Origin of the sequence: Brevibacterium sanguinis, from assembly GCF_003315415.1 — a bacterium.
Lineage (GTDB): Bacteria > Actinomycetota > Actinomycetes > Actinomycetales > Brevibacteriaceae > Brevibacterium > Brevibacterium celere_A.
Map to the genome: position 1 here is coordinate 1 of NZ_QNSB01000001.1, position 56,146 is coordinate 56,146.

The 56,146-nt window shown below is 68.4% G+C and carries 54 protein-coding genes (1 of these 54 cut by a window edge); 34 read left to right on the forward strand and 20 right to left on the reverse strand.

What is annotated here, in order from left to right; translation table 11 throughout:
• Positions 1-157 precede the first annotated feature (157 nt).
• From DFO65_RS00005 to DFO65_RS00025, 5 genes are all read left to right on the forward strand, one after another.
• Positions 158-685 carry a copper chaperone PCu(A)C gene (locus tag DFO65_RS00005; RefSeq protein WP_113902378.1) on the forward strand — a complete coding sequence of 176 codons (528 nt, stop codon included), beginning with the start codon at positions 158-160 and terminating at the stop codon, positions 683-685.
• Positions 675-1,985, forward strand: a complete 1,311-nt coding sequence (locus DFO65_RS00010; protein WP_113902379.1) for a Dyp-type peroxidase — start codon at positions 675-677, stop codon at positions 1,983-1,985. Before DFO65_RS00005 ends, DFO65_RS00010 begins: the two co-directional genes overlap by 11 nt.
• Before the next feature lie 116 nt (positions 1,986-2,101).
• On the forward strand, positions 2,102-3,193 hold the full coding sequence (gene arsB, locus DFO65_RS00015) for an ACR3 family arsenite efflux transporter (RefSeq protein WP_181778549.1): 1,092 nt from the start codon (positions 2,102-2,104) through the stop codon (positions 3,191-3,193).
• A complete protein-coding gene (locus tag DFO65_RS00020; protein WP_113902380.1) occupies positions 3,190-4,281 on the forward strand; it encodes a metalloregulator ArsR/SmtB family transcription factor in 1,092 nt (363 codons plus the stop codon). The genes arsB and DFO65_RS00020 overlap by 4 nt, the downstream gene beginning before the upstream one ends.
• Positions 4,282-4,291: 10 nt before the next feature.
• Positions 4,292-4,717, forward strand: coding sequence for an arsenate reductase ArsC (locus tag DFO65_RS00025; RefSeq protein ID WP_113902381.1), 426 nt, complete (start codon positions 4,292-4,294; stop codon positions 4,715-4,717).
• Positions 4,718-4,735: 18 nt separating this feature from the next.
• Here DFO65_RS00025 and DFO65_RS00030 read toward each other — a convergent pair whose 3' ends face one another.
• The 3 genes from DFO65_RS00030 to DFO65_RS00040 form a co-directional block, all read right to left on the reverse strand.
• Complete coding sequence (locus tag DFO65_RS00030; protein WP_428844210.1) at positions 4,736-5,359, reverse strand: cation efflux transmembrane domain-containing protein; 624 nt, start codon at positions 5,357-5,359, stop codon at positions 4,736-4,738.
• Positions 5,360-5,412: 53 nt separating this feature from the next.
• Positions 5,413-5,772: a Cd(II)/Pb(II)-sensing metalloregulatory transcriptional regulator CmtR gene (gene cmtR / locus DFO65_RS00035; protein ID WP_113902383.1), complete on the reverse strand. Its 360-nt coding sequence runs from the start codon at positions 5,770-5,772 to the stop codon at positions 5,413-5,415.
• A 64-nt stretch (positions 5,773-5,836) separates the two neighbouring features.
• Entirely contained in the window at positions 5,837-6,442 is a 606-nt protein-coding gene (locus DFO65_RS00040; protein ID WP_113902384.1) for a hypothetical protein, read from the reverse strand.
• An 81-nt stretch (positions 6,443-6,523) separates the two neighbouring features.
• Between DFO65_RS00040 and DFO65_RS00045 the strand changes: the two genes are divergently transcribed.
• Positions 6,524-7,117, forward strand: coding sequence for a hypothetical protein (locus DFO65_RS00045; RefSeq protein ID WP_113902385.1), 594 nt, complete (start codon positions 6,524-6,526; stop codon positions 7,115-7,117).
• A 4-nt stretch (positions 7,118-7,121) separates the two neighbouring features.
• Here DFO65_RS00045 and DFO65_RS00050 read toward each other — a convergent pair whose 3' ends face one another.
• Together DFO65_RS00050 and DFO65_RS00055 are read right to left on the reverse strand one after the other, a co-directional pair.
• On the reverse strand, positions 7,122-7,739 hold the full coding sequence (locus DFO65_RS00050; RefSeq protein WP_113902386.1) for a response regulator transcription factor: 618 nt from the start codon (positions 7,737-7,739) through the stop codon (positions 7,122-7,124).
• Positions 7,736-8,902, reverse strand: coding sequence for a sensor histidine kinase (locus DFO65_RS00055; protein WP_113902387.1), 1,167 nt, complete (start codon positions 8,900-8,902; stop codon positions 7,736-7,738). The genes DFO65_RS00050 and DFO65_RS00055 overlap by 4 nt, the downstream gene beginning before the upstream one ends.
• Before the next feature lie 186 nt (positions 8,903-9,088).
• On the opposite strand from DFO65_RS00055, the gene DFO65_RS00060 reads away from it, so the two are divergent.
• The 10 genes from DFO65_RS00060 (at position 9,089) to DFO65_RS00105 (ending at position 19,118) form a co-directional block, all read left to right on the forward strand.
• Complete coding sequence (locus DFO65_RS00060; RefSeq protein WP_181778550.1) at positions 9,089-9,661, forward strand: dihydrofolate reductase family protein; 573 nt, start codon at positions 9,089-9,091, stop codon at positions 9,659-9,661.
• 79 nt (positions 9,662-9,740) lie between these two features.
• Positions 9,741-10,529, forward strand: coding sequence for a 3-keto-5-aminohexanoate cleavage protein (locus tag DFO65_RS00065; protein WP_245940390.1), 789 nt, complete (start codon positions 9,741-9,743; stop codon positions 10,527-10,529).
• A gap of 200 nt (positions 10,530-10,729) precedes the next feature.
• Positions 10,730-11,908: an MFS transporter gene (locus DFO65_RS00070; protein ID WP_113902390.1), complete on the forward strand. Its 1,179-nt coding sequence runs from the start codon at positions 10,730-10,732 to the stop codon at positions 11,906-11,908.
• A gap of 27 nt (positions 11,909-11,935) precedes the next feature.
• Positions 11,936-12,403, forward strand: coding sequence for an SRPBCC domain-containing protein (locus DFO65_RS00075; RefSeq protein WP_113902391.1), 468 nt, complete (start codon positions 11,936-11,938; stop codon positions 12,401-12,403).
• Positions 12,400-12,729 (forward strand): ArsR/SmtB family transcription factor, encoded by a 330-nt coding sequence (locus DFO65_RS00080; RefSeq protein ID WP_245940391.1) that lies wholly within the window; start codon positions 12,400-12,402, stop codon positions 12,727-12,729. The genes DFO65_RS00075 and DFO65_RS00080 overlap by 4 nt, the downstream gene beginning before the upstream one ends.
• A 152-nt stretch (positions 12,730-12,881) precedes the next feature.
• Positions 12,882-13,847, forward strand: a complete 966-nt coding sequence (locus DFO65_RS00085; RefSeq protein WP_245940392.1) for a TetR family transcriptional regulator — start codon at positions 12,882-12,884, stop codon at positions 13,845-13,847.
• Positions 13,844-15,391 carry an ABC transporter substrate-binding protein gene (locus DFO65_RS00090; RefSeq protein WP_113902392.1) on the forward strand — a complete coding sequence of 516 codons (1,548 nt, stop codon included), beginning with the start codon at positions 13,844-13,846 and terminating at the stop codon, positions 15,389-15,391. Before DFO65_RS00085 ends, DFO65_RS00090 begins: the two co-directional genes overlap by 4 nt.
• A gap of 3 nt (positions 15,392-15,394) precedes the next feature.
• Entirely contained in the window at positions 15,395-16,348 is a 954-nt protein-coding gene (locus tag DFO65_RS00095; protein ID WP_113902393.1) for an ABC transporter permease, read from the forward strand.
• Positions 16,345-17,304, forward strand: coding sequence for an ABC transporter permease (locus tag DFO65_RS00100; protein WP_113902394.1), 960 nt, complete (start codon positions 16,345-16,347; stop codon positions 17,302-17,304). The genes DFO65_RS00095 and DFO65_RS00100 overlap by 4 nt, the downstream gene beginning before the upstream one ends.
• Positions 17,301-19,118 (forward strand): ABC transporter ATP-binding protein, encoded by a 1,818-nt coding sequence (locus DFO65_RS00105; protein ID WP_113902395.1) that lies wholly within the window; start codon positions 17,301-17,303, stop codon positions 19,116-19,118. The genes DFO65_RS00100 and DFO65_RS00105 overlap by 4 nt, the downstream gene beginning before the upstream one ends.
• Before the next feature lie 220 nt (positions 19,119-19,338).
• Here the strand turns inward: DFO65_RS00105 and DFO65_RS00110 are convergent, their stop codons facing one another.
• Positions 19,339-19,896: a dihydrofolate reductase family protein gene (locus DFO65_RS00110; RefSeq protein WP_113902396.1), complete on the reverse strand. Its 558-nt coding sequence runs from the start codon at positions 19,894-19,896 to the stop codon at positions 19,339-19,341.
• 112 nt (positions 19,897-20,008) lie between these two features.
• Here DFO65_RS00110 and DFO65_RS00115 point away from each other — a divergent pair, with 112 nt between their 5' ends.
• Genes DFO65_RS00115 through DFO65_RS00130 form a run of 4 tightly spaced genes read left to right on the forward strand, consistent with a single transcriptional unit; the run spans position 20,009 to position 23,761 of the window.
• Positions 20,009-20,632, forward strand: coding sequence for a TetR/AcrR family transcriptional regulator (locus DFO65_RS00115; protein WP_113902397.1), 624 nt, complete (start codon positions 20,009-20,011; stop codon positions 20,630-20,632).
• A gap of 14 nt (positions 20,633-20,646) precedes the next feature.
• Complete coding sequence (locus DFO65_RS00120) at positions 20,647-21,840, forward strand: serine hydrolase domain-containing protein (RefSeq protein ID WP_181778551.1); 1,194 nt, start codon at positions 20,647-20,649, stop codon at positions 21,838-21,840.
• A gap of 30 nt (positions 21,841-21,870) precedes the next feature.
• Positions 21,871-22,620: an aminoacyl-tRNA hydrolase gene (locus DFO65_RS00125; protein ID WP_342766904.1), complete on the forward strand. Its 750-nt coding sequence runs from the start codon at positions 21,871-21,873 to the stop codon at positions 22,618-22,620.
• A 10-nt stretch (positions 22,621-22,630) separates the two neighbouring features.
• Positions 22,631-23,761, forward strand: a complete 1,131-nt coding sequence (locus tag DFO65_RS00130; RefSeq protein WP_113902399.1) for an FUSC family protein — start codon at positions 22,631-22,633, stop codon at positions 23,759-23,761.
• An 11-nt stretch (positions 23,762-23,772) separates the two neighbouring features.
• Here the strand turns inward: DFO65_RS00130 and DFO65_RS16990 are convergent, their stop codons facing one another.
• From DFO65_RS16990 to DFO65_RS00140, 3 genes are all read right to left on the reverse strand, one after another.
• A complete protein-coding gene (locus tag DFO65_RS16990; protein WP_181778552.1) occupies positions 23,773-23,934 on the reverse strand; it encodes a hypothetical protein in 162 nt (53 codons plus the stop codon).
• A 329-nt stretch (positions 23,935-24,263) separates the two neighbouring features.
• Entirely contained in the window at positions 24,264-27,518 is a 3,255-nt protein-coding gene (locus DFO65_RS00135) for a choice-of-anchor G family protein (protein WP_113902400.1), read from the reverse strand.
• Between the two features lie 510 nt (positions 27,519-28,028).
• Complete coding sequence (locus tag DFO65_RS00140; RefSeq protein WP_113902401.1) at positions 28,029-29,111, reverse strand: NYN domain-containing protein; 1,083 nt, start codon at positions 29,109-29,111, stop codon at positions 28,029-28,031.
• A 314-nt stretch (positions 29,112-29,425) separates the two neighbouring features.
• On the opposite strand from DFO65_RS00140, the gene lhgO reads away from it, so the two are divergent.
• Positions 29,426-30,619: an L-2-hydroxyglutarate oxidase gene (gene lhgO, locus DFO65_RS00145; protein ID WP_113902402.1), complete on the forward strand. Its 1,194-nt coding sequence runs from the start codon at positions 29,426-29,428 to the stop codon at positions 30,617-30,619.
• Between the two features lie 28 nt (positions 30,620-30,647).
• On the opposite strand, the gene DFO65_RS00150 is transcribed toward lhgO, so the two are convergent.
• The gene (locus DFO65_RS00150; RefSeq protein ID WP_113902403.1) at positions 30,648-31,874 is read right to left on the reverse strand and encodes a cytochrome P450; all 1,227 of its coding nucleotides are present in this window, start codon (positions 31,872-31,874) and stop codon (positions 30,648-30,650) included.
• Positions 31,875-32,248: 374 nt separating this feature from the next.
• On the opposite strand from DFO65_RS00150, the gene DFO65_RS00155 reads away from it, so the two are divergent.
• The 4 genes from DFO65_RS00155 to DFO65_RS00170 all read left to right on the forward strand — a co-directional run bounded on the left by DFO65_RS00155 (position 32,249) and on the right by DFO65_RS00170 (position 37,698).
• Positions 32,249-33,049 carry an SDR family NAD(P)-dependent oxidoreductase gene (locus tag DFO65_RS00155; RefSeq protein WP_113902404.1) on the forward strand — a complete coding sequence of 267 codons (801 nt, stop codon included), beginning with the start codon at positions 32,249-32,251 and terminating at the stop codon, positions 33,047-33,049.
• Positions 33,050-33,156: 107 nt separating this feature from the next.
• Positions 33,157-34,350 (forward strand): NAD(P)/FAD-dependent oxidoreductase, encoded by a 1,194-nt coding sequence (locus tag DFO65_RS00160; protein ID WP_245940393.1) that lies wholly within the window; start codon positions 33,157-33,159, stop codon positions 34,348-34,350.
• A 495-nt stretch (positions 34,351-34,845) separates the two neighbouring features.
• Positions 34,846-37,071 (forward strand): HNH endonuclease signature motif containing protein, encoded by a 2,226-nt coding sequence (locus tag DFO65_RS00165; protein ID WP_147233185.1) that lies wholly within the window; start codon positions 34,846-34,848, stop codon positions 37,069-37,071.
• A gap of 57 nt (positions 37,072-37,128) precedes the next feature.
• A complete protein-coding gene (locus DFO65_RS00170) occupies positions 37,129-37,698 on the forward strand; it encodes a dienelactone hydrolase family protein (protein WP_113902407.1) in 570 nt (189 codons plus the stop codon).
• A 118-nt stretch (positions 37,699-37,816) separates the two neighbouring features.
• Here the strand turns inward: DFO65_RS00170 and DFO65_RS00175 are convergent, their stop codons facing one another.
• Both DFO65_RS00175 and DFO65_RS00180 read right to left on the reverse strand, forming a co-directional pair.
• Positions 37,817-38,719 carry an ABC transporter gene (locus tag DFO65_RS00175; protein WP_113902408.1) on the reverse strand — a complete coding sequence of 301 codons (903 nt, stop codon included), beginning with the start codon at positions 38,717-38,719 and terminating at the stop codon, positions 37,817-37,819.
• Positions 38,716-39,705 carry an ABC transporter ATP-binding protein gene (locus DFO65_RS00180; protein ID WP_113902409.1) on the reverse strand — a complete coding sequence of 330 codons (990 nt, stop codon included), beginning with the start codon at positions 39,703-39,705 and terminating at the stop codon, positions 38,716-38,718. Before DFO65_RS00180 ends, DFO65_RS00175 begins: the two co-directional genes overlap by 4 nt.
• 194 nt (positions 39,706-39,899) lie before the next feature.
• On the opposite strand from DFO65_RS00180, the gene DFO65_RS00185 reads away from it, so the two are divergent.
• From DFO65_RS00185 to galE, 3 genes are all read left to right on the forward strand, one after another.
• The gene (locus DFO65_RS00185) at positions 39,900-41,375 is read left to right on the forward strand and encodes a sensor histidine kinase (RefSeq protein ID WP_181778553.1); all 1,476 of its coding nucleotides are present in this window, start codon (positions 39,900-39,902) and stop codon (positions 41,373-41,375) included.
• Between the two features lie 107 nt (positions 41,376-41,482).
• Positions 41,483-42,121 carry a response regulator gene (locus DFO65_RS00190; protein ID WP_245940394.1) on the forward strand — a complete coding sequence of 213 codons (639 nt, stop codon included), beginning with the start codon at positions 41,483-41,485 and terminating at the stop codon, positions 42,119-42,121.
• Positions 42,122-42,298: 177 nt separating this feature from the next.
• Entirely contained in the window at positions 42,299-43,291 is a 993-nt protein-coding gene (gene galE / locus DFO65_RS00195) for a UDP-glucose 4-epimerase GalE (protein WP_113902412.1), read from the forward strand.
• A gap of 29 nt (positions 43,292-43,320) precedes the next feature.
• Here the strand turns inward: galE and DFO65_RS00200 are convergent, their stop codons facing one another.
• Positions 43,321-44,067 (reverse strand): methyltransferase domain-containing protein, encoded by a 747-nt coding sequence (locus DFO65_RS00200; RefSeq protein ID WP_113902835.1) that lies wholly within the window; start codon positions 44,065-44,067, stop codon positions 43,321-43,323.
• A gap of 114 nt (positions 44,068-44,181) precedes the next feature.
• Between DFO65_RS00200 and DFO65_RS00205 the strand changes: the two genes are divergently transcribed.
• The 3 genes from DFO65_RS00205 (at position 44,182) to DFO65_RS00215 (ending at position 47,752) form a co-directional block, all read left to right on the forward strand.
• The gene (locus DFO65_RS00205) at positions 44,182-45,321 is read left to right on the forward strand and encodes an FAD-dependent oxidoreductase (RefSeq protein ID WP_113902836.1); all 1,140 of its coding nucleotides are present in this window, start codon (positions 44,182-44,184) and stop codon (positions 45,319-45,321) included.
• A gap of 47 nt (positions 45,322-45,368) precedes the next feature.
• Complete coding sequence (locus DFO65_RS00210) at positions 45,369-45,848, forward strand: GNAT family N-acetyltransferase (RefSeq protein WP_113902837.1); 480 nt, start codon at positions 45,369-45,371, stop codon at positions 45,846-45,848.
• Between the two features lie 140 nt (positions 45,849-45,988).
• On the forward strand, positions 45,989-47,752 hold the full coding sequence (locus DFO65_RS00215) for a formate--tetrahydrofolate ligase (protein WP_113902413.1): 1,764 nt from the start codon (positions 45,989-45,991) through the stop codon (positions 47,750-47,752).
• Between the two features lie 105 nt (positions 47,753-47,857).
• On the opposite strand, the gene ykgO is transcribed toward DFO65_RS00215, so the two are convergent.
• Positions 47,858-47,980: a type B 50S ribosomal protein L36 gene (gene ykgO, locus DFO65_RS00220; RefSeq protein ID WP_113902414.1), complete on the reverse strand. Its 123-nt coding sequence runs from the start codon at positions 47,978-47,980 to the stop codon at positions 47,858-47,860.
• 66 nt (positions 47,981-48,046) lie between these two features.
• Here ykgO and DFO65_RS16995 point away from each other — a divergent pair, with 66 nt between their 5' ends.
• Together DFO65_RS16995 and DFO65_RS00225 are read left to right on the forward strand one after the other, a co-directional pair.
• Positions 48,047-48,676, forward strand: a complete 630-nt coding sequence (locus DFO65_RS16995; protein WP_181778554.1) for a hypothetical protein — start codon at positions 48,047-48,049, stop codon at positions 48,674-48,676.
• Positions 48,657-49,100, forward strand: a complete 444-nt coding sequence (locus DFO65_RS00225) for a CobW C-terminal domain-containing protein (protein ID WP_181778555.1) — start codon at positions 48,657-48,659, stop codon at positions 49,098-49,100. The genes DFO65_RS16995 and DFO65_RS00225 overlap by 20 nt, the downstream gene beginning before the upstream one ends.
• A 42-nt stretch (positions 49,101-49,142) precedes the next feature.
• Here DFO65_RS00225 and DFO65_RS00230 read toward each other — a convergent pair whose 3' ends face one another.
• The 5 genes from DFO65_RS00230 to DFO65_RS00250 form a co-directional block, all read right to left on the reverse strand.
• Positions 49,143-49,565: a Fur family transcriptional regulator gene (locus DFO65_RS00230; protein ID WP_181778556.1), complete on the reverse strand. Its 423-nt coding sequence runs from the start codon at positions 49,563-49,565 to the stop codon at positions 49,143-49,145.
• Between the two features lie 136 nt (positions 49,566-49,701).
• Entirely contained in the window at positions 49,702-51,534 is a 1,833-nt protein-coding gene (locus tag DFO65_RS00235; protein WP_113902417.1) for an ABC transporter permease subunit, read from the reverse strand.
• Positions 51,521-53,041: an ABC transporter substrate-binding protein gene (locus tag DFO65_RS00240; protein WP_245940428.1), complete on the reverse strand. Its 1,521-nt coding sequence runs from the start codon at positions 53,039-53,041 to the stop codon at positions 51,521-51,523. The genes DFO65_RS00235 and DFO65_RS00240 overlap by 14 nt, the downstream gene beginning before the upstream one ends.
• A gap of 113 nt (positions 53,042-53,154) precedes the next feature.
• Positions 53,155-53,832, reverse strand: coding sequence for an ATP-binding cassette domain-containing protein (locus tag DFO65_RS00245; RefSeq protein ID WP_113902418.1), 678 nt, complete (start codon positions 53,830-53,832; stop codon positions 53,155-53,157).
• A complete protein-coding gene (locus tag DFO65_RS00250) occupies positions 53,829-54,557 on the reverse strand; it encodes an ATP-binding cassette domain-containing protein (protein WP_181778557.1) in 729 nt (242 codons plus the stop codon). The genes DFO65_RS00245 and DFO65_RS00250 overlap by 4 nt, the downstream gene beginning before the upstream one ends.
• A 77-nt stretch (positions 54,558-54,634) precedes the next feature.
• On the opposite strand from DFO65_RS00250, the gene DFO65_RS00255 reads away from it, so the two are divergent.
• Positions 54,635-55,882, forward strand: coding sequence for a CobW family GTP-binding protein (locus tag DFO65_RS00255; protein WP_113902420.1), 1,248 nt, complete (start codon positions 54,635-54,637; stop codon positions 55,880-55,882).
• A gap of 86 nt (positions 55,883-55,968) precedes the next feature.
• Here DFO65_RS00255 and DFO65_RS00260 read toward each other — a convergent pair whose 3' ends face one another.
• Positions 55,969-56,146 carry the 3' portion of an NAD(P)-binding domain-containing protein gene (locus tag DFO65_RS00260; RefSeq protein ID WP_113902421.1) on the reverse strand. 605 nt of this gene lie beyond the right edge of the window, so the window shows 178 of its 783 coding nt (coding positions 606-783); the start codon falls outside the window, past its right edge — the gene reads right to left on this strand; its stop codon occupies positions 55,969-55,971.

Here is a 56,146-nt window from a genome sequence, read left to right on the forward strand (position 1 = left end):
CACCCGCCCTCGTCTGACCCCCTCCTTCCACCGACGGTGACGCCCCTCCTGCGGGCCACCGCCGTCAGCAATCGGCGAGAGCCGAACACGCCCGCCCGAGTGCGCCTTCGCGCGCCGAGCCGGTGTGCGGCATCGCCCTTCACGAAAGTGCAGACGAATGCGCACACGCACCACCCTGACAGCAGCCCTTCCCATCGCCCTGATCCTCGGCCTCAGCGCCTGCGCGCAGAGCCAGGCGACCGAACCCGTACCGGCGCGCAGCTCCGAAGTGAGCGTCGCCGCACTCACCCTCGACGACGCCTGGGTCAAGGCCGCCGACAGCGGAATGACCGCCGTCTTCGGGACACTGACGAACACGACGAGCGAGGACCTCACCCTCGTCGACGCCCGATTCGACGGCGCCGAGACCGTCGAACTCCACGAGACCACCGGCGACGGTTCCGGAGGGATGTCGATGAGGGAGAAGGAAGGCGGCTTCACGGTCCCCGCCGGGCAGACCCTGAGCTTCGAACCCGGCGGCAACCACATCATGCTCATGGGCCTGACGAAGCCGATCACCCCGGGCGAGGAGATCACCCTCGACCTCGTCACCGCCGAGGGGACGGCAGTCCCGGCGACGGCGATCGCCAAGGAGTACACCGGGGCGCAGGAGAACTACGCGCCGGGCGAGCACGATGGCCACTGAGCCGGACGTCGGGCACGAGGACTCCCGCGTCACTCGCCGCCGACTCATCACCTCGGCGGCGGTGGCCACGGGCGCGGGAGCAGTCGGTGCCGCCGCGGGCTTCGGCGTCGCTCGCGCGACGACCGCCACCGGGTCGGAGACTCAGCGTGCGCCTCGGCGAGACCTCTCGGGGGCCAACGGACAGGCCGTGGAGCCGTTCCACGGCAGGCACCAGGCCGGGGTCGAGACCCTGCCCCAGGCTTATGCCAGCTTTCTTGCGCTCACTCTCAGGCCCGGGATCGGAGCCGCCGAGGCGGTCCGCTGGCTGCGTCTGCTCACCGCGGACGCGGCCGCCCTCACCCAGGGGCAGGCACCCTTGGCCGATTCGGAACCCGAGCTCGCCGGGGTCCCGGCCCGGCTGACCGTGACGTTCGGTTTCGGCCGTGAGCTCGTCGCCCTGGCTGGGCGGGAGCAGGTGCCCGACTGGCTGGCTCCGCTCGAGCCCTTCGCGATCGACGACCTCGACCCGCGGCGGTGCACGGGCGACCTGCTGCTCCAGATCTGCGGGGACGACCCGCTGTCGCTCTCGCACGCGCGGCGCATGCTCCTCAAGGACTCCCGGGCCTTCGCCGAGGTGGCCTGGCAGCGGGAGGGATTCCGGCGGGCCTACGGGAGCGCGGGGGAGGGGCGGACCCAGCGGAACCTCTTCGGTCAGCTCGACGGGACCGCGAACCCGGGGCCCGGGTCCGAGGACTTCTCCCGTCTCGTCTGGGGCGAGCCGAGGTCGCCTCGGGACGCCGTGTTCTCGGCGCGGGGTGAGCCCCCTGGCGACCTCGGGAAGTCCCTGCCGGGGTGGATGACCGGCGGGACGACCCTCGTCCTGCGCGACATCGCGATGAATCTCGAGACCTGGGATCGGGCGGACCGCCCGGCGCGGGAGTTCTCGATCGGACGGCGCCTCGGCTCCGGGGCGCCGCTGTCGGGCACCGACGAGTTCGACGTCCCCGACTTCACCGCCGTCGACTCGCGGGGCCTGACCCGGATCTCCGCGGCCTCCCACGTCGCGCGGGCGCGCGAGGGCCTGGGCCCGGAGGTGCAGATCCACCGACGCACCTTCAACTACGAGACGGAATCGGGGGCGGGGCTGCTGTTCGCGTCGTTCCAGGCGAGCATCGACCGGCAGTTCCTGCCGATCCAACGCCGCCTCGCCGAGGTGGATCTGCTCAACGAGTGGACGACCCCGATCGGCTCGACCATGTGGGCGATCCCGCCCGGTGCGGCCGAGGGAGGGTACGTGGGACAGACGCTGTTCGAGGGATGAGCGGGTTCGGGCGGTGAGGAATCGTGCACGCCGTTTGCACGCTGATTTGATATGCATCAATATAGAAGCATGTCGAATCACGATGTTCTCACCGCCCACCCCATCGAGCACCTCGCATGAGCACGGGGACCGCACCGGCTCAGGTTGCCCCGGCACGCCTGTCGACCCTCGACAAGTGGCTGCCCGCCTGGATCGGCCTGGCGATGATCGCCGGCCTCCTGCTGGCACGCTTCGTCCCGGCCGTATCCGATGTCCTCGCACGCATGGAGATCGGCGGCATCTCCGTCCCCATCGGGCTGGGGCTGCTGGTGATGATGTATCCCGTGCTCGCCAAGGTCCGCTACGACAAGGTGGCCGCGGTCACCGGGGACAAGAAGCTGCTCGTCGCCTCGCTGGTGCTCAACTGGCTCGCCGGTCCCGCGGTGATGTTCGCACTTGCCTGGCTGTTCCTGCCCGACCTTCCCGAATTCCGGACCGGGCTGATCATCGTCGGTCTGGCCCGCTGCATCGCGATGGTCGTGATCTGGAACGACCTGGCCTGCGGCGACCGTGAGGCGACGGCGGTGCTGGTGGCGATCAACTCCGTGTTCCAAGTGGTGATGTTCTCCGTGCTGGGATGGTTCTACCTCACCGTCCTGCCCGGCTGGCTCGGACTCGACACCCAGGGACTCGAGGTGTCGGTGTGGCAGATCGCGCTCAATGTGCTCGTCTTCCTCGGAGTCCCGCTCGTCGCGGGCTTCGCCTCCCGGTACATCGGCGAGAGGCACCGCGGGCGTGACTGGTACGAGGAGACGTTCATTCCCGTTATCGGTCCCTGGGCGCTCTACGGCCTGCTGTTCACGATCGTCCTCCTCTTCGCCCTGCAGGGAGACGCGATCATCGCCAACCCGCTCGACGTTGCCCGGATCGCCCTGCCGCTGCTCGTCTACTTCGGCCTCATGTGGTTCGCCGGTCTCCTGCTCGGCAAGGGCATGGGCCTCGGCTATGCCCGCTCGACGACACTGGCGTTCACCGCCGCCGGCAACAACTTCGAACTCGCCATCGCCGTCGCCATCGGCACCTTCGGGGCCGCCAGCGGTCAGGCCCTGGCCGGGGTCGTCGGGCCCCTCATCGAGGTGCCGGTGCTCGTCGGTCTCGTCTACGTCTCCCTGTGGGCCGCGCGCCGCTGGTTCCACACCGATCCCTACGCCGTGGAGGCACGATCATGACCGAAACGATTCTGACGCCGGCTGAGCCGACTGCGGCCGAGGCCGCGGAAGCCGATTCCTGCGCTCCCGGCCCCGCTCACGCCATCGGGACCGAGATCGCCGGGACTCTCGCCGTCACACTCAAGGCCCTGGCCGAGCCGCTGCGACTGCGGATGCTCTCGGCGATCGCGACCGACCCGCGCGGGGAATCCTGCGTGTGCGATCTCGCCGACCTCGCCGAGGTGTCCCAGCCGACGATCTCCCATCACCTCAAAGTCCTCAGGACCGTGGGACTGCTGGAGTCCGAGCGGCGCGGCACCTGGGTCTGGTACCGCATCCCTGCCGAGAGGCGCGCGGCGGTGACCGCACTGCTCGAGGCCTTCGCCCCGGCGCTGACCACCTCGGGGCCCACCGGCTCGGCGTCAGCCGCCTCGGCGCTCGGCACCGCTGGGGGAACCGGAACCGGGAGGCTGGAACTCACCGACTTCGCTGAGCTCGCGGACATGGACGAGCACATCACCCGCCTCGCCGAGGATCTTGCCGCGAAGACTCCCGCCCTGCCGGCGGAGACGGTGACCGGAATCGTGCGGGACTCGTACACGGCGCTCGCGCGATCGGCGACGATCACCCGGCACCTGGTGCCGCTGACCGAACGATTCGCCAGGCAGCGACTCGCCGACCTCACCCGCGACCGCGCGACCGCACCGCCGCAGGTGCTGTTCGTGTGCGTGGCCAATGCCGGGCGCTCCCAGCTCGCGGCCGCCCTGACCCGCGAAATCTCCGGTGGGCGAATCGTCGCCCGCTCGGCCGGGTCCGCCCCGGCGGCCGGCGTCCACCCTCGCGTCCGCGACCTCATCACCGAGATCAACGGGTCTCCAGCCGACGCCGAGGAGGCGTTCCCGAAGCCGCTCACCGACGACGCGATCCGCGCCGCCGATGTCGTCATCACGATGGGTTGCGGCGACGTCTGCCCCGTGATCCGGGGCATCCGCTACGAGGACTGGGCGGTCTCCGACCCCGCACTCGCCTCGGCGGATGGGGTGCTCGCGATCCGCGACGACATCGCCGCCCGCGTCCGCACCCTCATCGACTCCCTCCCCGCCGACTGAAAGCAGAGCCATGACCGAATATACGCCCTCCGTGCTGTTCGTCTGCGTCCACAACGCCGGCCGGTCCCAGATGGCCGCCGGCTACCTCCGCCACTTCGCCGCCGGACACATCGAGGTCCGCTCCGCCGGGTCCATGCCCGCCGAGCAGATCAACCCCGTCGCCGTCGAGGCGATGGACGAAGACGGCATCGACATCACCGCCGAGGCTCCCAAGGTGCTCACCACGGAAGCCGTCCAGGCCTCCGACGTCGTCATCACGATGGGCTGCGGCGACGCCTGCCCGATCTTCCCCGGCAAACGGTACGAGGACTGGGACCTCGACGACCCCGCCGGGCAGGGCCTCGAGTCCGTGCGTCCCATCCGTGACGACATCAAGGCCCGCATCCAGGCGCTGGTCGCCGAACTCCTCGGCGAGGAGCAGGTCACGCCAGCGTGACCGGACCCTGAGTCACTGTCAGGGCCCGCAGTGGTCATCGCCGCACTCATCGGCCTCGCGCTCCCCGGTGAGCACGGCGACGGGTGCCGCGCAGCACGCGTCTCCCCGCCACGCCTCGACGCCCTCGCGGATCGCGAAGACCGCGATGACGAGCGCGGCGGCCGAATCCGCCCACGCCCACCCGAGCAGGCTGTTGAGCAGCAGCCCGACCAGGAGCGCGGCGGACAGGTAGGCGCAGATCAGCGTCTGCTTCGAATCCGCGACCGCCGAGGCGGACCCGAGCTCCCGACCGGTGCGGCGCTCGAACCATGACAGGAACGGCATCACCAACAGGCTGAGTGCCGCGATCGCGATTCCGACCGGCGAATGCTCCGGCTCCCGCAGCCCGATCAGCGACAGGATCGCCTCGACGGTGACGTAGGCGGCAAGCGCGAAGAAGGACACCGCGATCACCCGCAGCGCGATTCTTTCGCGTCTCCCGGGGTCCGGGGCGGCGAACTGCCAGGCCACTGCTGCGGCCGAGAGCACCTCGACGATGGAGTCGAGTCCGAATCCGATCAGTGCCGCCGAGGAGGCCCCACCTCCCGCGGCCAGCGCGACGATCGCCTCGATGACGTTCCAGGTGATGGTGGTCCCCACGATCAGCCTGATCCGCCGTCGCAGCACTTCGGTGCGGTCTGTGATCGGCGCTGCCGTCACTGTCCGACCTCCGGTTCGCAGCAGCCCGGCAGTGAGCAGGTCGGATCGAGGCACGGCACATTCTCGTCGATCGCGAGCGTCACCTCGACGAGCGCTGTCAGAGCCGCAGCGAGATGGGGGTCGGCGATCTCATAGCGGGTCTGCCGGCCCTCGGACGTGGCGACCACGATCCCGCAGCCACGCAGGCATGCCAGATGGTTGGACACGTTCGTGCGCGTCAGTTCCAGATCCCTGGCGATCGCGGCCGGGTATCCCGGTCTGTCGAGAAGGGCGAGCAGGATCCTCGAACGCGTCGGATCGGCCATCGCCCGGCCGAGCCGATTCATCACGTCCATCCGAGAAGCAATTGTCAGCATACTATGACTATACAGTCATCGGTGACCTATTTTGGCGACTGCCCCTTGGCGCCCAGGACACCGGTCACTGCAGCGGCAGGACATTCCCAGCGGTGAGGAGCAGAGCCACGCCGAGCCCGAGGTCGAGGACGAAGCAGAACTCGGTGAGCGAGCGGTCGATGACCGTGTCGCGGACGAAGTAGACCACGTCCCAGACCGCGTGCCCGATGGCCACCGCGGCCGCCAGGACCATCGCGAGAACCGGAGCCGACATCATCGCGATGAGGGCGAGACCGCTGAACGCGATGAATCCGATGACCTGGAGGGCATGCTCGCGACGGTCGATCACCGGACCGCGGAGGAACCCGACGACCGCGAGGGCCGTGCCGAGGACGAGGAGAGCGAGAATCTGGTCGAGTCCGAGCAGTGCGGTGACGACGATGACGACGCTGCTGATCCCGACCATGATCCACCCGGCGCGACGGAAGCCCAATGCGGCGGCGCCGACGTAGCAGACCGTGGCGGTGATGATGATCAATGCGACCACGTGCGATTCGGCCCCGTCGGCGGTGTTGGTCAGGAGGGCGAGCAGGCCGAGGACTGCGGGCCACCGCGCGAGGAGGTGGCCGAAGAGGGATGATGGATGGTCGAGTCGATGGTGATGGCCGTGGGTGCGCGGTGTGCTGTTCATGCGTCCAGCCTCGGGCCGGAACTGTCATGCCCGGCAGATGCGATGTGTCATGAGAACCGCATGCGCGACAATGGAGAGGCCATGGATGAGCATGACTACCTTGATTCGCTTCGACCGTCGCGCATTCGCGAGGTCCAGGCGGGTGCACTGTCGTGGACGCAGGTCGACATCATCGACATCAAATCGGGCGACGGCGACGCCGTGCGCACCGGGCTCGAGCGCTTCGGCATCAGAACCCGGCTCACCCGTGTCGGGCAGGCCCGGCACCTCGTCGCCGCGCTCTCCGAGGACAGCGCGGCCGAGTTCCTCCTTCTCCTCTGCCATGGCGACGGGGGAAGCATCGTGCTGCCCGAACTCGCCGCCGAGATCGAGTGCCACCAGCCCTTCCACGGTGCCGTCACGCCGGACGAGATCAGCGGCTTCGCCCGCTGCGATGGCCGGCTCGTCATCGCCACCGGCTGCGAGACCGGGCACCCGGCGCTCGCGCAGGCGTTCCTCGACAGCGGTGCGACGGCCTACATCGCGCCCACCGGCGCGCCTTTCGGCTACGCCAGCTATTTCGCGCCCCTCTCCCTGTTCTACGACCTCACCGAGCGCAGAGGCATTGATGAGGCGGTCGCCCGCCTCCACGACCACGACGAGGAGCTGCGCATGTGGCGGCTCTACCGTCCCTGATGGGTCAGAGCCAACCGTTGTCCTCGGCGATCCGGTAGGCGTCGGCTCGGGAGTCCGCGCCGAGCTTCTGCCTGATCGCGGCGAGATAGTTGCGCACCGTGCCCTGGGTGAGGAACAGTGCCCTGGCGACCTCGCGGATCGGACGGTCGCCTCGAGCCGTTCTCAGCACGTCCGCCTCACGGGTGGTCAGGGGAGAGGGCTGCGCCGTCAGCGCCTCGGCGGCGAGGATCGGATCCACATACCGTCGGCCCTCACGGACCCGCCGGATCGCCTCGGCGAGTGCGCTGCCGGCCGCGCCCTTGGCCAGGAATCCGCGGGCACCCGAGGCCAGAGCCCGGCGCAGCACCGGGGGACTGCCGTGACCCGTGAGGATCACTCCCGCGCAGTCCGGGACGACGCGAGAGAGCTCAGCGACCACGCCGAGACCGTCGAGGTCCGGCATCTGCAGGTCGATGACGGCGACGTCGGGCCGGGAGGTCAGCGCGAGCTCGACCGCACGGCGACCGTCGGCGGCCGTCGCGACGACCTCGATGTCCGGCTCCCGATCGAGCAGCGCGCTCAGCGCGACTCGGATCAGCTCGTCGTCCTCGGCGAGGAGAACCCGGATCGTCCGGGTGGTCATCGCGACTCTCGATCCGCATCGACGCTCAGCTCGAAGCGGCCGCCGGGGACAGGGCCGGCGGACAGACGTGCGCCCGAAGCGCGGCAGCGAGCGGCCAATGCCGCGAGTCCTGACCCGCTCACCTCCTCGGCGCGCCCCTTCGACTCCCGCGCTCCGTCATTGGCGACGGTCAGGGTGAGCGCGGAGCCCGATGCTCCGAGCGAGAGGCGGACCCGGGTGGCGTCACTATGGCGGAGCACGTTCGTCACCGCCTCACGCACGACGGTGGCGAGCAGCCGAGATCTGTCCTCGGGAAGCCGCGCGAGCAGGTCTTCGTCGACATCGAGCTCGGTCTCGATGCCCGCGGACGCGAGCACGAGCTCAGCGGTTCTCAGTTGGGCGCCGAGGTCACCGGCAGTGCTGCCGTGCACCGCCCGTCGCGCTTCGACCACGGTCTCGCGGCCGAGTTCCTCGATGCTTCTCATCTCCCGCACGGCACCCGCGGCGTCGCTCGTGGCGAGGTCCGCTGCCAGCTCCGCCTTGAGTGCGATGACGCCGAGGCGGTGGCCGAGGACATCGTGGAGCTCCCTGCTCGACCGCATCCGCTCCTCGGCGATCGCGAGAGCGACTTCGGCCTCCCGGCCGGCCTGCGCCGCCCGCAGCAGCCGGAACAGCCAGACGATCGCCTGGCACACGAGCCAGAGGACGAGCGCGCACCCGGCCATCACCAGCAGTTCGTCGGCACCGGAGTCGAATGCCGCTCCCGCGTAGACCGCGGCCGAGCCGAGGACGACGGCGGTCACGACGCCGAGGCGGATCCGCACGAGCCCGCACGCGGCGACGACGAACCCGGCCAGCCACGCCCAGGGGAGCTCGCCGGGCTCCGCCCACACGTGCAGGGGCAGCCACAGCGCCACAGTGACCACCACGAGGAGCGCGACCCGCCACAGCACCCCGCCGATGGGAACGGTCTGACTCACGGCTGCATGGAGGACGAGGACCATCGCGGCGCTGAGGAGGACCATGCCCAGAGTGAGGACCATCGAGCCGACGGGCGACGGCGGCTGCGTCAGCGACACCGGAATGATCACGACCCACATGAAGCTGGCGAGCAGCAGTCCGAGCACGACGATCGACGCACTGCGTCGTTCGGCCCGCGTCTTCGTCGTACCGTCACTCGCCATGCTCGAAATCTACCCCGGGACGCTCGCGGTGGCACTCACAACTTCACGGGCTCGACCCCCTGCGAAATCGTATAGACGTGTACGAATTGAAGGTCTAGAGTAACTCGTACCCCTGAGTACGAGATGGATGGTCGGTCGAAACGGTCACCGTGGGTCCTTCTCGACTCGCTCCCCGAAAGGAATCTCATGAGCACGATCATCGTCAGCATGTGGACCACGCTCGACGGCTTCGTCGCCGGGTCGGACGATTCGATGGACTGGCTGCGACCCGACGGCGACCTCATGGAGTACGAGACCGACCTGGTGGAGACCGCGAGTGCCCTCCTCCTCGGCAGGGTCACGCATTCCGACTTCGCCTCCTACTGGCCCGCGGTCGCCTCCGGTGCGATCGACGCCGACGACGGCACGAGGCGCTACGCCCGCCGGCTCGACGAGCTGGACAAGTTCGTAGCCTCACGCTCCGGGGAGATCGCCGACTGGCCGAAATCGCAGCGCATCCCGGAGGCGACCGTCGAGGAGATCCAGCGCGTCAAGGACGACGCAGACGGCACTGTCGTCATCTATGGCAGCCTCAGCCTCATCGCCTCGCTCAACGCCCTCGACCTCATCGACGAGTTCCACCTCGTCGTCCATCCGACCCTGCTCGCCCGGGGCAAGCCCGTCCTCGATGCCGAGCAGCGCCCGACCCCACTGGAGCTCATCGAGAGCAGGCCCTTCTCCACCGGCGCTGTGCTGCTCAAGTACTCCCGGCAGCGCTAGGACCGCTCGCGGCCGCCGGGCGATGCCTCGCTCTCCATTGCCGGATACGCGTCGACGTCGTCGTGAAAGGTGGGGAAGAATGGCAATGCGGGCCCGGCCGGGTCCGGCTCGTCAGGACGAGGACAGGTGGGATCTCGTGTTCATCAAAGCCTGCATCAACGGCGATCGGCTGCCGGGTGAGCACCCGGCTCTCCCGGTGTCGGCCGCGCAGATCGCAGCCGAGGCCCTCGGTGCGGTGAGGGCGGGGGCCGGAGCGGTTCATCTGCACGTCAAGGACGATTCAGGTGCCGACACGCTCGCCGGTGAGCCGCTGTCGACCGTGCTCGAAGCAGTTCGCGACGTGGTGCCTGACGTTCCGATCGGGGTGACGACCGGCGCGTGGGCGCTGCCGGATCCGACGACCCGCACCGAGGCCGTTCGAGCCTGGGCGAACCTGCCCGATTTCGCCTCCGTCAACTGGCACGAGGACGGTGCCGAGGAGGTGGCGCAGGCGCTGCTCGACAAGGGCATCGGTGTCGAAGCGGGCCTGTGGCATGAGTCCGCCGTGGACGCATGGGCGCGCTCGCCCCTGCGCGATCAGTGTCTGCGGGTCCTCATCGAGGTGCAGGACGGATCCGAGCCGGATGAGAGCGTGAGAGTCGCCGACCGTCTTCTGGCTGCGGTCGCAGCGACCGGCGCACGGCTCCCGGTGCTGCTCCACGGCGAGGGCAGCAGCTGCTGGCCGGTGCTGCGCCGAGCGGCACGTCTCGGCCTGGACACCCGAATCGGGCTCGAGGACACGCTTGTCCTTCCTGACGGCAGTCCAGCGCCGGGCAATGCGGCACTGGTGCGCGCCGCCCTGCGGGTCATCGACGAGGAGCGTGGCTGACCACCGAGCGGTTCAGGGCCTCGAGCGACCCGATCTGCCACGACTGGGACGCTCCCACTGGAGCGTGCTGTTCATGATTGCAACTGAAAGGTTGCATATTGCCGGGAGGTGTGTCACGATGTATTGCAACCAAAGCATTGCAGTTATCGGAGGTCCTGATGCCTGGTCCGCGGAACCGTTCCGGAAGCGGCAGTTCAAGAGTGACGGTCACCTTGGGCGTACTGTTCACCGGAACGTTCGTCATGGGGTGTGCGGAGGTGCTCGTTGCGGGCATGCTCGATCTGATGGCCGCGGACCTGGCCGCGCCACTGTCAGCTGTTGGCTCGCTTGTGTCGGCGAACGCGCTCGGTATCGCGATCGGCGGACCGCTGTTGACTTTCCTCACTGCCAGGCTCGGCCGACGCCCAGTGCTGCTGGTCGCCCTCTCGGTGTTCACCGTGCTGAACCTGCTCCCCGCCTTCGGTGCCGATCTGGAGGTTTTCGTCGTCGCCCGTTTCGTCATCGGCGCTGCTGAGGGACTGTTCATCGCTGCGGCCATCACCACGGCGACCTCAGTCGTGCCCGCGGAGCGTGTCGGGCGAGCGATGGCGGTGGTGATCTCCGGGTTCGCGGTGTCCGGGGCGGTGGGAATGCCGCTGGGTCGAATGCTCGGCGACACCGTCGGCTGGCGGGCGTCATTCGTCGCCGTCGTCCTGGCATCGGTTGTCACACTCCTGGTGGCGTACCTCGCAGTGCCCCGCATTCCGGCCGAGAATGCGGTCGGCATGATGGGCCAGCTGCGGTTCGCCCTTTCACCCCGTGTGCTGGCGGTTCTCGCGATCGGTGTCCTGCTGTTCGCGGGCACTGCTGCGGCGCAGACGTATCTGGTGCCGTTCATGAAAGGTGTGGCGGGCATTTCCGGGCCGTGGATTGGGGTGTGCCTGATGGGGTTTGGAATAGCCGCCGCGGTCGGATCGTTCGGTGGCGGACGATTCGCCGACTCGGGAGCCGCACGTTCGTTGATCCTCGGTTCGGTCCTCGTCGCTGCCTCGATCATGGTCCTGGTGTTCTGGGGTGCGAATCCTGTCGTTGCGCTGTTCGCACTGCTCGTCCTCGGGATGTGCGCTGCCGGGATCACGAGCCCGTGGCAGCACCGAGTGGAACATCTCGCCGGACCGGGTGCCATTCTCGCGGCCTCCCTGCCGGCTTCAGCCGCGAACTTCGGCGATGCCATGGGCGCCTTCGCCGGAGGGCGGGCGATCGACCTCGGCGGCATTCCCACGGCGATCGTCGCTGCCGGGATCCTCGCCGCCGCGTCCATCCTCGTGGCGACCGCCAGTCGCTCCCTCCGTCCGGTCGCCCCACCGCACACTGCCCCTGAACTCATCCTCGACCACTGAACCGGCACAACAGAAATGGAGACAATCATGGAGAACAGGCAGAACCCCCACGCCGTGATCGACGGCTTCAGCGTACGACGCACGATTCACATCGACGCACCTCCGGAGAAGGTCTGGCGCACCGTCACCGAACCCGAGCTGATCTCGCAGTGGTTCGGCCAGATCGTCCTCGATCGCGTAGGGGCGGGAGCCCTCGGCACGATCGGATGGCCGGGCGAGCGCCGCGTTCCGATCCGGGTCGAGACCTTCGACCCGCCGACCACCGTGTCCTATCGGTGGTGCAACGAGGAGGACCCCCTGCCGGAGACGGTCGACGAGCAGCGCTCGACGGTGTTCACCTTCACGCTCGAGGCGGCCTCCGCCGGCACGCGACTGACGGTCGTCGAGACGGGCTTCGAGCGCACCGGCGATCCGGACCAGCTCATGGCCGACCACCGCGGCGGCTGGGACGAGGAGCTCGACAAGCTCGTCGTCCTGCTCGAGGGGAATTCATGACCGGGACTGTGCTCGACGGATCCGTGATCGCCATGTGCAACGCGCTCGGCGACGAGACACGGTGGAGCATTCTGACCGCACTGGGCGAGGGCGATGCCTCGGCGTCGGCCCTCGCCCGGCGGCTGCCCGTCTCCCGGCAGGCCATCGCCAAACATCTGACGATCCTCCACGACGCCGGCCTCGTGGAGACCGTGCAGGCCGGACGCGAAGTGCGGTACCGGGTCGTGGGCGCTGAGCTCAGCGCCGTGGCTCGCCGCCTCGATGCGATCGGTGCCGAATGGGATCGCCGCCTGTCGGCGATCAAGCAGATTGCCGAGAACATCTGACTCTGCCATCGCGATGGGATTCTCCGGCACGGCGACGATCAGGGCGACGTGACGGTCGGCTCATGCCGCTCTGATCCGAGCAGAAGTCACAAAAACTACCCAATCTCCTAGAAACTATTGCGCAAATCGCAATACCTGGTACAACTGAGAGGGTGACTTCGACCGGCAATGGCGCAGAAGGCGACTCAGGGACCCTGGGATCGCGCGTCCGCAGCGCCATCAGGGCCGCCGGCGTCAACAACAGCGAAGTCGCTCGCAGGATCGGCATCGAACCGAGCAAGCTCTCCAAATCCCTGGCCGGCACGCGGAAGTTCCGGGTCGAGGAACTGTCCGGGATCGCCGCGCTGACCAACGTCACCACCGACTGGCTGACGACGGGGAGGGTGGGGGAGCCGCCTCGGCGCAGGATCGTCACGAACCCCGCCGCTCCCACGCTCGCGGCCACCACCTCGGCGACGCCGACGATCACCGGCGACACGGGCTCTGAGCGATGGCTGTCGAAGGGCAAGCGCAATCGGCACCGGATCATCGCCACGGCCTGGGAGCTCTACGCCGATCACGGCATCGACAACGTGCCCACCTCCGACGTCGCCGCCGCCTGCGGGCTGAGCGTGTCGACGATCAACTACCACTTCCGGACGAAGACCCAGCTGCTCGAAGCGGCGCTGCGCCACTCGCTGACGATCATCGCGACCACCCGCAACCTCACCGCGCCGGACGATCCGATCGCGGCGCTACGGCACTTCTCATGGCTGCACGCCGGAGTCGACCAGAAGGTCCGGCGCGTGTGGTCGATCTGGCTCCAGAGCTGGTCGCGAGCCGTTGTCGACGAACGCTCCCGACTCAACCTCGCCGCTGTCTACACGGAATGGCTCGACCTCGTGACAGGGGTCATCGTCGCGGGCCAGCGGGCCGGTGCTGTCCGGTCGGGGAACACGACGCGAATGGTCAAGAGCCTGTCGATCTTCATCGACGGACTCGGGGTGGCACGCGCCACCGGTCAGATTCCCATCACCGACGAGGAGGCGCTCGAGATGCTCGAGGACTACCTGAACGCCCACATACTCCTGAAACCCGACGAACCCGACGAACTCCAGCAACCTGAAGGGGAGAGATGAGCACACCGAACCGACGACACGTACTGGGGGCCGGGCTCTCGGTCGGTGCCCTGGTGGGTCTCAGCGCCTGCGGCTCGCAGACCGGCGCCGCCATCGATGCCGGCGACCCGGTCAAGGGCGGGACCCTGCGCGTGGGCATCACCGGCGGCAACTCCGCCGACACGATCGACGCCCACATCCCCGTCAACAACGGCGACGTCTGCCGCACGGTGAACATGTACAACGCGCTGTACGGCTGGGACGACGACTCCCGGGTCGTCCCGCTGCTGGCCGAGTCCTTCGAACCCAACGGCGACTCCACGGTGTGGACGGCGACCCTCAAACCGGGGATCAAGTTCTCCGACGGCCGTCCCATCACGCCCGACGACGTGATCTTCACCTTCAAACGGATCACCGATCCCAACGACCCGAAGACCGCCGCCGCGAACTTCACGATGCTCGACGAGGTCGTCGCCACCGGGGACCGCACGGTCGAGTTCCGGCTCTCGGAGCCCAACGGCCTGTTCAACGACGCCGTGGCCGAGTACACCGCCGGCATCGTCCCCGTCGACTACGACCCGGCCAACCCGGTCTGCTCGGGGCCGTTCAAGCTCAAGTCGTTCACCCCGGCCCAGTCGACGGTGCTCGAGGCCAACGAGCACTGGTGGGGCCATGAGGGCACCTACCTCGACGAGGTGGAGCTGCTCAACTTCAACGACACCGACGCCCTCATCAACGCCCTGCTCTCGACCCAGGTCGACGCGATCGCCCAGATCCCCGTCGCCCTCGTCGAGGTCATCGACGCCGATGAGCGGATGTCGATCCTCAACTCCGAGACCGGCATGTGGCTGCCGTTCACGATGCGCGTGGACCGCCCGCCGTACGATGACGAACGCGTGCGGCAGGCCTTCAAGCTCGTCGTCGACCGGGACCAGATGATCGAACAGGTGCTGTCCGGGTTCGGTGCCATCGGCAACGACATGTTCGGCCCCTACAGCGCCAACTACCCGAACTTCCCGCAGCGTAAGCAGGACATCGCCAAGGCCAAGGAGCTCCTCGCCGAGGCGGGCTACCCCGACGGCATCGACGTCGAACTCGTCACCGCCCCCATCCAGTCAGGCGCCGTGGAATCGGCGCAGGTCTTCGCCCAGCAGGCCAAGGAAGCCGGAATCCGGGTGTCGATCCGTCGGGTCGACGTGACGACGTTCTTCGGCGACCAGTACCTCCAGTGGGACTTCGCGCAGGACTTCTGGTACACGCGTGACTTCATGCCGCAGGTCATCGCCTGCTGCCTCGAGGAATCCCCGTTCAACGAGACGCACTGGAACGACCCCGAGTTCAACGAGATCTTCGACCGGGCCCGCGCGATCGCGGACGTCGACGAGCGGCGCAACCTCGAGCATGAACTGCAGAAGATCCTCTTCGACCGGGGCGGCTACATCATCTGGGGCTTCCCCAACCAGGTCGACGCGTTCCAGAAGTACGTCGGCGGGCTCGTGCCCAACGCCACCGGACGCCCGCTGTCCGGCTGGCGCTTCGACCGCGTGTGGATCGGAAAGGTGTGACACATGTTCGCTAAAGTCATCGGCCGCAGACTCATCCTCTCGGCCTTCATCCTCCTCGCGGTCTCTCTGCTCGTCTTCGGTGCGACCCTGCTCCTGCCCGGTGATCCCGCCCGGGCGATCCTCGGCCAGCAGGCGACTCCGGAGCGCATCGCCGCCCTCAATGAGCAGCTCGGCCTCAACCAGCCGGCCTGGCAGCGCTACTTCACCTGGCTCGGCGGCCTCTTCGTCGGCGACTTCGGCACCTCGACCGCCTCGGGCGGACCGGTGTCCGAGCTCATCGGCGAGCGGATCGGCGCCTCCTTCGTCCTCATGCTGCTCGCCGGTGTCATCTCGGTGCCGCTGGGCATCGCGATCGGCGTCTGGTCGGCGCTCCACCGCGGGGGCCGGAGAGACCAGTCGACGACGATGATCTCCCTCATCCTCGCCTCGATGCCGGAGTTCGTCATCGGCATCGGACTCATCGCGGTCTTCGCCACCTCGGTGTTCCAGATCCTGCCCGCCGTGACGCTGGCCCCGCCGGGCGAACCCGTGTGGAACCGCCCGCTCCAGCTCGTCCTGCCGACGCTGACGCTCGTCCTCGTCGTCACCCCCTACATCGTGCGGATGATGCGCGCGACGATGGTCGAGGTCCTCGACTCCGGCTACGTCGAGATGGCTCGCCTCAAGGGCGTGCCCGAGCAGCGGGTGATCATGCGCCACGCCCTGCCGCACGCCCTGGGCCCCGTCGCCCAGGTCGTCGCGATCCAGCTGGCGTGGCTGGCCGGCGGCGTGGTCGTCGTCGAGTTCCTCTTCCGCTACCCGGGACTCGGCCAGGCGCTAATCGACGCGGTCACCTACCGGGACGTCCAGGTCGTCCAGGCGATCTCGATGCTCGTCGCCGCCGTCTACGTCGTCGTCAACCTCGCCGCCGATGTCGTCGGCATCCTCACCAATCCGAAACTGAGGAGTGCAGCATGAACACCCCAGACAACCGCACCGCGACGGGAGCCGGTGACCTCGCGGGAGCCGATGCCGCGGCGGTGGAGCCGGGCCTCGCAGCCGCCTCGGCGGAGGTGCCCAAGGAATCGCAGACGACCTACCGCCCGTTCTTCAAGCGCGTGCTCGCGCAGAAGCAGGGCCGGACCGGTCTGACGATCACCATCGTCGTCCTCGCCGTCGCCCTGCTCGGGCCGCTCCTGCTGCCGTGGGCCACGGGCAACACCGCGACGGAGTTCGTCACGAAGCCGTTCAGCGAGTACGGGCTCTTCGGCTCCGACAACCTCGGTCGCGATGTGCTCAGCCGGTTCCTCGCCGGCGGCCTCACCCTCTTCGTCTACGCTCTGCTGGCAACCCTGCTCGGCATGGTGCTCGGGACGATCATCGGGATGATCGCCGCCTACACCGGAGGGGTCCTCGATTCGATCATCATGCGGCTCAACGACGTCATCCTCGCGATCCCGCAGCTCGTGTTCGCTCTGCTGGCGATCACGGTGCTCGGGCCGCAGGGATGGGTGCTCGTCACCGTCATCGGCATCACCCACGCCCCGCGCATCGCCCGCGTCGCCCGCTCCGCGACCCTCGGCGTCATCACCGAGGACTACATCCTCGCCGCGGAGATGTACGCGGTGCCCAGGTGGAAGATCATCGTCCGCGAGCTGCTGCCCAACATCACCGGGCCGCTGAGCGTCGAGGCGGGCCTGCGCCTGACCTACTCGATCGGCTACATCGCCTCCCTGTCGTTCCTCGGCCTCGGCCTGCAGCCGCCGGCCGCCGACTGGGGACTGATGATCAACGAGAACCGGATCGCGCTGAGCATCCAGCCCTGGGGCGTGCTGCTGCCGGTCATCGCCATCGCCGTGCTCACCATCGGCACCAACCTGCTCGCGGACTCGTTCGCCCGCGCCGTCGCCTCGACCTCAGTGGAGAACTCATGACCACGAACACGACCACCACGGACACCCTCACCGAGGCGCCCGACCATTCCGTCGTCCTGCGGGTGCGCGATCTGCGGATCGCGACGAACTCCGACGACGAGATCCTCCACGGGGTCGACTTCGCGCTCAAGCGCGGAGAGATCCTCGGCCTCGTCGGGGAATCGGGCTCCGGGAAGACGACCGCCGGGCTGGCCTGCATGGGCCATTTCCGGGAGGGGCTGAAGTTCGCCAGCGGGTCGGTGAGCCTGTGGCCCCGCGGGGACGAGACCGCCGTCGAGGTCGTCGAACTCGACGAGGTGGCGGTGAGGTCCCTGCGCGGCTCGCGCATCGCCTACATCCCGCAGGATCCCGCGCTCTCCCTCAACCCGGCGATGCGGGTGGGCGAGCAGATCAGCGAGGTCCTCGACATCCACGGCTTCGGCAAGTCCGATGCCGAGCGGACCGCGCGGGTCGCCGAGGTGCTCGGCGACGTGGGTCTGCCCGGCGACAGGGCGTACCAGAAGCGCTGGCCGCACCAGCTCTCCGGCGGACAGCAGCAGCGCATCGGCATCGCCATGGCCTTCGCGATGTTCCCCGACGTGCTCATCCTCGACGAGCCGACCACCGGCCTCGACGTCTCCACCCAGGCGGTCGTCCTCGACACGATCCGGCGGATGACCGTGGCCAACAATGTCGCCGGCCTCTACATCACCCACGACCTCGCGGTGATTCGGGAGATCTCCGATCGGGTGGCCGTGATGCTGCGCGGCGACCTCGTCGAGGAGGGACCGGTCGAGTCCGTGCTCGAGAACCCGCAGCACGAGTACACGCAGATGCTCATGGCCGCCGTCCCGGACCTCGCCGGTCGCAAGACCATCGGCGACGGCGCCGGGGGAGTCTCGCCCGGGGCGAGTGCCGGGTCAGGCGGGGCTGCCGAAGGATCGGGCGGGGTCACCGCCGCTTCGACCGGGGCGACCGCTGTGACGGAACCGGACTTGGAGCCCGGTGACACCTCGGCGAAGGATGACGTCGCGGGGGAGGAGTCCGCCTCGGCGAAGGAGTCCGCGACGACGGTCCTCATGGACGCACCCCTGCTCCAGGTCAAGGATGTGGCGCTGTCCTACGGGAAGGCGCAGATCCTCGACGGCATCAACCTCATCCTCAACCCGGGGGAGTGCACTCTGCTCCTCGGCGAATCCGGGTCGGGCAAGACGACGCTGTCGCGGTGCATCGCCGGTCTCAACGACGACTACTCGGGACAGGTGCAGCTGTGGGGCGAGACGATGGCGCCCTCGACCCGGAAACGGACGAACGAGCAGCGCGTCGGCGTGCAGTACGTCTTCCAGTCACCGTTCTCCTCGCTCAACCCGCGGCGCTCGATCGGACAGTCCCTGTCCGTGCCGCTGGAGATGAGCGGCGAGGACAATGCCGCCGAACGCAAGGCGAAGGTCGAGGACGCGCTGGACTCGGTGCGGCTGGGCCGCAGCTTCTACCACCGCAGGCCCGGCGACCTCTCCGGCGGTGAGCGGCAGCGTGCCGCGATCGCCCGAGCCCTGGTCAACGCGCCCTCGGTGCTCGTCTGCGATGAGATCACCTCGGCGCTCGACGTCAGCGTCCAGGCCTCGATCGTCGGGCTGCTGCGCACGCTGCGGCAGGAGAGGCAGCTGGCGATGCTGTTCGTCACGCACAACATCGCGCTCGCCCGCCACGTCGCCGACAACCTCGCGGTGCTCAACAAGGGCAAGATCGTCGACTACGGTCCCACCGACGAGGTGCTGGAGAACCCGACGCACGAGTACACGCGCACGCTCATCGCCGACGTCCCGAAGTTCTGAGGCAGGGCCTGCCGACGCGGAGCCGGTTCTGACCACGAGTCTCGCACTGCCGACTCAACTCGGGTGACGTTCTTTCCGATTTCGGTCCCTGAAACGGAAAGAACGTCACCCGAGTTGCAGTGGAAGGACTGGGCCCAGACCATCCCCGCGACGGCGTACGACGCGGGCACGCACATGCACGATCGACCTTCCGGCCAGCCGTCACCTCGCCGAATCTCCGTCATCGGATCCGGTAGTGGGCGTGGATGAGGCCGTTGCCGAAGGACCGCTGCTCGACGAGGTCGAGGTCGAGGCGGACTCCGTCCGGGAAGAAGCGGGTGCCGCCTCCGACCACGCTCGTGGTGATGAAGAGGTGGTAGTCGTCGACAAGTCCCGCCCTGATCGCCTGCCCTGCGAGAGTCGGACCGTCGACGGAGAGGTCGTGCGGGGAGGACTCCTTGAGACGGCGCACCGCCTCGGCGTCGAAGGACCTCTCGATGCGGGTCCGCTCGCTCGACACGGAGTCGAGCGTCGTCGAGTAGACGACCTTCTCCGCGGCCCTCCATTCCTCCGCGTAGTCGAGGATGTGGGGCGGGACGTCGGGCCCGGCTTCGACGGTCTCCCAGAAGACCATCGTCTCGTACATGCGCCGACCGTAGAGATACGTGCCGATGGTCTGGAACCGATCACCGATGAAGGTGTGGACCTCCTCATCCTCGGCTCCTCGGCCGATGTCGCCGTCCGGCGTCGACGTGTACCCGTCGAGCGACGTGATCATTGAGTAGATGAGCTTGGCCATGTCGGGCTCCTTCACCTAGCGCTCTGAGGTGAGTCAATCGACTCACCTCTTTGAAGCTACCCCGGTTCGGGTGGTGAGTCAATAGACTCACCTCCATGCGATACTTGGACACATGGCCCGCGAGCTCTCGACCTATCATCGCCGGATCGCCGCCTCCAACCGGGCGGCGATCCTCCGCGCGGCGGCATCCCTGTTCCTCGGCTCGGGCTATGACCGGACCTCCCTCGCACAGGTCGCGGCCGATGCGGGGGTGTCGAAGGCGACTCTGTTCAAGCAGTTCCCGACCAAGGCCGAGCTCTTCGAGGCCACCGTCCTCGCCGAGGGAGAAGCCGCGATCGGCGAGATCCCGGTCCCGCCGCCGGGGGACCTCCACGCCGGTCTCGTCGCTCTGGGCAGGTCCTATGTCGAGCTGCTCACCCGGCCCCGGGTCGAGGCGCTGATGAGAACTCTCATCGCGGAATCCGGGCGGTTTCCCGAACTGCGCGAACGGACCTTCGACTTCGGCACGCTGTCGGTGGTCGCCGCCGTGCGACGACATTTCGAGACCGAGAGCCTGAGAACCGGTGCGCAGGTGGGAGACTTGGACATCGCGGCCACTCAGTTCCTCGGCATGATCGCCACCGTCGTCTTCTGGCCCCGGCTCATCCACGGCGGCTGGTCGCTGAGCGCGGGGGAGACGGAACGCGTCGTCGAGGAGGCCGCACGAACGATCGTTGCGCGATTTGGAGGTCAGTGAACGCAATGCTGTCAATGTCGAACGAGGGCCCGGCCGCCGAGGCCCTGCCGGCGCGAGTCCGCAAGGCCGTGGTCGAGACCTTCGACCGCCACGCCGCTCGGTGCTGCGGCGGGATGCAGTTCAGCGTGTATCGCGCCGGTGAACCGGTCCTCCAGCTCAGTGCCGGCGTCGCCGGCAGACGAGGCGACACCTCGGCGAAGCCCTGGGGACCGCGGACGCTCACGGTGTTCTTCTCCGGGACCAAGGGGCTCGTCGCGATGATCGCGGCGAAGGCGGCGGGCGAGGGCCTCCTCGACGTCGACGCCCCCGTGTGCGAGTACTGGCCGGAGTTCGCCGCCGCGGGCAAGGACACCGCGACGGTGGCGCATGTGCTCGACCACACCGTCGGGCTGCCCTACGTCGATCCGGACCCCTCCCTCGACGCCGACGGGCGACCGCAGGAGGGGGAGGCGAAGTGGGCGTTCCTCGACTCGCGGAGGATGGCAGCCATCCTCGCCGGACAGCGGCCCCTGTGGGAGCCGGGCACGAAGATCGCCTACCACGGCGTGACCTACGGATACCTCATGTCCGAGATCATCCTCCGCACCACTGGCCGCACCGTGGCCCGATGGCTGCGCGAGGACCTCGTCGAACCCCTCGGCCTCGACCTCCACCTGGGACTGCCCGCCGCCGACGAGGACCGCGTCGCCCCGATCATCCAGATGCCCGGCTACTCCGTCGCCCCAGAGGTCAGGGACCCGGAACGCCGCGCCGTCATCGACCGGATGTACGCCTCGCTCCTGTCGCCGAGCCTCCCGATGAACTCCCGGGAGTTCCACGCCGCCGAGCTTGCAGCCGGCGGCGGGATCGGCACCGCCGATTCGCTCGCGAGGCTCTACTCGCTGCTCGTGGATCCCGATCGTCCCGGCGGATCGATCATCGACCCCGAGGCGCTCGAGCAGGCCGTGCGCACCTGGTCGGAGGGAACCGACTGCCTCAACGACCGTGGGCTGCGCTTCGGACTGGGATTCGAACTCGCCGATGCGAAGGGCACCTACGGACCTGTGAGCAGCGCGTTCGGCCACTCGGGCGCCGGAGGAAGTCTTCACGGCGCGTGGCCCGACGTGGGGCTGGGATTCTCGTTCCTCACCAACGAGATGCTCAGCGACGACGTCGACACCCGCGCCAAGGATCTCCTCGCCGCGCTCGCCGGGGAGGACGTCGGATGACCGAGGGAGGACCGCGTGGGGAGCGCGCCGATGAGTGACGGACAGCACCCGGGAGACGCGGGACCGGGCACGGAAGAAGCGGGACCGGGCACGGTCGAACGGATGCGCAGGCACGAGCACGACCACGAGATCCCCTGGTCGCTGCCGATCGTCGTCCGCCGCTCCAAGGCCCACCCGTCCCGGCACATCGACGTGCTCGAGGCGACCGCACGCGCCGTGGTCACCTTCCTCGACGACCCCAGGTCCCATCCCCGCGGCCAATGGCATGAGGCTGTCGAGCACTGGCGCGACGGGGCGATCCGCAAGGTCGTCCGCCGAGGCGACGGCCGGAAGTTCGAGGAGGCGAAGGCCCTGGGCTGTGTCAGCGTCATCCACGGCGGCTCCGATGGGTTCGCTCCTGCCGAGGTGCTCGTCTTCCCGCCCGGGCCCGTCAAACCCCTGCCGAAGGAGCTCGCGAAGCTCCAGGTGGGAGGCACGGAGTTCCCCGACGACGGCGAGAGTGCTGTGCCCGCCGCCGAGGCGGTCGTCACCATCGAGATCACCCCGCTCGTGTCGCTGACGTCGGGGAAGGCGGCCGCGCAGTGCGGTCATGCGGCCCAGCTCGCCTACGAGCAGATGCCCGCCGAGTCGCGACAGCGGTGGCGGGAATCGGGCTTCGCCCTTCGCGTCGTGCGGCCGTCGCGGGAGGAGTGGGCGGCGAACGTCCGCCCGGTCAGAGTCGTCGACGCCGGCTTCACCGAGGTGGACGGGCCGACCGAGACCACCCGCGCATTCTGGTGACCCCGTCCTGATGCGGAGGATCATCGAGTACTTTCGCGGCACTTTGGCGATGGGGCCGCCGGATGCCGACCGGCGGGCACCCCTGCGGGTCGGGATCGCCGTGGCGGCGCCGTCCCTGGCACTCCTCGTCATCGGCTATCCGGAACTCATCATCTACGCGGTATTCGGCGCGTTCTGTGGAATGTACGGTCGCGGGGAACCTCACCAGCTGCGCGTCATCCACCAGATGCAGGCCGCGTTTCTGCTGCTCGCCGGCGTCGGCGGGGGCGTGCTGCTGTCCTGGCTCGAGACGTCCGTCTGGGCCCTCATCGCCATCGAAGCCCTCTTCGCCGCGGCCGGGTCGGTGCTCGCCGATCGGGCGACGCTGCGACCGGGCGGCCCATTCTTCGGGATCTTCGCCCTTGGGGCGTGCGCCTCCGTCCCGCCGTCGGGGCCGATATGGGTCCCGCTGACCGTCAGTGTCACCGCCGCCGCGTTCGCCATCGCGGTCGGGTTCCTCGGCTGGTTCCGCAGCCGCGAATGGACCGCCGGTGCCAAGCGCGACATCGTCGACCTCCGCGGCCCGCGTGCCGCCGGCATCATCCGCCACGCCATGACCTACGCGGTGGCTGTCGGGACCGGCGGCCTCCTCGGCGAGCTCCTCATCGGGGAGCATGCCTACTGGGCGATGGCCTCGGCCGCCGTTCCGCTGGCGGCGGCCGACCTTCCGGGCCGGATCTCGCGCGGAGTGCACCGGGTGCTCGGCACGTTCTCCGGTCTGCTCCTCACCGGCCTCATCCTGCTGTTCGACCCCGGGCCGCTGGTCCTGGCGGTCGCGGTGATCGCACTGCAGTTCCCCACCGAGTACTTCATGCCCCGCAACTACGGATACGCATTGACGTTCTTCACTCCGCTGATCCTGCTCATGACCCAGCTGGCCAATCCCATTCCCCGTTCTGCTCTCATCGTCGACCGTGGGCTCGAGACGCTGCTGGGGGCCGCTGTCGGCATCGTCGTGGTGCTCATCGTCGGGTTCTTCAGCTCCCCGCGGAGCCCGGGTGCGCGCTTGATCCGCCGACGAGATGCGCAGCTGCCGGTCTCGCCGTGGACGGAGTGGGGTCCTGGTCGATGGTCACGGAACGGACCACCAGCAGACGAGTGAAGTTTCCGGGCCTACTCTTCGGCGTCGTCGACGGGGACCGTCTTGGTGCCGTTGCCGAACTCGTCGAGGATGATCCTGTGCCTGACCATCTTCCCCTGCTCTTCGTCCCACACCTCGATGATGTCGCCGGGATGGGTGGAGGGCTGGTAGTGGTCTTCATTGACTCCGGACATCGGACTCACCTCATTCTGTCGTCCAGTGCTTAAACCGACCGTAGCCTGAGCCGTCCCTGGTGACAAGGGTTCGAGCCGCGAACAGCGGCAGCGGCTGCCCTACGGCTGCCGGAGCCCCCAACCGCTGGCAGCAGCGTCTGATCCGCGCCGCCTGCAGTTCGCCGGACAACCTCCCCGTGCAACGGGAGGTTGTGGCGCTGAATGGTCGGAATGCGATCTGTGCGCACAGCGACCCGGACGCCGAGGAGTGAATGGCGAACGGCGGGGCCGAATCTTTCGATTCGACCCCGCCGTTGGCGATTCAGATCACTGAGTCAGTCGGAACTGATTCAGATCTTGGTGCGGTTGCGGCGAGTCACCAGGATCGCTGCGGCACCACCGGCGAGGAGCAGAGCCGCGAGGCCGCTCAGCGCCAGGGTTCCGTCGACACCGGTGCGAGGCAGGTCGCCGCCACCGTTGCTGCTTGCCGAGGCGTTCGAGCCGGAGCCGGCCGAAGCGTTCGACCCGGCCGAGGCGCTTGCAGACGCACCGGCGTTGGTCGAAGCCGAAGCCTGATCCGCGTCATCAGCCGAGGAAGCGTTGGCTTCGTTGGCGTCATCAGCGGCAGAAGCCTCTGCGTTCGGGTCAGCGTCGGTCTCAGCTGCGGCGCCCGGGTCGGCGGTGGCTGCGGCACCCGGATCGGCGTCAGCGTCGGCAGCGGTTGCTGCTTCGGCCGATGCGTTGTCCGACGAGGTGGCGTTGGCCGCGACCGAGGCTGCTGCTGCCGGGTTGGCGTCAGCGGCTGCGGTGGTGTCGGCGTTCGCGGAGTCCTCATCGTTCGCGTTGGCGGCTGCGACCGCAGCTGCCTGCGACGAAGCGTTGGTCTCAGTCGTGGCGTCGGTCGAGGCTTCCGCCGTGGCGGTCTCGTTCGCTGCCGACTGAGCTGCTGCCTCTGCGGCCGGGTCGGCTGCTGCCGATGCGGTGGTGTTCGCATCTTCGTCAGCCGCGGCCTGCGCTGCTGCCTGAGCAACGGCGTTGTCGTTGTTGTCCGCGTTGGCGGAAGCGGAGGCGGACGCCGAGGCGTTCACATTCGCTGCCGTGTCCTGCGAAGCGTCGGCGACGGCCGAGTCATCGGCGTTGGCAGCGGCCTCAGCCGATGCGTTGTCCGACGAGGTGGCGGTCGCTGCAACCGAGGCTGCTGCTGCCGGATCGGCGTCAGCGGCGGCCGTGGTGTCGGCGTTGGTCGAGCTCGTGTTGTCGGCCAGAGCCGCTGCATTCGCTGCCTGGTTCGCCGAGGCGTTCGGATCCGAGGTGGCGTCCACCGAGGTGTCTGCAGAAGCGGTCTCGTTCGCTGCGGTCGCGGCTGCGGCCTCAGCGTTCGGGTCGGCTGCTGCGGATGCCGCTGTCGTGGCGTCGGCGTTGGCTGCTGCCTGAGCGGCAACCTGGGCGGCCGGGTTGTTGTCACCATCTGCGGTCGCCGATGCCGAAGCCGAAGCTGCGGCGTTGACGTTCACATCGGCGTCTGCGGTCGTAGCGGCGCCCGGATCGGCAGTGGCGTCAGCATTCGCTGCCGCCTCGACCGAGGCATCGTTCGACGAATCGGCGATCGACGCAGCCTGAGCGGCCGAAGCGGCGTTCGGGCTGGCGTCCGCTGCTGCGGAGGTGTCAGCGTTCGTCGAGTCCGTGTTGTCGGCCTGAGCCGCGGGATCAGACGCTGCGGTCGCTGCGGCGTTCACCTCGGTGGTCGCGTCGGCCGTGGTGTCGGTCGACGCGGTCTCGTTGGCGGCCGACTGTGCGGCTGCTTCCGCGTTCGGGTCGGCTGCTGCCGATGCGGTGGTGGTGGCGTCTTCGTTGGCGGCAGCCTGGGCTGCTACCTGCGCGGCGGGGTCGTTGTCACCATCAGCGGAGGCCGATGCTGCGGCCGAAGCCGCGGCGTTGGTGTTCGCATCCGGGTCAGGCACGACGGCTTCTGCATTCGCGCGCACCGAGGACGACGCCAGATTGACATCGACGGCCTGGAGCGCAGGAAGCAGTTCGAGGCTCACGGCGTTGACGGTGAACCCGTCACCGTTGGTGCCGTTGCCCTTGACTTCGCTCTCCTGAGCGGGGTCCTTGAGGGTCGGCTGCTCGTTGATCGTGAGATCGACGACCTGGTTGAGGCCCTGGAACACCGGGTCGAGGGTGTCGAGGACGGGGTCGACGATACCGGTGACGGAGCCCGAGATCTCATCCGCGGTCGAGGTGAGGATTCCACCGATGAGCGGCTCGGTGATGCCGAGAACGGCGTCGATGACGGGTCCGGTGACGGCATCGAGGATGTCGCCGACCGGAACCGGCACACCAAGAATGTTGAGTGTGAGATCAGTTGTCACCGTCGGATCGGTGGTGTCGGTGCCCGCCAGCTGGCCCAGAGTGGCATCCACGGTAACGGTGCCGTCCGCCGAAGCGATGCCGCTCAGCGCCTCGATGCTTGCAGGCAGCTCGATGATGACGTGGACGTCGTTCAGAGCGTTGGTCAAAGCGGTGTTGAGCTTGCCGCCCAGCTCACCCAGAGCGTCCGAGACGCCGGTGGTGATCGAAGAGATCGTGTCAGCAGTCAGCACCTGGGTGTTGGGGTCGAGGCCGTTGAGGTCCTCAGCCGCATCACCCTTGACGATCTTGGCCAGATCGATGGTGATGTCACCGTTTCCGATGTTGATCTGGACGGGGCTGCCCGCTGCTCCGAGCTGTTCGTTGATGACGTCTTCGACGACTCCGTTGAGTGCATCGCGAACCTCGACACTGATTGTCGCGTCCGCACCGCCGACACTGACGCTTGCAACGCCAGGAATTGTGGCGTTGACGCCGACAGCAGCAAGAGCCGCCGCGAGACCTTCGGTGCCGATGGCCTCTTCAAGAGTCGCACCGGTCGTGTCGACCAGGTCGTCGAGCTGCGCAGACAGATCGCTGACCGCGGGGCTCGAGACGGTGAGGATTCCGTCGGCGACGACGTACTGCGAGTTGTTCGCTTCGCCATTGGAATCAGCGGTCGAGGCGATCGCGCCGAGCTCGAGGGAGAGCTCGTCGACGAGCCCGTCAGTGACACCGGCGAGCCCGGCCTGGTCGAGGACGTCGGTCAGGTTGACCTTGGCATTGCCGAAGTCACCGTTGTTGATGGCGTCGACGTTGAGCGCACCGTCTTCACCGACGGCGCCCGCGCTGGCCTTGGCGCTGTTGGCGGCAGGAGCATGACCGAAGGCGTTGAGTGCTCCGGCCTCACCGAGGTCGAGGAGACCTGCTCCACCCGGGCTGCTGATCAGCGGCAGCGAGACGCCTCCGCCGAGATCGAGACCGAGGGCTCCGAGGGCCTCCGCGTTGAGCGGAGTCGTATCGGCAGCGGAGCTCGAGGGGAAGCTGCTGTAGGCGCCGGCTGCGTCGAGGAGCTGGGCATCGAGGGCTTCGCTCTCGATGAGCTGACCGAGCGCTTCAGCCTGCTCGTCGGGGTTCTGGGTATCGGCCGCACCTGGTGATGTCGTCATCACGGTGAGACCCAGTGCGGTGGCGGCGGCTACCGCACCCACTGCTGTCTTACGGCCGGGCTTGAGCCGGCCAGGGAGCATCTTCATGTTCCTCCACATCGTTTGAAACTGGACGATCTCCTCATTCGAAACGAGCTGAAGGACGACTGTCCTCACGTGATCCTCGACTCGAACCTTGACGGAAACGGGCAGTCTCCTGGTAGATCCCTCACAACGGTACCGACTCATGGCCGAGTCACGCCTACGTCATCGTCATATAACGGAAACTGTTACAGTCCCGTTACAGTTACCCGGAGGTAATCTCGCCGTGTTTTGCCGTGGGTGAAGTTCGGAATCGACGCGGTTCCGATTCGCGGATGTAGTCTCTTCCTCGGTCGAGGAGGACGCGAGCGGGTCCCGGCCCCCTCCTGGCGCGAGTTCACGGGAGCTGTCCGCGGTCTCAACGGCAACCAGCCTTGTGGTGATCTCGCCACGGCGATTGCTTGAAACTTGAATTACCTCGGACCGGTGGTTTTATTGATGACGGGAATTCATTCGACGTTCACTATCGACGACATTGCCGAATTGTCTCGGATCTTGCGTAAATTCGGTAACGATTCAGTGAATGAGGTCGATCTGCTCCCAGAAGGCCGTTCTCAGCCGCTGCCGGACGCTCTGTCGGTCGGTGTCGTACTCGCCGATCTTCGACGCGCAGTCGCGCAGCAGGGTCGCGTCGATGTGGATGGGCAGATTGGGTCTGTCGGTGAGGACGTCCTCGAGCTCCGACTGGGTGCACGTGTCGTACCAGCTCTCGGCGACACTGCGACCGACCCCGGCGGCAACCTCGAGGAGGCGCTGCACCTCGGCGACTCCGGGGTGCTCCGTTCCGCCGGGACCTGCCGGGGCCGGCATCGGCGGATGGGTCGAGGGCTTCGACGCCCGCGCCACCGCCTCGGCGGGTTCCGAATGCGGTCGTCCCAGACCATTCATCCGGATCGTCAGGGGCGTCGGAATCGGGTGTGCGGGCGGCGTCGGTGGGGGTGCGGCTCCGGGCGCGGCACGCGCTGTCTGCCCCGGACCTGGGGCCGTGGTCGTGTCTGTCGGAGAGTCGGCTGGGCCAGTCCCGTCCTGCATCGGCTTCGGGCGGGTACGGGGAGTGAAGCACTTGGTGATGAGCTCATTGGGCAGGGTGATGATGCGGTCGACCTGCATGGCCAGATGCTCGGCGACCGAGGTGACGCGGAGGTAGTGGTCCTGGTTCTCCAAGCCCACGAGCACGACCTTCATGCCCAGGTCCTGAGCGGCTTCGACCGCCTCGGCGAGGTCGTCGTCTCCGGTGAGCAGGTACGCGACCCGAGCGGCGCGGTTGCGGGCGATCTCGACGAGGTCGAGCCCCATCCGCAGATCGACGCCCTTCTGGGTCCCGTTGACCCCGATCCGTCCGAGTCGGACCTTGACATCGTCGATGAGAGCGATGCGTTTGTGCGCCTCGTGGAACACGCCGTCCTTGGAGGCGTCGTACCAGTACACCCGCAGGGCGTCGAGGCCCGAGTCCTCCACGGTGGTGTCGACGACGCCCCTGATCAGGGTCTCGGTGTCGACGAGGGTCGCCGAGCGCAGCGAGGTCCCCGAGACCCGCGAGCCTCCGACCGCGAGCAGGAACCCGGCATCGATGAAGACTGCGCTCTGTTCGATGGCCATGGACGGCTCCTCCCTGCACTCGACGATCGCGGAATCCCAGACGGTCGCGGACTCCCATCCTATCGGTGCCGAACGGATCGACAGCCCTGCCGCTCCGCGGGACCGCTGACATTGTCGCTGATCAGCGGGTAAGAACTGCGTGTCGGGATGCGGTGGGACGGCCTCGGCGGCGGTGAGCGCAGAGCCCACCCGCACCACCCATCCGCCCGCTCGGTGCACCTGGGCGAGACGTCGTGGCGAGACCCGGCGCGACCGCATAGAGTGCCGAAGAGGCAGACGCGAATCGGAGCGGATTCGGTCGGAAGGAGTGCGATGTGAGGAAGAGATTCGCGGTCATCGGCGCGGGGATCATCGGTGCGGCGGTCGCGCGCGGGTTGCAGTCGCGCCACGACGACGCCGAGGTGACCCTCTACGAGAAGGAGGACGGACCCGCCGCCCATCAGACCGGGCACAACTCCGGGGTCATCCACGCGGGCCTCTACTACGAACCCGGCAGCCTCAAGGCCCGGCTCTGCCGCCGAGGTGTCTCCCTCCTCCTCGACTTCGCCCGCGAGCATGACGTGGCCTTCGACGAGTGCGGGAAGATCGTCGTCGCCACCGACGATATCGAGGTCGACCGGTTGCACGCGATCCACGAGCGCGCCGTGGCCAACGGCGTCCCCAACGTCTCCCTCCTCGACGCCGACGGTCTGCGGGAGATCGAGCCCAACGCCGTCGGCCTCGCCGCCCTCCACTCCCCGCACACCGGGATCATCGACTACCGCGGACTGACCGAGGCCCTCGTCGCCGACTTCCGCCGAGGCGGTGGCCGGGTCCGCTTCTCCACCCCGGTCGACCGGGTCGAGGAGCAGCGGCGAAGAGCGATCGTCCACACGCACATCGACTCCCAGGACTACGACCAAGTCATCGTGTGCGCGGGCCTGCAGTCGGACCGTCTGGCCACGCGCTCAGGGGAGAGCCGTGACCCCTCGGTGGTGCCGTTCTTCGGCCAGTACTTCATCCTCGCCCCCGAGTACGACGATGTCGTCAACGGGCTCATCTACCCCGTGCCCGACCCGCGCTACCCCTTCCTCGGCGTCCATGTGACCAGGCGGATCGACGGGGGAGTGATGCTCGGACCGAACGCGTTCCTCTCCTTCTCCCGCGAGGGCTACCACGGGCTCGGGTTCGACCTCGCCGATTCCCTGCGGATCGCCGCGAACCCGGGATTCTGGAGGTTCGCGGCGGGGAACATGGCGACCGCGAGGAGGGAGATCGGCGGGGTCCTCTCGAGTCGAAGGTTCGTCGAGGAGGCCGCGAAGTACGTGCCGCTGCTCGCCGGCGTCTCCGGGCACCGTGCCACTCGCGGGATCCGGGCCCAGGCGATGAAGAGGGACGGCACCCTCGTCGACGACTTCGTCATCGATCGCACCCCGGCGACGATGTTCGTCCGCAATGCCCCGTCACCGGGGGCCACCTCGGCGCTGGCGATCGCCGAGCACCTCATCGATCAGGCGGACGCGGACTGAGCCGGCGGTTGAGGGCGAATCCCGCGATTCAGGCGGCGTGGACGAGGAAGCCGCTGCGCGGCAGGGTCGGGAACTGGTCGAGCGGGATCGTGAGGTCCTGTACGGGGACGTCGAAGTCGGCCGCGGCGAGTGCGCGGACCGAGCGCTTGAGCAGTTCGACGGTGCTCCACTCGCCCGGGCAGCGGTGGTTCTCCTGGTGGCGCCCCGCTCCCTGCGCGATGAGTCCGTTGGGCTGTTCCTCCCAGCGGAAGCCGCGGAAGCGCTCGGGGTGGAAGCTGTCGGGGTCCTCGAAGATCCGGGGATCGTGACAGGTCCCGTAGAGGTCGAGGATGACCCAGTCGCCCTGGGCGAAGTCGTGTCCGCGCCATTCGAACGCCGTGACGACCCGGCCGGGCACGACGGGGAAGAACGGGTAGAAGCGGCGGACCTCCTGGACGAACGGCTCGAGGTCGGATTCGTCGCCGGACGCGAAGGTCTCGCGCCACTGCGGATACGTGTGCAGGGCGGTGGCGGCGAAGACGATGAACCGGTCGAGAGCGACCATGGGGCGGAGTATGTTGATGAGCTCGACGGCCGCGACCTCCGGAGACAGGAGGCTGCCGTCGGATTCGCGGTGCCGGGCGAAGGCGGACAGGGCGCTGCCCCGTGGTGGATCGACGATGCCCCTGCGGGTCTCGGCGATGAGGGCCTTCGCCCACTTCTCCGTCCCGCGTCGCCGCCACTGGGCGTAGAGGTTGCGCGGGTCGAAGCGGCCGGCATTGTCGACCATCATGCCCAAGTCGTCGCGCAGCCGCGGCACGTCGGTCATCTCCAGGGGAATGCCGGACCAGCGGCAGACGGAGCGAGTGAGGACCTCGCGGGCGAACCCGTGGACGACGATGCGACGAGGCCCGGGCCGGCTGTGGAGGACCGTGTCCCATTCCTCGTCGAAGATGTCGCCGAGGCGGTCCATCGCCTCCCGGCTCATGAGCGAGAGGAAGAGCTCCTTCCGCTCGTGGTGGGCGGCGCCGTCGAGTGCCTGGACCGAGCCCTTGTCCTGGAGCAGATGCTGGACCGTGGGCGGCATCGCCCCCTGTCGGGTGAATCGGTCGTCGCCGTAGAAGATCGCGGCCGCCTCGGCGCCGCGGAGGAATGTCACGGGGCGCAGCAGCAGGCGGCTGGTGAACAGATCGGTTCCGAGTTCGTCGCAGCGGGACGAGACGAAAGGGTACCCCTCCTGGAGGAACGGCACGGTGCTGTCGAATGGAGCTCTCATTGTCTCTCTCCTTCTGCTCCGGCGAATCGTGCTGTGGCGAAAGGTGCGTTCCACGATTCCGTCTGACCGATGTAGTGTCAACCGACCGCGTGGCCTCACGGGAAGGACCCGTGGATCCGTCCGGGATCGCCCGTCCGCCCCTGCCGATCCGCGGTCGTCCATCCGCGAATCCGGCTGCGAATCCGGCGGTGAATCCGGCCGCGCTCGCCCATCCGACGATTTCTCTGAGTCTCGGCGGGCCCTGTCCTCGGCGAGCGCCAGCAGCTAAGGTGCCGGTCAAGGAACCGCCCGCCGACTGCGTCAGGGTCGGTATCCGCCTGCGGGCAGATCTCCCCCTCGGCAGTCCGGGCACGAGACGACTGGGAGGAACGAGCATGGATCTGGGTATTCGCGACCGCCGAGCCCTCGTCACCGGAGCCGACTCCGGGATCGGCTTCGCCACCGCGCGGCAGCTGCTCGACGAGGGAGCCGAGGTCGTGCTCACCGACCGGGACCCCGAAGCGCTCGGGGCCGCGGTGGGCGAGCTGTCGGCGTTCGAGGGCCGGGTGCATGGCTTCGCCGCCGACATCACCGACGCCGAGGAGGTCGCGGCCCTGGCGGCCCGAGTCGACGAAACGGTGGGTGACCTCGACATCCTCGTCAACGCGGCAGGAATCCACGGCAGCGGTGGCCCGTTCCACGAGATCAGCCAGGAGGGCTGGGACCACACGATCGACGTCGACCTCATGGGTCCCGTCCGCATCACCCGCGCGTTCCTGCCCGGTCTGCGTCGCGGCGGCTGGGGACGGATCGTCTTCATCTCCTCGGAGGACGCCGTCCAGCCCTATGACGACGAACTGCCCTACTGCGCCGCGAAAGCCGGCCTGCTCGCCCTGGCGAAGGGCCTGTCCCGGACGTACGCCTCGGAGGGGGTGCTCGTCAACACCGTCTCCCCGGCCTTCATCGAGACACCGATGACCGATGAGATGATGCGCAGGCGCTCCGAATCCCTGGGCATCCCGTTCGACGAGGCGATCCGCACGTTCCTCGAGACCGAGCGCCCATTCATCGAACTCGGTCGTCGCGGCAGAGCGGAGGAGGTCGCGCGGGTCATCGCCTTCCTCTGCTCGGACGCGGCGAGCTTCGTCAACGGATCGAACTACCGCGTCGACGCCGGTTCGGTCGCGACGATCTGAGTCCTGCCGGCCGGCTCCGGCCCGGGCTGATTCATCGCGTACGCCATTCAGGAGTCGACCAACCACAAGTTCATCAAGCAGAGGTCGACCTTCAGAGGAAAGGAGCAATGACAATGCAGACGACTCGCTACCTCATCATCGGCGGAGGCATGGTCGCGGACGCGGCTGCCCGGGGGATCCGGGAGCGCGACGAGGACGGGGGCATCGTTATCATCAGCGACGACGTCGATGAGCCCTACACGCGACCGGCGCTGAGCAAGAAGCTGTGGACGGACCCCGACTTCACTCCGGAGGACAACTACATGAACACCCGCGAGGACACGGGTGCGACGATCCACCTGACCACCGAGGCGACCGCGGTCGACGCCGAGGCGAAGACCGTGGAGACCACCGCCGGCACGTTCGCGTTCGAGAAGCTGCTCCTCGCGACCGGCGGTGAGCCGAAGTCCCTCGACCTCGAGGAGGGCGACCGGGTCATCGTCTTCCGCACCTTCGCCGACTACCGGCGGCTGACCGAGCTCTCCGGCCGCGACCTCGATGTCGCCGTGGTCGGCGGCGGATTCATCGGCACCGAGCTGGCTGCCGCCCTCGCCCAGAACTCGACCCGGACGACGCTGCTGTTCCCCGACGACACTCTCGGCGGATCCGTGTTCCCGCCCGATCTCGCCGAGAGCTTCCACGAACTCTACGAGGATCGGGGAGTGACCCTGATCGGCGGGACGAAGGTCTCAGGCGGGCGCGTCGACGGGGAGACGGTCGAGCTCGACTGCGGGGGAACCACAAGGACCTTCGACGCGGCGGTCCTCGGCCTCGGCCTCGACCCCCTGACCCACCTCGCCGAGGTGGCAGGCATCGACACGGACGACGGCATCGTCGTCGACGAGTCCCTCCGTACCTCCCGGCCCGATGTCTTCGCCGCCGGCGACGTCGCGTCCTACCCGGACAGGATCCTCGGGCGACAGCGGGTCGAGCACGTCGACAATGCCAGGAACATGGGAGCCGTCGTCGGCCGGATCATGGCCGGCAGCGACGAGACCTACACCCACACGCCCTACTTCTACACGAACGTCTTCGACTTCGGCTACGAGGCGGTGGGCACGCTCGACTCCGGGCTGTCCACGATCGAGGACTGGCAGGAACCGCAGTCGAAGGGGACGGTGTACTACCTCGGCGAGAACGACCGGGTGCAGGGCGTTCTGCTCGTCAACCTCGGCGAGGGCCTCGATACCGCTCGGGAGATCCTCGCCGAGGACTGGCCGCACACTCGCGAGGACCTCATCGGACGCCTGCCCGCCGAGTGACTGCGGGTCCCGCCGCTCGATCCGCGTCTCGTGTCAGGACCGTGTGGAAGCATGAGAGGACAGAGGCAGCCCAGTGACAACCTCAAGGATGAGGGGTGGTGAGAGACAGTGGAGAAGCCGGAGACGCCCGGCGCGGACGAGACGACCGCCGACGTGGCGGCGACGCCCGTTCGAGCGGGTGCGCGACGTCCACGTGTCATCCTTGCTGACTCCTCACTTCTGCGCGGGGTCGCCTCCGCAGCCGAATCCTGCACCCGGGCCCATCTGTCCCTGGTCTCCGCTCTCACCGACTATGTGTTCCTCGTCGCTCGCCGAGGCGAGACGGCGACGATCGCCGAGAGCGTCGAACGGCACCGAGCCGGCGACGGGCGTGCCGCAGCCGGTCCGTGGGGACTCCAGGCTGGGACGACCTCTTCTCCAGGCGGGAAGGCGTCTGCTCCGTCGACGAGCACAGTGAGTGCCTCCGCTCCAGGATCCGTTTTCGGCCTCCCACCGGTGGAAGAACCCCTGCCGGACTTTCCCGGGTTCGACCCGGACACCTCGCTGGCCGCCTGGACCCGCGAACACCTGTCGAAGGACGACATCATCCAGATCTCCGCGATCTGCGGGTCACCGACCGGACGGACGCTGCGGACCGTGGCGATGGCGGTGACCCTCTCCCAGGGACTGCCGCGGTTCCACTCCCGAATCGCCGACGGCGAGTTCACCGCCGCGCATTCCGAGGTCGTCACCAGTCTGTGCCTGTCCGTGCCGATGAGGCATCTCCCTCAGCTCGATGCTTACCTTGCCCGACGTCGTGCCGATGTCACCTGTGAGACGCTCAGGCGGACATTGGTCCAGAGGATCAGCGTGCTGGAGCCGCCAGAGGAGCGCTATCGGGAAGCCGCCGAGCGGCGCCGGGTCGAAGTGGACAATCACGGTGATGGGTCATCGGCGCTCATCATCTCGGGACCCACGCTCGACATCAATGCGTGCTACCAGCGAGTCATGGGAATGGCGAGGGCAGTCCATTCCAATCAGGTCAGTGCGTTCGGACTGCCGAAGGGAACGATGATCGATGACGGACGCGGCGTCGATGCTCTGGCGTTCGATATTCTCACCCGCACGGTTCCCACCTTGACCACGCGGATCACGAGCATCGATCCGGTCAGCGGAACTCCGCTGGTCCACGATGAGCCCTTCCGCCCGGAGGCCACGGGACCGGCTCCGGTCGGCGACCCTGCTCCGATCGGAGGAGTCACACCGTCACTCGTCGTCGACAGTCGGTGCTCTGCCTCATCGGCTCGGACGCGGGATCAGCGTGACCACAGCTTCGGCGGCCCGGTCGGTGAACCGGAGGTCATCAGCAGGGAGATGCTCCTGGTTCTGCCGACCGCTCAATGGTGGTTGAGCAGTCAGGCCGCCCTCATCGCCACCGTTCCCTTCCTCACGGCCTTCGGTCAGTCGCTGCTGCCCGGACAGCTTCCGGACGGTTCCCCGATCCCTGCCGAGACGGCCAGGAGGCTGGCCGGCAGCTGTCCGACGCTCTACCGGGTGCTCACGGATCCCGCGACCGGGACCCCCTTGGATGCGCGGGCGACCGCCTATCGGATCCCGCGCGACGTCCGCACCACTGTGACCTCGCAATGGGCCCTGTGCACCGCACCCGGGTGCACCCGGGAGGCAGTCCGCTCCGAACTCGACCACGTCATCCCCTTCGACCATGACCACCCTGACCAGGGAGGACTCACTCGATTCGGGAACCTTCACCCTCTCTGCCCGGTGCACCACGGGCTGAAGACCGGGCGGGTGTTCGACGTGCGAATGCCGAAGTCCGGGCTGGTCGAATACAGCTTCCGGCAGGGCGTGCGCACTTCGGTGCATGCTCCGGACGCCCCGATCGACACGGCTCACGCGCTGGAATGGTGGACGATGGATCGCTTCCCGGCTCAGGTCGATTGGACACGACCCCCGCCGTACTCGGACGCCGAGCCCATGGACGGCCAGGGCTCGGCAGCACCACAGGGGACTCAGACCGAGGGCTCCGAGAGACGGGTGCCGGGCGGTTCAGGGGACACGTCTGCCTTCGGTGCCATCGGTGCTGGGTCCGCGCCGGAGATGTCCACGGCCAAAGGCCGAGACATCAGTGCGGAAGGGGAGAAGTATGCCGGTGCCCGTTCCGTTTCGGGGCCGACCGGGGAGTACTGCGCGCTCGGACCCGACAGCCTCACCGACTGGGGGAGGATGGCGGCATCAGGGATTCGCACGATTGCCGCCAACGCCGCCGCTGCCTATGTCGAGCGACAGCGCCGTTCGTCGGCAGAGAAATCGAGGAGTTCCATGTCGGCAGGGCAAGCGGGCTGCGACCCGGATGCGGGAGACGGGCGGAACGGACAAGTGCCGAACGCGCCACCACAGCCTGCTCCGGCAACCAGAGCAGCCGCTGAACCGCGCCCTCGTGTGGAAGCTCCATTGCCGGGAGGCGCGCGAACCGAATCCGCCGATGACATATTCAGCACGATGATCGAGGGTGCCGAGATCGTGGAGTACGACCCCGTCATCCTCGAATGCAAGAAGGCGATCTCGAGAGACTACTCGGTCAAGATCCCCGTGATGATGCGCAATCGACGTGAGCAGATCCTCGCGGACTGGGAACGGCTGAAGAGGGCCGGACCCGAGTCGAACGCCGCGAGGATCATCGATTGGGAACACCGATTCGACGGCGACCCGCCTCCATTCTGACGGCGACCCGCTCCGTACTGACAATGACCCGCCCCACCCTGACGAGGAGCCCCCGATATGGCTGAAATCCTGCTCTACCACCACGTGCAAGGCCTGACCGCCGGAGTCCAGAGCTTCGCAGACGAACTGAGACACGCCGGCCATACTGTCCACACCCCCGATCTCTTCGACGGCCGCACTTTCGCCAGCATCGCCGAGGGCTTCGAGTTCGTCGAGAGCGTGGGCTTCGTCGACATCAGGGAACGCGGAGCAGCCGTGGCCGACGACCTCCCCGCCGAACTCGTCTACGCCGGATTCTCCTTCGGCGTGATGATCACCCAGCGTCTTGCCCAGACCCGGCCCGGTGCTCGGGGAGCACTGCTCCTCCATTCCTGCCTGCCGGTCACCGAGTTCGGGGAGGCATGGCCGGCAGGACTGCCTGTGCAGATCCACGGCAAGGAGGGTGACGAGTACTTCGACGAGGATCTGCCCGCCGCGCGGGAGCTCGCGGCGGCAGAGGATGCTGCCGAGCTGTTCATCTATCCAGGCGACGAGCATCTGTTCACCGACTCGTCCCTCGACGACTACGACCCCGAGGCGTCGACGCTGCTGATGGAGCGGGTTCAGGCGTTCCTTGCCTCGGTGTAAACGAGGGACGGTAGGACACTCCGCGGGGCCTCCCGGCTGGCACGGCCCTCAGCCCTCACACATCCCGGGTGACCTGACCGACGAACGCTCTCGCCTCCCGGGTGAGGTTGATCAGCCCTCATGCATCCCGGGTGCGCAGCACCGTGTATCCGACGAGCAGCCCGGCACCGGCCCAACCCGCGAGCACCGCCAGGGCGACCGGCCAGGTGTACGGCTGCGTCGTCTCGACCGCGAGAACCGAGATCGCCTGATTCGGCAGGAACCGCACCAGGTCGCCGATCGCCTCGACGCCGAAGAGCGGCAGGATGTTGGGCACGACATGAAGCAATGCCAGGGCGGTGATGATGGTGAAGGCCGCGCTGCGCAGAGCGGCGCCGAGCCCGAGGACGACGATGCTCAGCAGTGCCAGGCCGACTCCGGTGCCGATCATCGCCCGAACGAGGTCGGAGAACTCGAAACGTCCGAACTCCGCAGCCGCCCCGGCGGCGATCGGGGTTCCGATGAGGATGAGAGCGGCACCGGCGACGATCCCGATGAGCACCAGCACCACAGTCTTTCCGACCAGGACCTGGAACCGGCGGGGGACGCTCTGGAGCGTGGTCATGATCGAGCCCGTCGAGTATTCGCTCGTGATCGCGAAGGTCCCGAGGAGGACCACAGCCATCTCGACGATGAGCATCGTCTGTACGACGATCTGCGGAGCGGGCATGGCCGTGTCGAAGCCGTTGAGTCCGCTCGCGAGCGCCGAAGCGCCGAGCAGCCAGCTGCCCGCGATCGTGCAGATGACGGCGCTGACGAGGATCCACCATGTGGAGCGGACGCTGACGAGCTTCGTCCACTCGAAGGCGATCGCACCGGTCCAACTGCTCAGACGCGGACTGTGCGGTGCTCGTCGGGCGTGGGGCCCGGACAGGGCCTGCCGGGTCGAGCCGCGCCGGGGAGCGTGTTTCGCGGTCGGGTTCTGCGGGGCGTGCTCGGTCGTGCCGTTCGGGACCGGGTTCTGCGGGGTTGCGGTGGTCATCGTGATTCCTCCGGGTGGAGTTGGGCCGGGTCCTGCCCGGCGGTTGACGTTCGAGTGGGCGTCGTATCGGGCGTCTGAGTGGGCGTCGCGGGGGAGAGCGCCTGATAGTCGGTCGCCCCTGCTGTCAGGCGCGCATAGACATCCTCGAGCGAGGACCCGGTGAAGGAGAGCTCGTCGATCCGGAGCCGATGCGCATGGGCGAGAGCCCCGATCATCTCGATGCCATCCCCGCTCACCTGCAGCCCATCACCGTCGGCATCGACCTCAAGGCCGGCGTTCGCAAGCACGACGGCCAGGGCTGACGCCTCCGGGGTGCGGACGCGGGCGGTGCGGGTGACATCGAGCAGCTCGCGCAGCGGAGCATCGGCGACGAGGCGACCGCGGGCGATGATCACCAGGTGATCGGCAGTGTCCGCCATCTCGCTGAGCAGGTGGCTGGAGACGAACACGGTGCGTCCCTCCGCCGCCAGCGACCGCATCAGCCGACGGATCCAGCTGACTCCCTCGGGGTCGAGGCCGTTGACCGGTTCGTCGAAGACGAGCACCTCGGGATCGCCGACGAGCGCCGAGGCGATGCCGAGCCTCTGCCGCATCCCGAGCGAGAACGTGCCGATCCGGGACCGCGCCACATCGTCGAGGCCGACAGTGGCCAGCGCCTCGTCGACGCGGTGGGTGCCGATGCCGTTGCTGCGGGCCATGCCGAGCAGATGGCTGCGCGCGGATTGACCGGGATGACCCGTGCGCGGTTCCAGGAGCGCACCGACGGTGCGCAGAGGATGGTCGAGTTCGGCATAGCGGCGACCGCCGATGACGGCGGTGCCCGCGGTCGGTCGGTCGAGGCCGAGCAGCATCCGCATCGTCGTCGACTTCCCGGCGCCGTTGGGGCCGAGGAATCCCGTCACCCGCCCGGACCGGATCGTCACGGAGATGTCGTCGACGGCGCGTTTCTCGCCATAGACCTTGGTGAGTGATTCGAATCTGATCATGATTGCTGTCCCTTCTCCATGTCGAACAGCCTAGGAATCGTGGGTCCGGCGCGAACCGGTCCGGAGGCAGTCACTCCATCCGCCCTTCGTCGGTGAGATCCGAGCATGCGACCCTGACTTTCGTCAGTGCCGTCATGTCCGCGCCCGTTGGTAGCATTCGAATCGAGAGGCGCTCCCGAGAGGCGGAACGGCAGATGAGGCGACATGAGTGGTGGCAACCGGCCGGCCTCGTCGCATGTGCGGTGATCGTCCCGCTGCTCGTCGGCGGACCCTGGGCCGTCCTCCTCGCCCTCCTCGTCGTCCCCGCCTTCCTCATCGGGCGTCGCAGCCCTGACCTGCGCCCGGCACTCATCGCCGTCGGCACCGCGCTGCTCATCCAGCTTCTCGTCGCGTGGGTGCGGGAACCGGGATCGGTCCTCTCCGAGTGGATCGGCTATCTGCTTCACGACTTCGTGGTGATCCTCCTGCCCTGGTGGATCGGGAGGACGCTGCAGTTGAGGGAGCTGCGCCGCTCGAAGGAGGAGGCGATCATCGCCAATCTCGCACGAACCCGCGAGCGGGCCCGCATCGCCGAGGACATGCACGACGTGCTCGGCCACGATCTCGCCCTCATCGCGCTGCACAGCGGAGCACTCGAACTCCTGCCCGACGCCGGCGAGGACCAGCGCCGCGCCGCGGCCCAGATCAGACAGCGAGCGGTCGCCGCCACCGACAGGCTCCACGAGATCCTCGGCGTGCTGAGAGCCGAGGACTCGTGCGCCGAGGTGGAGATCGGGCAGCGCCGCAGCCCTGAAGGCGTCGGGCTCGAGACGATCGTCAACCGCGCCCGCGAGTCCGGGATGGACGTCACGATCGCCGCCACCGATCCAGCTCCCCCCGAGGCGAGCGCGGGTCCCACCTGCACTGGTCGCACCCCGGCCGGTCCCGCTTCCACTCCTCCCACTCCCGCCGAGGCGACCGCGCGGGCGATCGAACGCGTCGTCCAGGAGGCGCTGACGAACGCGGCCAGACACGCCCCCGGCGCGCCGGTCCTGGTCGCCCTGCACACGACCGAGGACGAAACCCGCCTCACGGTGACCAACGGCCCACCTGATTCCTCGGGGAAGACCGCCCCTCCGCGGAGCCACGGGACGGGTCTCATTGCGGCGCAGGAGAGGGTTCGGATGCTCGGCGGAACACTGACGGCCGGGCCCCACCTCGGAGGTTTTCGGGTCGAAGCGCGGATTCCGTCGAGTCCCGGTCGGCCGCCCCCTGTGGGGCAGGTCGACCCGGAGGCGGAGCAGAGGCTGAGAGTCCTCCGCCGGAGCGTGCGGACCAGTCTGCGCCGGACTGCTCTCGTGCCGGGCGTCTGCGCAGCTCTGCTCCTCGGCGCCTTCGCCGTGTTCCACGTCCTCACCTTCACCAGCGTCGCCCTGCCGTCGAAGGACTTCGCACAGATCGACATCGGGCAGGACCGTTCACAGGTGACAGACCTTCTGCCCGCGTCCCATATCCCCGCTGACCGGCTCCCCGACACGATCGAGGTGCCGGCCGAACCGAAGTCGAGTGAGTGCCGGTTCTACCTCGCACGGGATTCACTCGCCGATCTCGGCAGCGACATCTACCGCATCTGCACGGCTGACGGCATCATCACCGTCGCCGACCGTTTGACCCCAGGAGGGCAAGGATGACGCCGACCGATCCTTCGCCGCGGCCCGACTCTTCGCCGCGGCCCGATCCGTGCCTTCAGTCAGACCCGAGTCTCGATTCGGACCCGAGCCTCTCCTCGACGGTCACGGTGGTCATCGTCGATGACGAGACTCTCATCCGCAGTGGGGTGCGGGCGATCCTCGCCACCGATCCGGGCATCGAGGTGGTCGGTGAAGCCGGCGACGGACACGAGGCGGTCGAGGTGATCAGGGCGATGCGTCCGGCGGTGGTGCTGCTCGACATCAGGATGCCGCGGCTGAACGGGCTCGACGCGATCCCGGAGATCCTCCGCCAGCTGCCGACGACGAAGATCGTCATCCTCACCACCTTCGGTGAGGATGCCTATATCGCCGAGGCGCTCGAACGGGGCGCCAGCGGATTCCTGCTCAAGGCCTCGGATCCCAGAGAGCTGCGCGATGCCGTCCACGCGGTCGCCGGAGGAGCGGCGTACCTCTCGCCGCGTGTGGCGCACCGAGTGATCGACCGGTTGCGTGCGGGACCGCGCCCCGACGCCGAGGCGCAGAGTCGTGTCGAACCCCTGTCCCCTCGAGAGCGCGAGGTGCTCGCTCTCATCGGAGCGGGATGCTCGAACGCCGAGGTGGCTGCTCGCCTCTTCCTCACCGAGGGCACGGTCAAGGGTTATGTCAGCTCGATCCTGACCAAGCTCGAGGCGGAGAACCGAGTGCAGGCGGCGATCCTCGCGCATCGCGCCGGTCTCGTCGCATGATCCTGAACCGTCCGGCACGTGTCCTTCGACCAGGGCTCGACGGCGATGGTCGCCGAGGAGAACGGGGTCGCGCACCTCGGCGCGGTTCGGCGCGGAACCGCGACACGCTCCTCGGCGCGGGGCAGGCGTTAAGCTGGGGCAGATCGTGGCGCAGAGACGAGGGAATGGAGACCACACATGACGGTTCTGGTGACGGGCGGAGCGGGCTACATCGGCTCACACGTGGTGAGACTGCTGGTCGACCGCGGCGATGACGTGCTCGTCGTCGACGACTTCTCGACCGGGATCGAGAGCCGGGTCGAGGGGCTTCCCGTCGTCAGCATCGACCTTGCCGCCGCCGACGCCGAGGACCGCCTCGTCACCGCGATCGAGGAGCACTCCGTCGACTCGATCATCCACTTCGCCGCGAAGAAGCAGGTCGGAGAATCCGTCGAGCAGCCGCTCATGTACTACCGGCAGAACATCGGCGGGCTGATGAACATCCTCGCCGCCGTCGACCGGACGGGCGTCGAATCGCTCGTGTTCTCCTCATCGGCGGCGACCTACGGGATGCCCGACGTCGAGATGGTCGCCGAAGACCTCGACTGCCGACCGATCAACCCCTACGGACAGACGAAGCTCATCGGGGAGTGGATGATCGACAACGCGATCACCTCGGCGACCATGCGCGGCACCCGGTTCAACGCCGTCAAGCTGCGCTATTTCAATGTCGCCGGAGCCGGCTGGCCCGAGCTCGCCGACACCGCGGTGATGAACCTCATCCCAATCGTCCTCGAGCGTGTGGCCGCGGGCAAGTCACCCATCATCTTCGGCGACGACTACGACACTCCGGACGGCACGTGCATCCGCGACTACGTCCACGTCAAGGACCTCGCCGAGGCACATATCGCCTCCCTCGACTACATGAAGTCGGGGCAGCCCGCCGAGACCGTGTTCAACGTGGGCACCGGCAGGGGAGCCTCCGTGAAGGAGGTCATCGACGCCATCGCCGAGGCGACCGGACGGGAGATCGTCCCCGTCATGGGCGAGCGTCGCGCCGGGGACCCGCCGGTGCTCGTCGCAGACGCCTCCCGCATCGCCGCGCAGCTGAGCTGGAAGGCGGAGTTCGGCCTCGACGAGATCGTCCGCAGCGCCGTCGAAGCCGCGGGCATGGCGCGCACGGCGAACTGACGGTCCGACAGCGGCGACGGAGGACCGGCTCACCGGCGAGCGACGATCAGGTGGCGCGTGGAATGCGCGATGAACGGCTCTCCTCGCCGCATCTGCTCGTCCAGCTCCGTCAGCCGGGGCAGGTGCTCCTCGACGGAGAAGCCGGGCACCCACCAGGGGCATTTGCGCAGGATCCACACGACGGCACCCACATCGAAGAACTCCATGCGGCACCGGGCCGTGCGCAGCTCCTCGACGACGAGCCCGTGCTCCTCAGCCTCCCGCGCTTCGATCTCGGGGCGGCGGGCGAGGCGGTTCTCCGGTTGCGGGCCGAGGAAGAACTCGATGAGTTCGAACGCCGATGCCGGCCCCACGTGCTGAGCGAAGTAGTGTCCTCCCGGGGTCAGGAGTCGAGAGATCTCCGCCCACCGCGGCACCACGGGATGGCGAGAGGTGACGAGCTCGAACGTCGCATCGGGAAGCGGCAGCGGGTCCTCATCCGCGTCGATCACCCGCACCCCGCGCGGCTCGAGGCTCGCTCTGGCCCGCGCGGCATTGGGAGGGAAGGTCTCGGTGACGACCATCGTGGGCGGCAGCGTCGGGACTCCCGCGATGACCTCGCCCTCGCCGGTGTCGAGGTCCACCGCAGATGCCACCGCGGCCAGCCGCCTGGCAAGCTGTTCGGAGTACCTCCACGGTGGGCGCTCCTCGACGGCGCGGCCCTCGAGCCAGCCGAAGCCCCAACCGGTGACGTCGGCCGCCTGCGCCTCGGCGACCAATTCGGAGAACGGCCTCATCATCTCCCTCATCGACAGCGGGACGGTTCCACCGCACTGTCGCACAGCCGCGGCTCCTGTTCAAACCGCAGCGGTATGCGACGGTGAGCGGCCGACTTGGGCACAATGGTCCTCATGCGTGAATACATCGTCATCGGTGCCGGGCTCGCCGGAGCCGCCACCGCATGGGAGCTGGCCTCCCGAGGTGAGCAGGTCACCGTCCTCGAGAGGAGCACCCCGGCCAATGACGCCGGCAGCTCGCACGGCTCGGCCCGGATACTGCGCTACGCCTACCCCGATCCCCTCTACACCAGGCTGCTCGTGCGCGCCAGGCGCCGCTGGGACGAACTCGAGGAAGCCGGAGGACACCGGCTCATCACCCCGACCGGCTCGCTCGACCACGGCTCCCTCCGGGACGTCACCGAGCTCGCCGCGATCCTCGACGCCGCGGGAATGGAGAACGAGGTGCTCTCGGCCGAGGACGCCCGGTCCCGCTGGCCGCAGTTCGCCTTCGACACCGAGGTGCTCTGGCATCCGGACGCCGGTGTCCTCGACGCCCAGACCACGGTCGAGACGATGGTCGGGCTCGCGGAGGCCACCGGTCACGCCCGGGTGCTCACCGACTGGACCGTCGCAGGCGTCGACCGCCGCAGCGGTGGAGGGTTCACCGTTCGATCCGCCACCGGCGAGACCGTCGACGGAGATGCAGTCGTGGTCGCCGCCGGTGGCTGGCTGCCGAGCCTGCTCGCCGACCTGTCCCTGCCGGCGGGCTTCATCGAGTCCTTCCCGAGGCTCGAGGTCCGTCAGGAACAGGCGTTCCACCTGCCGTACCGCGAGGAGCTCGCCGCCGGCCAGGACTGGCCGACGTCGATTCACATCTCCCCGGAGATCGTCGCCTACAGCCTGCCCGGTGGCCGCGACGCCGGCTTCCGCGGACAGAAGCTCGCCGAATTCAACGGCGGACCGGTCATCGGATCCGCACTCGATCAGGACGGGCGGATCAGACCGGAGATGCGTGAACGGATGACCGCCTACGCGAAGCGGTACCTGCCGGGAGTGGTCCCCGAACCGTACGCCGAGACCACCTGCCTGTTCACCAACACCGCCACGGAGGACTTCGTCATCGACGAGGCCGAGGGAATCGTCGTCGTCTCCGCATGCTCCGGTCACGGCGCGAAGTTCGCCCCGCTGCTGGGCGAACTCGCCGCCGACCTCGCAACCGGCACGGGCTCCGTTCCTGAGCAGTTCCGTGTGGCCGCACACCGCGGGAGGTGATCCTGGCGGTGATCGTCGGAGATACTGGTGCCATGACCGATCCTGCCCTGACCGATCCGTCCGCGATCACGCTCGCCACGGTCGAGGACGCGGAGACCGTCACCCGCCTGCAGATCGACTTCGACGAGGAGTTCGACGCTCCGACTCCTCCCTTCGATGTCCTCCTGCGGCGCTTCCGCCGACTGCTCGCGCATCCGGATGCCTTCGTCCTGCTCGCCGGCCCGCCCGCCGACCCTGCCGGCCATGCCGTCGTCACGCTTCGTCCGACGATCTACTGCGATGGTCCGCTCGCCGTCCTCGACGAGCTGTACGTGGTGCCGACCCTCCGAGACCGAGGGCTGGGCACCCGACTGCTGCGACGGGCGATCGACGAGGTGCTCGCCCGAGGAGGCGGCGAGATGCACATCAACGTCGACGAGGTCGACACCGACACCCGCCGGTTCTACGAGCGCCACGGATTCGTCACGGTCGAACCCGGGACCGACTACCGCATGCTCTGCTACATCCGGGAGCTCGAGGACTCCTGAACCCGTCCGTACGATGCGGCCGCGGGACCCACCTCGGCGCACGAACCATTTCGTTGCGCGTAGGGCAACTCGATGCGCATGACGCAAATTCATTCCGTGGTCTGCGCCACAAAACCGTGACCGCGGGGCATGATGGCACTATGAATGTTGATCTGGAAATCGCCCTCGCCGCAGAACTCGATCCCATCGTCGACGTCGCCGCCGAACTGGGACTGGACCCGCAGGAGATCATCCCCTACGGGTGGACGAAGGCGAAGGTCCCGATCGAGGTCCTCGACTCCGCGGCCTCGACTGCCCCGGACGGCCGGCTCATCCTCGTCACCGCGATGAGCCCCACTCCCGCAGGCGAGGGGAAGACGACGACGAGCATCGGACTGGCCGACGGCCTCAACGACCTGGCACGGGAGCGTCCGGAGGTGGGCAAGGCGGTCCTCGCACTGCGTGAGCCGAGCATGGGTCCCGTGTTCGGCATGAAGGGCGGAGCCGCGGGCGGCGGCCACGCGCAGGTGGTTCCCATGGAGGACATCAACCTCCACTTCACCGGCGACTTCGCGGCGATCGCGGCCGCGAACAACCTGGCCGTGACGATGCTCGACAATCACATCCACCACGGCAACGCCCTCGACGTCGACGTGCGCCGGATCCACGTCCGCCGCGTCGTCGACCTCAACGATCGCGCCTTGCGCAATGTCACGGTCGGCCTCGGCGGCATCAACGGCGGCGTGCCCCGGGAGGACCACTTCGACATCGTCGTCGCCAGCGAGGTGATGGCCGTGTTCTGCCTGTCCACCTCGGTGGCCGACCTCAAGGAGCGCCTCGGCCGGATCGTGCTCGCCCACAGTCGCTCGCGCGAACCGATCACCGTCGCCGACATCAGTGCGGCCGGCGCGATGACCGCGCTGCTGCGCAATGCGCTCTCGCCCAACCTCGTCCAGAGCCTCGAGCATTCACCGGCGTTCATCCACGGCGGCCCGTTCGCCAACATCGCCCACGGATGCAACAGCCTGCTGGCGACGAGGGCGGCGATGACCCTGGGCGATTGGGCCATCACCGAGGCGGGCTTCGGCGCCGATCTCGGGGCCGAGAAGTTCCTCGACATCAAGTGCCGGACCGCCGGGATCTGGCCCTCGGCCGTCGTGGTCGTCGCGACGCTCCGGGCGCTCAAGTACCACGGCGGCGTCGAGGTCGCCGATGTCGAGACCCCCGATGTCGAGGCCGTCCTGGGAGGGATGAGCAACCTCGAGCACCACTGCAGGAACCTGCTCGACATCTACGGACTGACTCCCGTCGTCTGCTTCAATCGGTTCCCGAGCGACACGGACGAGGAGATGGACGCGGCCATCGAGCACCTGCGCGACCAGGGCATCTCCGCCGTCGAGTCGACGCACTGGGCCGACGGCGGCAAGGGTGCGCGGGCGCTCGCCGAGGCCGTCGTCGAGGCCGCCGGCGGGGCCGGTGAGGAGACGAACGTCAGCGGGAACACCGGCGAGAGCGCCGACGAGGGTGAGAGCGCCGACGGGGGTGGGCCGCGACAGCGGTTCAGCTACGAGCTCGACCAGCCGCTCGAGGACAAAATCCGGACGGTGGCACAGAGGATCTACGGTGCCGCCGACATCGACCTGCCGGCCGACGTCAGACGCAAGCTCAAGCAGTTCACCGACGAGGGGTACGGCGACGCGCCCATCTGCGTCGCGAAGACGCAGTACTCCCTGAGCACGGATCCGAAGCTGCGCGGAGCGCCGAAGGGTCACACGATCGTCGTGCGCGATGTGCGCCTGTCCGCCGGCGCCGGGTTCGTCGTCGTCATCGCCGGAGACATCATGACGATGCCCGGGCTCCCCAAGGAGCCCTCCGCGTTCAGGATCGACGTCGACGAGAACGGCAACATCACGGGCCTGTTCTGAGCCGAGTGTCTCTGAGCCGCGAGTCGCCGGCGTCGACGCCGATCGAGGGCGGCGCAGACGCCGCTCCCGCGGGGCCGGCCCTGCGTCCGTGCTGCGCCGGGGACGTCAGCCCTGCCGTGCCTTGAACCGAGGGTTCTTCTTGTTGATGACGTAGACCCTTCCACGCCTGCTGACGACTTGAGAACCGGGCAGCTTCTTCAGCGAACGCAACGAGCGACGAACCTTCATTTTCCCTCCTTGATGAGAATGAGTATCATTAGATTGGATAGTATCGGTTCCGCCGAAAGGATGCCAATGCCACGGAAGGCAGCACTCGATGTGATCGCAGTGACGGGAGTCTGCGCTGCAGAACGGCGCGGCTACGCGATCCGGTTGGCGAAGGAGAGAGGCTTCATCTTCGTTCCGGCGGAACAGGCGGGGCAGGGTGTCGAAGCGGTGGATCGTCTGATCGGCCTGGTCAGGAGCGCCTTCAACCCTCCGGGAATGCTCCTCGAGTATCCGGCCGAGGTGACGGCGGCGGAGATCGTGGGAGCACTGACCACATCGGGGGCGAGGTTGCTGGAGATGGTGTGCGTACTTGACGTCGGCCATCTGCTCGAGGACCTGGACTCCGACCTGCTCATCTCCCGGAGCGACTCCGTCGACAGTGACGGTGTGGAGCGTCCGCGTCGGTCAGAGGTGCTGGTGTCCCAGATCGAGCTCTCCTCCACCGTGGTGCTCGTCAACTCCGGATCGCTGTCCCCGGGCGAAGGGGAGCGGATGACCGCTCTCGTCAGTCATCTCGCCCCGAACGCGCACCTGTTCCGCAGCGAGAATCCCGGGGCTGTTCAGCAGCGAGAATCCCGGGGCTGTTCAGCAGGCGGTCCATCGGCCCCTCGTCCCGGAACCACCGAGCGCGGGCTGGGTGGCGCTCCTCAACGGTGAGTTCTCCCCGCAGTTCCATGCTCCGGGAATCACCGCGTGCAGGTACGAGCAGTGTCGCCCGTTTCATCCGGGGAGGCTGTGGCAGGCCTTGACTGAACTGATGTCAAGCCACGCCCGCGAGAGAGTGCTGCGGTCGGCAGGGTTCGCCCGGCTCGCGACACGACCGTCGATCACCGCACTGTGGAATCAGGTGGGGAGGACGTTCTCGCTCACCGCGTTGGCGGATGATCAGGAGTTCTCCGTCCAGGATGAGCTCCTCGCATTCGGTCAGGACCTGGCATTCTTCGGCATCGGACTGCAGCAGTCGACTGTGTCGCGAGTGCTCGACGATGCGATTCTCAGCGACGAGGAGCTGCAGGCCGGGCCGATGGCATGGTCGACTTTCCCTGACCCGTTCCCCGAGTGGAACACCGTCGACAGGTGACCGCACGAGCGCGGTGCCGCTGCGCCCGCAGGGCGCCGGGGGTCAGCGCTCGCTGTCTCCCTCGCGTCTCGCCGAGCATTCGGCGCAGAGGCCGAAGATCTCGAAGACGTGCCGGGTTGCGGTGAAGCCGTTGGCCTGGGCGACGGTGCGGATCCAGTCCTCGGTCGGGGGATCCACCTCGACGGCTGTGCCGCACTCTTCGCACACGAGGTGATGATGGTGCTCGTCCTGCTCGCAGGCGCGGAAGAGCTGCTTCTCGGAGACGGTGATGGAGTCCGCCTGACCGGTTTCGCTCAGTGAGTTGAGCTGCCGGTACACGGTTGCCAGACCCACCGTGTGTCCTGCGGCGGCGAGCGTGCGGTGAAGCTCCTGCGCCGAGACGAAACGCGTCTCGGCGGCGAGTGCGGAGCGGATCAGCGACTTCTGTGCCGTGCTCCGGGTCTTCTTGGGCTCGCGAGCCGTCATTGTCCTCATGCCTCCGGACGTCGGTGGTGCCTGACTGTCCCTCCATATAAACATATGCGTGCGCATTCATGTGTCGCCGGGGCGCGGTCCCACGCCGTCTGGAGCCCGCGTGGGGCTGAGGTCTCCTCGGCAGGGCTCAGCCGTGCCCGACCCTCGTGCGGGACTCAGCCGTGCCTGATCCCGCGCGGGACCACGGGCGCCGCATCCACCTCGGGGGTCGGGTTCCCTGCAGGGAGGCGGCGGAGACGGCGATGATCGAGATGAGCACGAGCGCTGCGGCAGGACCGGCGGTCGCCCAGGGTCCGCGTTCGACGTAGTCGATGCCTTCGGCCAGCAGCAGACCCCATTCGGGAGTCGGCGGCTGCGCCCCGAGGCCGAGGAATCCCAGCGAGGCCAGCGCGAGCGCGACTCCGGGCAGCCGCAGCATGCTGTGGCGCAGCAGCGCCGGCAGCACCATGGGGATGATGTAGCGGATCTTCGCCTCGAGGGGGCCGACTCCGGACAGGGGAAGCCAGCGGATGTGGCCCACGGCCTTCGCCTCGTCGATGAGGGAGATCGCATGGGCGGCCAGCGGCGGCCACGTGACCCACAGGACCGCGGCCGCGGCACCGCCGACGGTCGGTCCGACGAGAGCGGCGACGACGACACCGGCGATGACCGGGGGAGTGGCATTGGCGATCTCGATCGGACCGCGGATGACATTCGGCAGGAAACCCAGCAGCAGGCCGACGGCGACGGCCGCGAGCACGATGAGGACCGCCGGGAGCAGGGTGCCGATGGCTCCGTGCGCGATCCGGGCGAGCAGGTCGCGACCGCTGGCGTCGGCACCCAGCGGGAGCATCGATGAGGGCGGAGCCAGGCGGGAATGGGCGATCGTGAACGGATCCCGCGGCAGTCCGAGGGTGAGGATCACGACGAGCAGACCGCAGCCGATCGTGAATGTCCACTGCGCCAGACGATCGCCGTGCGGGCGCTCCGGCGGAGCCGTGATGGCACCGGGCGGCAGCGGCCCACCGAGCAGCCACAGGCGGATGAGTCCCGAGAGCACGCCGACGGCGACCGCGGCCAGCGCCATCACGAGGACACCGGCCTGCAGAGCGGGCAGGTCCTGGGCATTCGCGGCGCCGAGGAGGTACCTGCCGAGCCCGGGGATCGCGAAGACCTGCTCGACGGCGACCGCACCACCGAGCAGTCCGATGAGGATCAGTCCCGCCTGGTCGACGATCGCGGCCAGTGCCCGCCGGAACAGCGCCGCGAGCAGGACGGTTCCCTTCACCCCGGCCAGTCGCCAGACCCGCACCCACGACTCCTGAGCGGCGCCGGCCAGAGCGTCGCCGAGCAGGCGCCCGAACAGCCCTCCCGCGGGGATGCCCAAGGCGCACGCGGGAAGCACCGCGGTCGCCGGCCCCGACCACCCGTAGGGCGGGAACCACTGCAGATGGACGGCGAAGATCACGAGGAACCCGCTGGCCAGGAGGAACTCCGGAAACGCGGTGAGCGCCACGCCCACGGGCCCGCTGCCGCGCACCGGGCGATCCTTGATCACGGCGACGAGCACCGGGGCGACCAGGCAGATCGACACGATCGCAGCGACCGCGAATGCGAAGGCCATGAGAGTCGCGGACACGCCGATCACCTCGGCGACGCCGGGCGCGATGGCCCCGCCCGAGACCCAGGACTCGCCGAGGTCACCCTGCAGCACCCGCGACCACCAGCGAAGACTGGTCGGGACGGGCCCTCCGTCGAGGCCGAGCTCGCGGCGCACGCTCTCGATCGCCTCGGGGGTGGGGTCGAGCTCCGAGTACCGTGCCCGCAGCACGGACAGGGCGGGATCGCGCTGGGACAGCCAGGGCAGCGCCCCGACCATCCCGAGCAGCAGCGCCCCCGAGATCACCCTGGACAGGAGAGGGATCAGGGCGACCCGTCGCGGTGCTTCAGCCGTCCCCGAGGTCGGCTCACGGCGCGACATGAGTCGCACCGGTGACGAGGAGGCGTTCGCGGGGGTCGCGGACGGCGTCCTCGACGCCCTCGGTCTCGCCCTGGATCACCCGTTCGTGGAGCAGGGGGATCGCGGCATCGCCGGCGAGGATCGTCGCCTCGGCGTCCATGGTCAGTCTCCGGCGCTCATCGCCCTGCTCGGCCTGAGCGGCGGCGGCGATGGCGTCGTCGATCCCGGTGTCGCACAGCTGCGGCAGGTTGAACCCGCCCTCGCAGGTGAAGTCCGAGGCGAAGTAGGCGACGGGATCGCCGGAGTCGAGGATCGTCGCCCTCGAGAGCATGAAGCTGTCGAACTTCCCCTCGAGCGCATCACCCTCGATGTACTGGTATTCGCGCACATCCTGTTCGACGACGAATCCGGCTGCCTCGAGCTGCTGTTCGAGGAGAACGGCGACCTCGGGAAGCTCGGCCCGGTCGGTGAAGGTGCCGAGAGTGATCTTCACTCCATCGACCTGCGCCGGCTGAGCGCGCCGGGACACGATGTCCTTGTACTCCTGGGAATTGCGCAGCTCGGCGGCCCAGGGCAGGGCGGGGCCGAGGAATCCCGCGGCCTCATCGGCCCTGCCCTCGTAGGCGGTGGCGATGATCTCGGCACGGTCGATGGCCTCGCGGGCCGCGGCGCGCACAGCAGGATCCGTGAAGGGTCCCTTCTCGTTGTTGAGGTAGAGGGTGTTGGTCCGGGGCATGGGCACCTCGGTGAGGAGCTTCTCGTCGATGGAGCTCGCCTGGCCGGCGGGGATCGCCTCGACGATGTCCGCCTCACCCGTGCGCAGGGCCGCGGCCCGGGCGGTGCCGTCGGGGACGAAGTCGACGTCGATGCCCGCGGCCCGCGCCTTCTCACCCCAGTAGCCCTCGAACCGGTCGAGCGTGGCACTCGTGGTGCCGTCGACCTTCGTCAGCTCGAACGGCCCGGTCCCGGTGCCCACCGGGTCGACGGTGCCGCCTGCGTAGGCGTTGGGGGAGAGGATCGACAGCTGCGGGCTGGACAGCCGGTTGGGCAGCAGCGGATCGGGCTCGGCCGTGGTCATCTCCACCGTGTCTCCCTTCGCCTCGACCGTGAGCTTCACCCCGTCGAGGATCCGGGGAACCGGGGTGGAGTCGATGGCGGTCTGGATGGAGGCGGCGGCCGCCTCGGCGGTCAGCTCCTCACCGTCGTGGAATGTCACTCCGGGACGGATGGTGAAGGTCCACGTGCGGTCGTCTGTTCTCGTCCACTCCGTGGCCAGCCCGGGCTGCGGATCGCCGAGGTCGTCGAGGACGACGAGCGTCTCCGCCGTCGACCAGCGGGAGAGCTTGAAGGCGTCGTCGCTCATCGGGGACAGGCCCGAGCGGGGCGGCTGCATGTGGGCCACGGAGATCCTGTCCGTGCCGGTCCCGCCGGAGGGCTCGGCGAAGCAGCCGCTGAGCCCGAGGCCGAGGACTGCGGTCGCGGCGAGGGCGGCGGTGAGCCGTCCGGTCCTGCGCATGGTGGTGGGCATGGTGGTCACTTTCTCTTCGTACGATGTGGCGGTCGTCGATCGCCGGTCCACGTGGACGGTGGAAGGGGAGGTTCAGGAGGCGGCGCATGAGTGCAGGCTGCGCGGAGGCATTGTCAGCCTGTGGTCACGAGCCGTCCCGCGGAGACGGTGAGGATGCGGTCGCAGCGCGCGGCCAGCGCGGTGTCGTGGGTGACGAGGAGGAGGGAGCGGTCCCCGGCCGAGGCGATGTCGAGGAGTGCGTCGGCGACTCCGCTCGCCGTATCGGCGTCGAGGGCGCTCGTCGGCTCGTCCGCGACGACCAGATCGGGTTCGAGCGCCAGCGCCCGGGCGATGGCCGCCCGCTGGCCCTGGCCGCCGGAGAGTTCACGGGGGGAGCGGTCGAGCAGCTCGCAGGGGATCCTCGCCCTCTCCGCCGCCGAGGCGATTCGCCGACGGTGGTCGCAGCCCGGGGACAGTCTGGTCAGCGTTCGCTCGATGGTCGTCGAGATCGGGGTGCGGGGAGGCAGGGCTGCAGCCGCGTCCTGGCCGACCCCTTGGACACGGTGGCGCAGTTCGGCCCGGGGTGAGCGGCGCGGAGCATTGAATACCTCGCCGAAGAGGAGGACATGGCCCCACCCGGGCCGCCGGAGGCCGAGCGCGATCTCGGCCAGGGTGGATTTGCCCGCCCCCGAGCGGCCCACGAGAGCCACGGACTCCCCGGCCTCGATGCGCAGATCCGTCGAGTGCAGCGCGACGGTCCCGGTGGACCGGTGCGCGTACCCGATCCCGGAGGCCTCGAGGAGAGCCGTCATGCCGGGACCGCCGTCGTCGGGAGCGCCTGACTGGGCGAGGCCGGCTTCGCGGAGGTGACGGGCGTCGAGGCGGGTGTCGCGGTCCAGGAGCTGAAGCCCTGGATCCGTCCTTGCGAGACATCGATCCGATCCGCTTCGAGTCTGCCGGGCACGACCGGATCATGGGTTGCGACGACCAGTGCGCTTCCCGCCTGCGCGGAGAGCCCGCGGAAGATCGCCAGGGTCTCGTCGCGGGTCTCGCCGTCCAGAGCGCTGGTGGGTTCGTCGGCGATGACGAGGGCGGGTGAGCCGAGGAATGCCAAGGCGATCGCCGCGCGCTGGGCCTGTCCGCCGGACAGCTCCGCCGGCCGACGGTCCATGAGGGACCCCGGGTCGAGACCGACGGACCGGAAGGCTCGGGCCACCTCGGCGGAATCCGCCCGCGAGACCAGGGACACCTGAGTGCCGATGGGGATGAGGGGGTGGAGGGCATCGGTTCCGCGCTGGGGCACGAAACCGATCCGTCCGAGAGCTGCCGAGGTGATGCGCGCCCCAGTCCTCATCAGGGTGCCGGGCAGCTGACCGGAGAGGGCCTGGAGGAGCATCGACTTCCCGGCCCCGGAGGGACCCATGATCACCGTGCGCGATCCTGGTGCGAGGGCCAGGTGCTCGACGGCGAACAGCACCATCGACTCACGACGGGTTCGGACGGTGAGGTCCGAGAGGGTGATCAGCGGCTCGGTCATGAGATAAAGATAATGACTATCAATACAGTCGACAAATAAGCGTCCGCTCATGCGTCGAGGCGATATCATCGACGTCGATGACCACTCCTGCCCCTCGACATCCCGCCGTTCCCGTCATCCTGCTCACCGGCTATCTGGGAGCCGGCAAGACCAGCCTGCTCAACCACCTGCTGCGGCATCCGGATTCGCGCATCGGGGTCGTCGTCAACGACTTCGGCGACCTCAACATCGACGCCGGACTCGTCGTCGGACAGGTGAATGAGCCGTTCTCGATCTCCGGCGGGTGCATCTGCTGCATCGACGACGACGGCTCCCTCGAGGACGCGCTCGTCGCGTTGGCGGATCCGAAGCTGCGCCTCGACGCCATCCTCGTCGAAGCCAGCGGATTCGCCGAGCCCCTCACCCTGGCGAGAATGGTCTCCCGACTGGGACGGCACCGGTTCCACCTCGGCGGAGTCGTCGACGTCGTCGACGCCCTCATGCATGCCGCGACGGTCGACGTCGAGCCGCTCCCGCCGGTCCGCTACGCGGCGACCACCCTCGTGGTCGTCAACAAGCTCGACCAGATCCCAGCCCCGGACCGCGATGGGCTCATCGAGTCGATCAGGCAGCGGGTTCATCAGCGCAATCCCCGAGTGCTCGTCGTCGGCACGGCGTTCGGGCGCATCGACCCGACCCTGATCCTCGACCCCGGTGCCGGGGACGGCGAGAAGGCGAACCCGGACGATGGAGAACCATGGCAGGCCGAGCTGCCGCTGCGGGAGCTGTTGCGCGAGGCCTATGCCGAGCGTGAGGAGAAGCTCCGCGCGGAGGCGCTCGGGACTGTCGCCGGCGTCGAGGACCAGCACGGAGACGGCGGAGGCCTCGGCCACCGGCACGCGCAGTCGGTGACCGTGACGGGATCCGGACCCGTCGACGCGCACGCCGTGATGGATTTCCTCGAGGATCTGCCGCCCGGCGTGTACCGGGTCAAGGGCGCCGTGACGGTCTGGGATCGAGGTCGGAGGAGGGCCTTCGGGGTGCAGGCGGTGGGCCCGAATGTCTATGTGTCGACCGCCGTGCCGACACTCCGGGTGCCCGGTGGCTCGGACCGGCGTGGGGAGTGCGACCTGTCCGGCGCTGCGGGACCGGGAGAATGGGACAGCGCCCTTGTCGTCATCGGACAGTCGTTCCACGCCGATGACGTTCGATCGCGACTGGAACGGGCACTCGATCCTCAGATGCCCGCTTGTGCTGGCACGGACTCCCCGGGAGACGGCGAGTCGGTTCGCGAGGGATTGAGCGCGGTCGAGCGATTCCTCCACTATGTCCGGCTGCACGCCTGAACCGACGGCGGGTGCCTGAATCTGCACGGCATGCCCGACTCTGCGCAGAGCACTGGAATCCGACGATCCTGACGCGACCGTCCACCTCACCCGCTCGTCGACGATCCCGTCACTCGCTCGTGGACGTGGTCGAGCGCGCGGGCGAGCCGGGCGCGGTTGTCCTCGTCCATCCACTCCGCGCGAAGCATCTCGTTGAGCCCGCCCGGGGTCTCGTGGGCGGGGATGAGGTCGGACAGCGAGGTGTTCGGATCCTCCAAGGCGGTG

Excerpts from the sequence above, each read along its gene's own strand:
- DFO65_RS00175 (WP_113902408.1), bottom strand. The coding sequence starts at position 38,719 with ATGACCACCGCAACCCCGCAGAACCCGGTCCCGAACGGCACGACCGAG.
- DFO65_RS00100 (WP_113902394.1), top strand. The coding sequence starts at position 16,345 with ATGAACACCCCAGACAACCGCACCGCGACGGGAGCCGGTGACCTCGCG.
- DFO65_RS00125 (WP_342766904.1), top strand. The coding sequence starts at position 21,871 with ATGAGTGACGGACAGCACCCGGGAGACGCGGGACCGGGCACGGAAGAA.
- DFO65_RS00180 (WP_113902409.1), bottom strand. The coding sequence starts at position 39,705 with ATGATCAGATTCGAATCACTCACCAAGGTCTATGGCGAGAAACGCGCC.
- DFO65_RS00065 (WP_245940390.1), top strand. The coding sequence starts at position 9,741 with ATGGCAATGCGGGCCCGGCCGGGTCCGGCTCGTCAGGACGAGGACAGG.
- DFO65_RS00075 (WP_113902391.1), top strand. The coding sequence starts at position 11,936 with ATGGAGAACAGGCAGAACCCCCACGCCGTGATCGACGGCTTCAGCGTA.
- arsB (WP_181778549.1), top strand. The coding sequence starts at position 2,102 with ATGAGCACGGGGACCGCACCGGCTCAGGTTGCCCCGGCACGCCTGTCG.
- DFO65_RS16995 (WP_181778554.1), top strand. The coding sequence starts at position 48,047 with ATGCCACGGAAGGCAGCACTCGATGTGATCGCAGTGACGGGAGTCTGC.
- DFO65_RS00245 (WP_113902418.1), bottom strand. The coding sequence starts at position 53,832 with ATGACGGCTCTCCTCGAGGCCTCCGGGATCGGGTACGCGCACCGGTCC.
- DFO65_RS00060 (WP_181778550.1), top strand. The coding sequence starts at position 9,089 with ATGAGCACGATCATCGTCAGCATGTGGACCACGCTCGACGGCTTCGTC.
- DFO65_RS00055 (WP_113902387.1), bottom strand. The coding sequence starts at position 8,902 with ATGGCGAGTGACGGTACGACGAAGACGCGGGCCGAACGACGCAGTGCG.
- DFO65_RS00155 (WP_113902404.1), top strand. The coding sequence starts at position 32,249 with ATGGATCTGGGTATTCGCGACCGCCGAGCCCTCGTCACCGGAGCCGAC.
- DFO65_RS00115 (WP_113902397.1), top strand. The coding sequence starts at position 20,009 with ATGGCCCGCGAGCTCTCGACCTATCATCGCCGGATCGCCGCCTCCAAC.
- DFO65_RS00120 (WP_181778551.1), top strand. The coding sequence starts at position 20,647 with ATGTCGAACGAGGGCCCGGCCGCCGAGGCCCTGCCGGCGCGAGTCCGC.
- DFO65_RS00090 (WP_113902392.1), top strand. The coding sequence starts at position 13,844 with ATGAGCACACCGAACCGACGACACGTACTGGGGGCCGGGCTCTCGGTC.
- DFO65_RS00170 (WP_113902407.1), top strand. The coding sequence starts at position 37,129 with ATGGCTGAAATCCTGCTCTACCACCACGTGCAAGGCCTGACCGCCGGA.
- DFO65_RS00095 (WP_113902393.1), top strand. The coding sequence starts at position 15,395 with ATGTTCGCTAAAGTCATCGGCCGCAGACTCATCCTCTCGGCCTTCATC.
- cmtR (WP_113902383.1), bottom strand. The coding sequence starts at position 5,772 with ATGCTGACAATTGCTTCTCGGATGGACGTGATGAATCGGCTCGGCCGG.
- DFO65_RS00130 (WP_113902399.1), top strand. The coding sequence starts at position 22,631 with ATGCGGAGGATCATCGAGTACTTTCGCGGCACTTTGGCGATGGGGCCG.
- DFO65_RS00230 (WP_181778556.1), bottom strand. The coding sequence starts at position 49,565 with ATGACGGCTCGCGAGCCCAAGAAGACCCGGAGCACGGCACAGAAGTCG.
- DFO65_RS00160 (WP_245940393.1), top strand. The coding sequence starts at position 33,157 with ATGACAATGCAGACGACTCGCTACCTCATCATCGGCGGAGGCATGGTC.
- DFO65_RS00050 (WP_113902386.1), bottom strand. The coding sequence starts at position 7,739 with ATGACCACCCGGACGATCCGGGTTCTCCTCGCCGAGGACGACGAGCTG.
- DFO65_RS00255 (WP_113902420.1), top strand. The coding sequence starts at position 54,635 with ATGACCACTCCTGCCCCTCGACATCCCGCCGTTCCCGTCATCCTGCTC.
- DFO65_RS00040 (WP_113902384.1), bottom strand. The coding sequence starts at position 6,442 with ATGAACAGCACACCGCGCACCCACGGCCATCACCATCGACTCGACCAT.
- DFO65_RS00005 (WP_113902378.1), top strand. The coding sequence starts at position 158 with ATGCGCACACGCACCACCCTGACAGCAGCCCTTCCCATCGCCCTGATC.
- DFO65_RS00150 (WP_113902403.1), bottom strand. The coding sequence starts at position 31,874 with ATGAGAGCTCCATTCGACAGCACCGTGCCGTTCCTCCAGGAGGGGTAC.
- DFO65_RS00215 (WP_113902413.1), top strand. The coding sequence starts at position 45,989 with ATGAATGTTGATCTGGAAATCGCCCTCGCCGCAGAACTCGATCCCATC.
- galE (WP_113902412.1), top strand. The coding sequence starts at position 42,299 with ATGACGGTTCTGGTGACGGGCGGAGCGGGCTACATCGGCTCACACGTG.
- DFO65_RS00110 (WP_113902396.1), bottom strand. The coding sequence starts at position 19,896 with ATGGCCAAGCTCATCTACTCAATGATCACGTCGCTCGACGGGTACACG.
- DFO65_RS00200 (WP_113902835.1), bottom strand. The coding sequence starts at position 44,067 with ATGAGGCCGTTCTCCGAATTGGTCGCCGAGGCGCAGGCGGCCGACGTC.
- DFO65_RS00185 (WP_181778553.1), top strand. The coding sequence starts at position 39,900 with ATGAGGCGACATGAGTGGTGGCAACCGGCCGGCCTCGTCGCATGTGCG.
- DFO65_RS00250 (WP_181778557.1), bottom strand. The coding sequence starts at position 54,557 with ATGACCGAGCCGCTGATCACCCTCTCGGACCTCACCGTCCGAACCCGT.
- DFO65_RS00235 (WP_113902417.1), bottom strand. The coding sequence starts at position 51,534 with ATGTCGCGCCGTGAGCCGACCTCGGGGACGGCTGAAGCACCGCGACGG.
- DFO65_RS00080 (WP_245940391.1), top strand. The coding sequence starts at position 12,400 with ATGACCGGGACTGTGCTCGACGGATCCGTGATCGCCATGTGCAACGCG.
- DFO65_RS00135 (WP_113902400.1), bottom strand. The coding sequence starts at position 27,518 with ATGAAGATGCTCCCTGGCCGGCTCAAGCCCGGCCGTAAGACAGCAGTG.
- DFO65_RS16990 (WP_181778552.1), bottom strand. The coding sequence starts at position 23,934 with ATGTCCGGAGTCAATGAAGACCACTACCAGCCCTCCACCCATCCCGGC.
- DFO65_RS00045 (WP_113902385.1), top strand. The coding sequence starts at position 6,524 with ATGGATGAGCATGACTACCTTGATTCGCTTCGACCGTCGCGCATTCGC.
- DFO65_RS00105 (WP_113902395.1), top strand. The coding sequence starts at position 17,301 with ATGACCACGAACACGACCACCACGGACACCCTCACCGAGGCGCCCGAC.
- DFO65_RS00010 (WP_113902379.1), top strand. The coding sequence starts at position 675 with ATGGCCACTGAGCCGGACGTCGGGCACGAGGACTCCCGCGTCACTCGC.
- DFO65_RS00025 (WP_113902381.1), top strand. The coding sequence starts at position 4,292 with ATGACCGAATATACGCCCTCCGTGCTGTTCGTCTGCGTCCACAACGCC.
- DFO65_RS00140 (WP_113902401.1), bottom strand. The coding sequence starts at position 29,111 with ATGGCCATCGAACAGAGCGCAGTCTTCATCGATGCCGGGTTCCTGCTC.
- DFO65_RS00205 (WP_113902836.1), top strand. The coding sequence starts at position 44,182 with ATGCGTGAATACATCGTCATCGGTGCCGGGCTCGCCGGAGCCGCCACC.
- DFO65_RS00020 (WP_113902380.1), top strand. The coding sequence starts at position 3,190 with ATGACCGAAACGATTCTGACGCCGGCTGAGCCGACTGCGGCCGAGGCC.
- ykgO (WP_113902414.1), bottom strand. The coding sequence starts at position 47,980 with ATGAAGGTTCGTCGCTCGTTGCGTTCGCTGAAGAAGCTGCCCGGTTCT.
- DFO65_RS00240 (WP_245940428.1), bottom strand. The coding sequence starts at position 53,041 with ATGCCCACCACCATGCGCAGGACCGGACGGCTCACCGCCGCCCTCGCC.